The organism is Massilia soli (assembly GCF_016809835.1).
GTDB lineage: Bacteria > Pseudomonadota > Gammaproteobacteria > Burkholderiales > Burkholderiaceae_D > Telluria_A > Telluria_A soli.
The window spans coordinates 1-57,671 of sequence record NZ_JAFBIL020000002.1; the positions used below are offsets into that span (position 1 = coordinate 1).

Sequence of the window (57,671 nt, forward strand, 5' to 3'; positions counted from 1 at the left end):
CGGTGAAAGTGCCGGTATTGTCTCAGGTCGGGCTGCCGATGGAAACGTAAGCGTTTGAATTAATCAGCGCTTCCCTAGGGATTGGCTCCCCATCACAGAGGCTTCCATCGAGATGGAAGTTGGCGAAACTGATGTGTATCGCCTGAACGGCATGCGCGGCGGCCGGAGGTATCGTTTTTTCTTCAAGAGCCGTGAAATCGTGATGGCGGAGGTCATTCGAGTTAAGCCAGCGGACAAGGGCGTTTTTCTGGTCTCAATTCTGGATTTCCATGCACCACACGGTGAGTGGGCAATATGGACAGGCTCGCTATTTAGCACTAAGGAGGCTCTGAATGCTGTTGCGTTGCCGCTAAAGCGAACAAAACTGCACTCGCATTTTCTAAAACACCCAACTGGAAATCCTTTGCTGCGTGCAGTGCCGCAGGTAGTCAGTGCAGCTCAACCGGTTAAACTCGCGGCGCCGGCGACACGGGTAGAAGATTCTGTGAGCAAGGAGGAGCACTCGCAAATTGAACTCCTTCGCTGCCCGGATTGCCAAGTAAGAATCAGCGAACGCAATCTTCTAAAGCACCTTCGTCGTATCCACGGTTACATACCTCTTGGTACAAGTGCGAAAATCACAGGCCAAATGCTACTGAGGGAGGTTTAGGTAGATGCGGTTATGACCGCTTCCTTTAACTACAATGAAATGCAGAAGGAGCGCGAAATTTGGTGTGCCGCCTCGCCCAGGCTTGCCAGTGAAAAAATTAAAGTTTTAGCGTCGCTTCTTTTTGCTATTTCAGCATGTGTATGACATGGATGACATTGCACATGCGGAATGCCTTCAGTTAGACTGACGGGTTCCGAACATTGATTTTAGGGTGCTATGAAGCGCGTCACAACCATCGAACTATTGCTTCTGCATGACGCGGTATAACGCAGAAATCTACGTTGGCGCTCTACTGCCGATGGAGAGCCGACGCATAGCAAAACTGCTGCTGACCGAGCCGGACCAAGCGGCGTGGATGCATGCCATCGAGACAGAAAATATCCTGCAGAAGAGGACCGCTGCCACCGCAGCTCGACAGGCCAGACTTCTACGTCGTCGGTTGACCACGTTGGATGCCGAAGGCTGGAAGATGATTAACGAACGCGAGAGCGAAGTGGTCATCCAGATGCTCATGGCTGCAGCCGTCAAACATAGCCTGCTTCTAGGTGACTTTATGCTCCGCGTCTATGCGGACCGGCAGCGACGACTCGAGCCCGCTCTGGCTCGGTCCGACTGGCAGGATTTCTTGGCTGAATGCGAACATCACGACCCGTCATTGGCCGGATGGCCTCAATCCACGAAGGACAAGATGCTTCAAGTCATCCTGCGCATTTTGGTCGAGGCGAAGTACATTGATAGTTCGAAATCTATGAAGTTGACCCCCCAATCCCTACACCCCGATGTGCGGCGTTACTTGAGCGCACACGATGAAGCGTATGTACTTGACTGTCTGGAACGTACAAGATGATTCTGAGCTTTGACGAACGCCTAAACCAAATCCTGCCGCGCGTGACATCGCGTGATTTCTTGGACAGCAAAGGACTGGGAAATGAAATCGGGTTCTGGATTTTTGACTACCCGCCCGACCGCGAGCTGGACATGCGCAGCTTCCTCTATGGAACCGTGCTACCAGCGATAGCAAAGCAGGTGCCAGCCTTGCGCGCTGAAACTATCGACTTGCTTCAACTCGTGACAGGCTTGCTTGAGGAGCGCAAGCTGCTCGGCAAGACGATGGACATGCAGCTCAGGAACGGCGACGACAGTACGCTGGCCGCGCTGCGCTCGGTACTCAAAGAAGACAAGATTGCACAGAAAATCGCATCCGAGCACGACATTCCAAATCTCGACTTATTGATTTTGACCGGTGTCGGCTCCGTGTACCCCATGCTCCGCACGCACACGCTACTGTCTGCTCTGCACCCCATCATGGGTAACACGCCTCTGCTGATGTTCTTCCCCGGTCGATACGACGGGCACTCGCTACGTCTTTTCAACTCGCTGGCCGAAGACCACTACTACCGAGCCTTCCGCCTGGTACCAGAAACCACGTAGCTAACCGTTCGGGCAGTTAAGACAGCTCAGGCAGCACACTCCAGTCAATCAGGAAACCAGAACAACATGAAAATCAGCGAACTCTTCCTCAAACCTATCGACCGTCCAATTAACGGCGTCATCAAAGCCGACCAGATGGATGCCGCAAGCGTCTGGCAAGAACTGGAAGAGTACGTTGTCACTAAGCAGATTAGCGAGTACCTGCGCAAGTTCTTCGATGCTTACTTGGCGGCCATGGACCGTCCCAATGACGCCGCCATCACCGACCGTATGGGTGTCTGGGTGTCCGGCTTCTTCGGCTCGGGTAAGTCGCACTTCATCAAAATACTTTCCTATTTGCTGGAAAACATCGAAGCCAGAAACCCCGAGACTGGGGCGACGCGCAACGCTGCCGAGTTCTTTGACCACCAAAAAATCAAGGACGCCATGCTGCACGCTGACATTCAGCGAGCAGTGCAGGGCACGGCCGACGTCATCCTGTTTAACATCGACGCCAAAGCGAACAAGTCAGACCCCGACGCCATCCTGCAGGTCTTCTTGCGTGTGTTCAATGAGAAGGTCGGCTTGTCGGGCGATACGCCGCACATCGCAGACATGGAACGTCACCTGATAGCCAAGGGGGCGTTCGAGACCTTCAAGGCCGCCTTTGCTGCCTCCAACGGTGGCGCCTGGGAGCTGGAGAGTGATGCGGTTGCCTTCTATCGCGACGACATCGTGACCGCACTTGCCCAGGCCTTGAAAATGACGCCTGAATCAGCGGGCAAATGGTTCGACAATGCAAGAGATGACTTCCGCATCACGCTTGAAGGGTTTGCCAAGGTCGTCAACGAATATCTGGCTACTTGCCCGGCCAGCCACAAGGTCATATTTTTGGTTGATGAAGTGGGCCAGTTCATCGGGGCCAGTTCGCCACTGATGCTCAACCTCCAGACAATCACCGAGCAGCTCGGTGCCCAGTGTAAGGGCCGCGCATGGGTCATCGTCACCAGCCAGGAAGATATCGACGCGGCCATTGGCGAGGACAATAAGTCCAAAGGCCAGGACTTCTCCAAGATTCAAGCCCGCTTTCACACCCGTTTATCGCTGGCCAGCAGCAACACCGACGAAGTCATCGGCGAGCGCCTGCTGTCCAAGACGGAGGCTGCCCACGTTGCGCTGCGCGATGCGTTTGCCAGCAAGAGCGATGTCATCAACAATCAGCTTGGGTTCTCGGGCAACTCGGTGACCCTGCGTGGTTACAAGGACGCCGCTGAATTCGTCACCTGCTACCCGTTCGCGCCATACCAGTTCACGCTGCTGCAAAAGATTTTCGAATCCATCCGCAAGGTGGGCGCCACCGGCAAGCACTTGTCACGGGGCGAACGTTCGCTGCTCGATGCATTCCAGTCCGCAGCCGTGCGGAATGCGAGCCAGGACATTGATGTGCTCATTCCGTTATACGACTTCTATCCCGCTATCGAGAGCTTCATCGACGGCGTTGCCAAGCGCTCGATAGACCAGGCGCCGGACAATCCCGGCTTGCAGCCTTACGACAGTCTGCTGCTGAAGGCGATGTTCCTCATCCGGTACATCCCCGACATCGTCAAGCCGACCATCGACAACCTTGCCACCCTGTGCATCGACCAGATTGACGCGGACAAACTCGCTCTCAAGCGCAAGATTCAGGAAAGTCTGGCGCGCCTGGAGCGGGAGCGACTGGTCAGCCGCAACGGTGACCTGTGGTTCTTCCTGACGAACGAAGAACGTGATGTCGCCCGCGAAATCGGTCATGTCGAGGTCTCCGCTGCTGAAAAGTCCCGCGAACTGGCGAAGCTGATTTTTGAGGATATTTTCAAGGACCAAACCAAGGTGCGCCACCGCGACACCAAGGCCGACTACGAATTCAACCGCCTGCTTGATGGTGCGCCATGGCGCCAGGCCAGCCATGCCCTGAGCTTTGAAGTACTCACCCCGCTGGGTGATGAATATGAGCGTCTCCAGCCAGCCCGCTGCATCTTGCGCAGCAGTGAGGGCAACGGCCGCGCCTTGGTGCGCCTGCCGGAAGGGGAGCGCCTAGATATCGAATTGGCGCTATACCTGCAAATCGAAAAATACATTGTCAGCCCCAAAGCCGACCAGGCCAGTCCGTCGCTCAAGCGCATCCTGGCCGACCGCAAGGATGAAAACCGTGAACGCCGTATGCGCCTGGTACACCAGCTTTCCGAACTAATCGCGTCAGGCGATTTTTACGCGCTGGGCCAGCCAGTACAAATCAAGACCGCCAGCCCGGACAAAGTGCTCGACGAGCTGCTCAATTACCTCATCACCAACACATACAGCAAGCTGCCATACCTGAAGGTGCGCCAAGTTGACCCAATAGCCGAAATCAAGGCAGTGCTCAATGCGGACGACTTGGGCCAGCATTCGTTGGGCTTGGACGGCGACGCCGGCAACGCTCTCGCCATCAAGGAAATGCGCGACTACCTGCAGCTCGCCGCTAGCCAGAACCGGGTACTCCTGTCAGATGTGGTGGACCGCTTTGCCGGCATCCCATGGGGTTGGAAGCCCGAGTGGGAAACTGTGCTGCTTATCGCCCGGCTGTTCATGTCCGGCGAAATTAAGCTCATGCTCGAAGGCTCAGACCTTGACCCCGCATCTGCCGCCGACCCGCTCACCAAGTCCGCTCGTTTCAAACAGGTGTCCATCCTCAAGCGCAAGACTGCCGATGCCACCGCAATCAAGCGCGCGCGCGAGTTGTACAAGGACCTGTTTCAAAAAATGGGTCGCGAAGAAGAGGACAGCCTGGTTGCTGACTTCCGGACGCGCCTAACGGATTGGCAAGGCGAGCTCAAGAGCTACGCTCACACCGCCGCTACGCCACACCACCCTGGCAAGTCTGACATTGACGCCGCGCTCACCCGTATCGCCCAACAACTCAGTACGCGTGACAGCTTTGCGTTTATCGAAGCCCTGTTGGCGGCCAAGAGCGAGTGGCTCGATGCTGCGGACGATATTCATGACCTGGTCAACTTCTACAAGACCCAGATTACCGCCTGGCGCAAGCTGCTAGAGGGCCTGAGCGGATTTGAAAGCAATCGTGAAGCATTGACCAAAGTGCCTCAAGCCGCCGTCGCCCTGGTTGACTTGGCCCAAATTCGTGACAACCCCAAGCCCTACGGCCAAGTCAACCGCATCGAGCCGCTACTTGCCTCCGTCACCGCCATCAATGAGCAACTGGCGCAAGATAAACGTGAGCGAGCTTTACTGTCCATCGAAGCAAAGTTGGCCGAAGTGCAGGCCAAGCTCAGTGCCTCAGCCGCTACCACCCCGGACCTGAGCAACAAGGCGCTTCGCCCACTGCAGGACTTGAAAACCCGCCTTGCTAGTCAGACCAGCATTGCGCAAATCCTGTTGCTGCAGGGAGCGGGCGGCGACGCCATGGACGATGCCATCAACCTGATTGAAGTGGCTGTCGCCAAAGTCCCACTGCACGTTGCCACGCCGGGTGATACGACCAAGCCGCTACAAACCGGAGAGCCCAATGTGCCAGCGCCCGTCGCCAAGACCACCCGCGTCATCCGCGCTGCCGAACTCTCCAGCAAGACTTATCTGGAAACCGAAGCCGACGTGGATACCTATGTAGCCGAACTGAAAGACGCACTGCTGGCCGCAGTGCGAGCCGGTCAAATAGCCAGAATTCAGTAACGTAATCGAGAGACCACCACTGTCCTCATCCGATTCTATTCAATAGCTGCCCGCGACCATGCGCGGGGGCTGAAAACCTTTTTTGACTCATGAATAAAGCCAAACTCAAGTCCTACGCCCCGCAAGCCCGCAAAGACTTCATTGCCGCTGTCACTGCACGCGCCAATTTGCTCGGCCTGTCAGAAAAAATGGGCAAGCCGGACGTGGCTGCCAGTCAACCCCAAGGAGGAGTCACTGTTATCGCAGGCCAGGCTTGGCCTGTAAAAGTCCATGGCCAACGGCAGCAACTTATCGCACGAATCAGGAAGGACGGCTTTGCCCAGACAATGGAAGCTGTGGCTTATACTTGGTTTAACCGAATTGCGGCGCTGCGCTATATGGAGTTACACGACTATCTAGGCCATGGCTACCGCGCGCTTTCCAGTTTGGAAGGTACTCTGCCAGACATCCTGACCCACGCCCAAGACTTAACTCAAGATAGCGCTGGCAATGGTGGATTGCCGGGGCTGAAGCCTGAATTAGTCGTTGAGATGAAGTTGGCTGGAAACCGCGACGGAGAGTTGTATCGCCTACTTTTGGTCGCCCAGTGCAATGCGCTTAGCAATGTCATGCCGTTTCTGTTTGAGCACATCGATGACGAAACCGAGTTGCTGCTGCCTGACAACCTGTTGCGTACGGACTCCGTCATTGCAAAGCTTGTCGCCAGCATTCCTGAAGAAGACTGGAAAGAGGTCGAAATTATCGGATGGCTGTACCAATTTTACATAGCGGAAGAAAAAGAACGCATCGACAGAAAAATAAAGGCAGGCAGCCCGGCCGCGGCGCACGAAATACCGGCAAAGACACAGTTGTTTACTCCGAATTGGATAGTCCAATACTTGGTGCAAAATAGTGTAGGTCGGTTATGGCAGATGGCTAACCCGGCGAGTAGCTTAAGGCACGAGTGGCCATATTACATTACCCCTGTAGGCCAAAGTTCTGAGGTGCAGGTCCGGCTTGACGCTCTTGTCCAAAGTAGGGTGAAGTACGACGGCGGTAGCTTAAATCCTGAAACTATCACTATGCTTGACCCGGCGTGTGGTTCCGGACACATCCTGGTGGAAGCATATAGAGTATTTAAATCTATATACTTAGAACGCGGTTATCAACCGCGTACGATACCGCGGCTCATTCTGGAAAAGAATCTGTACGGACTAGATATTGATGACCGTGCCGCGCAAATGGCTGGCTTCGCGTTGATGATGAAAGCCCGGGCTGATGACCGTCATCTCTTCAAAGAGCCTCTGAGTCTGCATGTGATGTCCATTAAAGAGAGTGCAGGACTAGATTCCACGGAGCTTGTCCGCACCTTGCAAGCAGTCAAGGAAGCGAGTTCTTCAGAGCATGTTCGGGATACTACAGTTCGAGGATTGAGTGAAGGCGACCTGTTTCCTGCTTCCCTTCCACAACGTAGTTTGGGCGATATTATTGCTGGAGAAAAAAATAGTGAACCTGCAGATGCCACGATTTCAGTAGTTTCAACTTTAGTAAATATTTTTGCCAATGCCAAGACACTGGGCGCTCTCATTCGAGTTCCTCCGGATTTAGGTGCACAACTAAGTCGATTCGCTGAATATTTGCAGAGGGTTTCAAATAGTGGTGACCTGTACGCAAAGGCAGCCGCACAGGAATTGTTGCCTTTGTTGGCACAGGCCCAAATCCTTGCAATGGAATACGATGCAGTGGTTGCGAATCCGCCGTACTTAGGTACTAAGGGGATGAATTCGACTTTAAAAGATTTCGCTAAAGATAAATTTCCTAGAAGTAAATCAGATTTATTTGCCATGTTTTTGGAGCGAGGGTTTTGGTGGTGCAAACCGAACGGTATTAATAGTATGGTAACCATGCAAGGGTGGATGTTTTTATCGTCCCTTGAAGCAATGCGCAGTCGCTTACTAAGAGAAAAGCAAATTTATTCTCTTGTTCAAATTGGTATTAATAGCTTCCCTGAAATGAACTCGAAAATTGCGCAAGCTTGTTGTTTTACTATTGGGAATTCGCATATCGAATCTTATGTGGGAAATTACATCAATTTGAGTAATGCCCGAGAATCCGAAGATAAATCGAAGGCCTATTTGAGTCGCGATGAATCGATGTCTTTCGTTGTTTGTCAGGAGGACTTCAACCAAATACCTGGCAGCCTTATTGCCTATAAATCATCGTATCGAGCATTATTTTCTCAGAGCCCGTTGTCTGAAAAGTTTGAATCGGGCGGCCGGTGTAAGACCCATAATGACGAATTGTATGTGCGTTTTTTTTGGGAAATAGATTTTTCAAGTGAGAAATGGCTGCCTTATGAAAAGGGTGGCGATTTTAGAAAATGGTACGGAAATTTAATAAATGTAATTGACTGGTCTGATGAAGCTCGTAATTTTTATTTATCCAATGGAGGAATTACTCAGCCTTCTTATTGGAATCGACAGGCAATAACTTGGTCAGCAATTACAACGGCGGCAAATAGTTTTAGGTTAAAGAATGCCGACGCTCATTACAGTTCAGGCGCGCCCTCGATTTTTCCAAAAGACAATGATGATATTGATTTACTAAATGGACTAGGGATATGTAACTCCAATGTATCTTCTTGGATGCTTGAAATATTGAGTCCAACAATTAACGCTAATCCAGGCAGTATATTAAAGTTGCCATCCGTAGATGTCGATGTTTCAGGGATGGTTGAAAATTGTATAAATTTGGCGAAAGTTGATTGGGATAGCTTTGAAATTTCGCGTGACTTCCAACATTTCAATCTATTGGGTGGTTCGTCTTTAGCGGATGCTTGGGCGCAATGGAGCGGCGAGGCTGGACGACGCATTCAAAAAATGAAAGATTACGAGCATAAAATTAATACTGTTTTGATTGATGCTTTTAATCTGCGCGATGAAATTGAACCGGAGGTGGCTGAGTCAAGAATTTCTTTGAACCGCGCTGACCGCGCAAAAGACTGCCAGCGACTAATTTCCTACTCCATCGGCTGCATGATGGGGCGCTATAGCTTAGACGCGCCTGGTCTGATTTATGCCAAAGCAGGGAACGTCGGCTTCGATGCCAGCCGTTACACCTTCTTCCCCGCAGACGCTGACGGCATCGTGCCGCTAACCGACGAGCTCTGGTTTGAGGACGAAGCCGCCAGCCGCATCCGCGAATTTTTGCTCGTAGTGTGGGGCGTCGACACGTTAGCTGAGAACATGGCTTGGCTGGCGGAAAGCCTGGGCGCAAAGGCTGGCGAAACTCCCGATGAAACCATCCGCCGCTACCTGGCCGACAAGTTTTACAAGGACCACCTGCAAACCTACAAGAAGCGTCCCATCTACTGGCTCTTCAGCAGCGGCAAACAAGGTGCGTTCCAGGCCCTTGTCTATCTGCACCGATACCACGAGGGCACTTTATCGCGCATGCGCGCCGAGTATGTCGTTCCGCTCACCGGAAAAATCCAGTCTCGCATCGACATGCTGGAGAAAGACGCGGCAGTAGCCTCCAGCACCGCTGCCCGCAACAAACTTTCCAAGGAAGTTGAAAAGCTCAAAAAGAAACATGTCGAACTGCTCGCCTACGATGAACAGCTGCGCCACTACGCAGACACGCGCATCACGCTCGACCTAGACGACGGTGTTAAAGTCAACTATGGCAAGTTTGGGGATTTGCTGGCAGAGGTGAAGGCGGTTACAGGCGGTAGTGATGACTAATTTTAAGCACTGTGAAGGTGTTCGAGAAGGCGCTTACCAATGAGTCAACAACGCCTGTTTGATAGTTTGACCACCTTGTTCGCCACCCACTCGGTGGTATTTTGGCATGACGTGGACGGCGAATTTGCCTCCGCGGTAGATACCCTGCAGCTTGAGGGCGTGCAATTGGTGCGCCTGGACGATGCGCCGGTGCTGCGGGTGAAGCTCGACATGGAGGGCGCCCCAGAACAGCGCTGGCTGATTTACAGCGTCAAGCCCGAGCCGGAACCGACCAAGGACTGGCTGCTCGATGTGCGCATGCGCAGCAAGTCGTTCCGGGCGGACTCCACCTCCATTCTGCTGGAAGACTTGGGTCTGACAACGCAAGGACTGCGGCAGCACCTGAAAGAGCGCGCCAAATTCCTGCGCGCCAAAGACAGGGTGGACCGTCTCAAGCGAATGGTTCTGCCGGCCGACGGCGCGCCGGACCTGGACCGCAAGATGCTGGCGGTGCTGACCCGCGCCGACCAACCCGAGTTGTTTTCCATATTGCAGCGTCTTTACGGAGGCGTGGTGGTGGATGGCGTGGCGGACTTGTCGGCCACGCCCAAAGCTTGGCAAGACATCGCTGCCAACGATTTGACGCCCGCATTTTGGGAATTGGTGCAATTACAACTAGGCTATCTTGCGGCCAACCCAAGCCTGCGCGACTTGCTGTTGCGCATTCTGGTGACGGATTTCTGCCGGAGCCTGCAGGGTGATGCACCACCTCAATTGGCGCACTTCGTGCTCCCTGACCGTACTCTGGCCGCGAATGCGTCGGTGTTTGTGGGGCGTTGGCGCTCGGATATCGCGCAGTTTGCCAATTACAACGCGCTGGCGCAGGCCGTGGCCAACGAACTTGACCTGGTGAGCTTGTTGTCGGGCCAGTCCGCCGAGCAATTGGTGGAATGCATGACGTTTGAAGATGTCGAATTGCGGATGGTGCAAGAGCTTAAAAAACGCATTGTGGCCGGTGGAGGCGCCAACATGGATGTCGTGCGCGCGCTGATGGCGCGCCGCCGCGACGGGCATTGGGCGAACCCCTTGCTGGCCAGTGCCAACGAACGCACCCGGGCGCTGGCTGCTTGCTACGACGCCTTGACCGCTGCAGCCGATTTTTTCAGTCTGAAATCGAGCCATGCCGCGGGCTTCAGTTTTGCTGACGCGGGGACCGCATTTGCACAATACCGCGATGAGCTCTTCCGCTTTGACCAGTTGTACCGGCATTTTCACACGGCGGCTGATGCTGTCGAACCCACCGGCTGGGCCGTGCTGCACGAGTTGCGCGAGACGATTGAAGGAGTGTACTCCGGCTGGTTCATACCGCACTTGAGCACTGCCTGGTCCAAAGTGGTGGAGGGGCCGCAGGGCTTGCTCAAGCACTGGAAGCTGCCCGAGGTGACGCCACAACAGGCGTTCTATGAGCGCAAAGTGCTGCCGCTGTTTGAAGGTGGGGTAAAACGGGTGTTCGTGGTGATTTCGGATGCGTTCCGGTACGAGGTGGCGCAGGAGCTGGTGCAGCACACTAACAGCAAGAGCCGCTTCAAGGCGTCGCTGAACGGCATGCTGGGCGTGTTGCCGAGCTATACCGCGCTGGGCATGGCCGCGCTGCTGCCGCACAAGTCGCTGGCGTATAAGGAGAGTGCAAATCTGGATGTGTTGGCCGATGGTCACTCCGTGGCAACCCTCGACCAGCGCCACGAGCATCTGAAAGCCTTTGGCGGTATCGCGATTAAGGCTGAAGACCTAATGGGACTAGGTAAGGAAAAGGGGCGGGAACTGGTGCGCGACCAGCAGCTCATTTACATCTATCACGACCGCATCGACATGACTGGCGACAAGCAGGCGTCGGAGACCAAGACGTTTGAAGCGGCGGCGCAAACGGTGCAGGAACTTGCCAACCTGCTCGGTTTCATCATCAATGGTCTCAATGGGTCCGCAGTGCTGGTCACGGCGGACCATGGATTCATGTACCAGGAATCGGCGCTGGGTGAATCGGACAAGTCCACGCTGGACGACAAGCCTGCGGGAACATTGAAAGCCAAGAAACGCTACCTGATTGGCCGTGATTTGGGAGCCACCGCGAAAGCCTGGTCTGGCAATACTGAGGTGACGGCCGGCACTACATTGGAAGGCAGCGTGGATTTCTGGGTGCCCAAAGGCGCCAGCCGGTTCCACTTTGCCGGTGGGGCACGCTTCGTTCATGGCAGCGCTATGCCGCAAGAGATTGTGGTGCCGGTCATCACAGTACGGGTAAGCGATGCAGAAAATGCAAAGACAAAATACGTGAGCGTTAGCCTATTGGGTGCGGTGAACAAGGTGGTGACCAACACCCAGCGCTTCGAGTTCATCCAGACCGACGCGGTTACGGACCGGGTGCTGGCCCGTTCCGTCGTGGTCTCGCTGCGTGATGGCTCGGATAACGACAAGCCCATCAGCAACCTGCAATCCATCACTTTTGACAGCACTTCACAGTTGCTCGATGAGCGCAAACGCTCAGTTTTGTTGACTGTGCTGGCAGGCGCGCATGACCCGCACAAGTACTATGACCTGGTGATGCGTGATGCGGTAAGTAACGTGGAAGTGCTGCGCCTTCCCGTCAAGGTAGACTTAGCCTTTGGTAACGACTTTTGAAAATCGAAATGACGCAAACTCCGACACCCGCCGCAACACTGGCCAATGAGCTGCCGGATACCAGCCTGGACACTCTGCTCAACACCCATTTTGCTGGAAAGGTCGTACGCAAAGACCTGACGAAGCTGATTAAAGAGGGGGCGAACGTTCCGGTGTATGTGTTGGAGTACCTGTTGGGAATGTACTGCGCAAGCAATGACGAGGCCGTCATCCAGAGCGGTTTGGTCAACGTCAAGCGCATCCTCACGGAAAACTACGTACGCGCGGACGAGGCGGAGAAGGTCAAGTCCAAGGTGCGCGAGAGCGGCACGTACAAGGTCATCGACAAGGTCACCGTCAAGCTCAACGAAAAGCGGGACGTGTACGAGGCGCTGCTTTCCAACTTGGGAGTGAAAAACGCCGAGATTTCCAGTAGCTATGTCCGCCAGTTCGAAAAATTGCTCGTCGGCGGCATCTGGTGCATCGTCACACTGAAGTACTTCTATGAAGAGGACCAGAAGGGGTCACCCTTTACTGTGACGGAGCTTAAGCCTATCCAGATGCCCAACATGGATATGGCGGCGCTGTTCGAAGCGCGCAAGTCGTTTACGGATGAGCAGTGGGTTGATGCCTTGATTCGCTCGACCGGCATGGAGCCCAGCCACTTTAAGGAGCGCGTCAAGTGGCACCTGCTGGCGCGCATGGTGCCACTGGTAGAGAACAACTATAACTTTTGTGAGCTCGGCCCACGCGGCACAGGCAAGAGCCACATCTACAAGGAAATCAGCCCGAACAGCATCCTAGTATCTGGTGGCCAAACAACCGTGGCAAACCTCTTTTACAACATGGGCGCGCGCAAGGTAGGCCTCGTCGGGCTGTGGGACGTGGTGGCATTCGATGAAGTGGCCGGCATCAACTTCAAGGACCACGATGGCGTGCAAATCATGAAGGACTACATGGCATCAGGCTCGTTCAGTCGAGGCCGCGAGTCCATTAACGCTAGTGCTGCGATGGTCTTCGTTGGCAACATCAACCAGAGCGTGGAGTCATTGGTCAAGACCTCGCACCTGTTGGCGCCATTTCCGGAAGCGATGATTGACTCGGCGTTTTTTGACCGCTTCCACGCCTACGTGCCAGGCTGGGAAATCCCCAAGATGCGGCCGGAGTTTTTCACTAACCAGTATGGGCTGATTGTCGACTACCTGGCAGAGTACCTGCGCGAGATGCGCAAGCAAAGTTTTGCCGACGCCATCGACAAATGGTTCAAGCTCGGCAACAATCTGAATCAACGCGACACCATCGCGGTGCGGCGCACGACGTCAGGCCTGCTCAAATTGGTGTGCCCTAACGGCGAATACACCAAGGACTCAGTGCGCAAGTGCTTGGAATATGCGCTGGAGGCTCGTCGCCGCATCAAAGAGCAGCTCAAAAAAATTGGCGGCATGGAGTTCTATGACGTCCATTTCAGCTATATCGACTTGGAGGATGGCGTTGAACGTTTCGTGACCGTGCCGGAACAGTCTGGCGGTGCGTTAGTCCCTGAAGGACGCTTGAACCCCGGCACTTTGCACACCATCAGCATGGGCTCATCCGAGATGCCTGGCATCTACCGACTGGAGATTCAATCTATTCCCGGCACGGGCAAAGCGAACGTATCAGGAGTGGCGCCGCGTGAAGCGGTAAGGGTGGCGTTCGACTATTTCAAAGCCAACTCATCCCGCGTCAGCGCGTCCATCAAGCCGGGCGAACGTGACTTTCACACCCACCTCGTCGAGTTGCAGAATAGCGGCGCACCACAGGCACTGACTCTAGCAAGCTTCATTGCCCTGTGCTCTGCGGCGCTGGTCAAGCCAGTGCAGTCCCAGTTGGCCGTCATGGGCGACATGAGTCTGGGCGGCACCATCGTGCAGGTGCGCAACCTGGCTGAGTGCATGCAGGTCGCGTTCGATGCCGGCGCCAAACGGATTCTGCTCCCAATGTCGAGTGTGACGGACATCGCAACGGTTCCAGGTGAATTGTTCGCCAAGTTTCAAACAAGCTTCTACTCCGACCCGGTTGATGCGGTGTTCAAAGCACTGGGAGTGGAATAGCGTATGGCAACCAAAGGGATTTCTGAGGCGTTTGCGAAGTACGGAGCGCGACTGAAGAACGTGAATTGGTCGGTCTCCGCGTGGAATCCTGCCGGCGAACTGGTACTCAGTCTCTGGGCTCACCATTATCGCAAGGGGGACAATGGGTCGGCCGAGTATTTTGGAAAGCTGTCACGGTGGGCGGGGCCGGGAAACAATGAGTTTCGCGTGAATATTTCCGATGCTTTTGAACGCCATTCGCCGGTGAGGCTCGTGGTTGTGCAAACGGAGAATATCGACCACGTGGAGTCCGGGGAGGATGCTAGCAGGGTAAAGAAAGATTTTGCAGCGCGAGAGGACCTGGTTGGCGAAGTTGTCGAGCTTGATGACGACAATTATGTCGTTCGGTTCAGCCGCCGCTGACCTATCAATGACGAGAGTTAGCGGTAGAGGTTGGGCCCTGTGAAAAGAGGGCAATGCATACTCGGGCGCGCATACCGTGGAATGCTTCATCGTTAAAGACGGTAGCTTGGCAGCGCGTCGCGGTGCGTTCATCGCAAATGTAGAGTGATAGGAACTTCCAAATGATGAGTTTGGTTCACAGTTTTTTTAGTCGCCTTTTCGATTGGCTGTTTCTCCGTAGCTCTTCAACGGTTACTGGATGAGAAAATGAGCGTCGAGCGGGCAATCAGCGCAGTTCTGGTAGGTGCCTTCATTTGGGCGTTTTCCCGTCAAAGACCGAGGATTAGCGCTGAACTGCAGGGATTATTCGAACGCTTCCATGATGCTATTAAGCTCGACGAAAATGATGAGCGTCGCAAACTGCGCGAGAAGCGTGAGGTTATCCTTTCGACTTTGAAGAGGAAACTAGCCACCCAATCGCTGTCATTTGAGGCGTTCGACCAAGGCAGCTATGCGATGCGAACTGGTGTGGTCCCAAAAGATGGGAACTATGATATCGACGTTGGACTCATCTTCGACTGCCCGTGCGAACGCTTTCCAGACCCGGTGACCTTGAAGTGCTTAGTTCGCGACGCGTTAGTGGCGAACAATCGCACCGTGAAGATTCGACGAGCGTGCGTGACAGTCGAGTACATAAGAAAGGGCGTTCCGGACTACCACGTCGACCTTGCTTTATACCTTAGGCAGGCAGACGGTCGATTGCGACTCGCAAGGGGGCGAGAGTTTTCGGAGCCTCAACATCGTGAATGGGAGTGGTCAGCGCCGCGCGAGCTAACTCAATACGTGCTTGCAAAGTTTGCCGGTGAAGACCAAGCTCAATTCCGTCGATGTATTCGATATCTCAAGCGATGGCGTGACGAAAATTTCTGTACGGGCGCGCCATTTAGTATCGCGCTCACATTGGCAGCAGCCTGTTGGTTTGAACCGAAGCGAACTGGGGACGGAGTGTACGTAGACGTCGAAGCGCTGCACTTTCTCGTAAACAAAATGCGCAGTAATTTCGGAAATGACTGGAACTTTAGCCGGCTCGCCGTACGCCTCCCTGGCATCGCCAAGAGCGACCTCATGAAGAGATTGACGGACCCGCAAATGCTTGCGCTCAAAGAGCAATTGAAGAGTCTTGAACTCACGCTCGAAAAGTGCTTTGGCGACGTCGAGATTTCCGATTCGGCGGCCTCGCTAGCGCCGCTGTTCGGTTCTGATTTTCCATCACTGCGGGACGCACCGCCATCGACCGCTGGAGGCAAGGCGTTTCGCATTTAGAACGCCGGGGGGCTCCTGGCCTGCGCCAAGCCACTTGAACACCTTGAACCGCCTCGGTGTCTCAGTCTCTTTTCGCGGAGAGTAGGCGGTCTTGGCGCGTTGGCTCAAGCATTCGTGGTTGGCACCGCGAGTGAGGTTGGCGATGTCGAGGGCGCTATGCGTCCGGTGGCCGGGCTCTTGGTTAATTAGCACCAAGTCTGCCCGCGATTCGGGCTTGTCGCGCCGCCCCCATTCGCCTCAGCTCCCCCGCATGCTTATCCTTGGGGAAAGTGAAATAAAAGTTCAGAGAGCAAAACGTGATACTGTTTAGGCATACAGTAGTGCGCCCCAGTCTCACGCTGTGCGTCGAAAAAATGTACCTTCGTCTTGAACTGATGGGCGCTGTTTGACGAGCTTTGAATTGGCGACTTACCTATAGGCCCGCAGCATCTGCCCGGCCACCCATATCTAGTCGAAGGTATGTTATCGTTGAGTTAGCACTCAACACATGAGAGTGCTAATAGTTGTCTGCAAGCTACCTAACGCCAGGCTGCAGAGGAGTGCAGCGGCGAGTTTCGACTCTTAATTAAGGATTTCCAATGCCCGCAGTCCAAAAACACTTCGACGATTTTCATTCAAAAATCAAACTTGACGACGACGACGAAAAAGCAAAATTGCGCGAGAAGCGCGACACAATTCTGCGGGTTCTCGACGCGAATCTTCCCGATGACGTACCGAAGTACGACAACTTCCATCAAGGTAGCTATTCCATGCACACCGGCGTAGTCCCCTTGGACGGGAACTACGATATCGACGTCGGCCTTGTCTTTGATTGCAAAAAAGACAAATATCCTGACCCTGTCGCGCTCAAAAAGAAGATTCGCGATGCGTTAGACACCCATGGCCGTAGCGTAAATATACGCCGGCCATGTGTCACCGTGAACTACATGCGCGGTGACGAGATTGCCTATCACGTTGACCTGGCAGTGTACGCCAAGCGTGATGACGGTTATCTCGATATCGCGAAAGGCAAAGAGAACTCGGAGGCAAATAAGCGCGTTTGGGAGCTGTCGGACCCGAAAAAGCTCACCGAGGTTATTTGCACCGCGTTTACCAACACCTACGACCTGGCGCAATACCGCCGCTGTATTCGGTACCTCAAACGGTGGCGTCAAGTCCAATTTTCTTCCGGCGCCCCCCTGAGCATTGCGCTCACGGTCGCTGCACAGAAATGGTTCAAGCCGTATTTTGAGATGTCCGGGAAAGCTGGCGACCTTCAAGCCTTGGTGAACTGGGTCAATGCAATCCTTGGCGAGTTTCAATGGGCAAGCGTGAACGGAAGTAATCAGCTGCGCCTTGCGGTGACGCTGCCTGTTATCCCGTACAGCGACCTCATGGGGTGGATGACGGAAGGGCAGATGAGCACAGTGAAGGCCAAGTTTGAGGTCCTTCGCGATGCGCTCCAAGAGGCCCTTTACGAGGACCTGCCAGAGGTTGCCTGCAAGGTGCTCAACAAGCAATTTGGTGACGATTTCACCGTGCCCGAAAAGGCCGCCACTGCGCGCGCCGTGGTATCGCCTGTGATTAGCACAGGTAACTCGGCCTGATGGGCGCAGATAGCGCAAACGAAGCGTTAGTCAATGCTTGTGTCGAAGCAGTCCGGCAAGCCAGTCTCGACCGGGGCCTCCAGGTAGAAGTCCTGGAGGTCACGCCTGAGAAGTACGTTCATGTGGTTGTTGATGGTGCTTCTCAGCGTTGGGACGTTAAAATCGAATGCCTGAGCGAGTCACTCACGCGGCTGCCGCGTGTGCGATTGCAGCCGACGGGAAGCTTGCATCCTCATGTGGGCTACTACGGTACTGTGTGTGTCAGTGACAACCAAGGCCTCTCGCTCGACCCCGACAGGCCAGCCGACATCGTCGCTTACACATTTCTCGCTGCCTTCGACTTGCTGGAAAAGTGGGCTGCGGACAAGGTCGGGAGTGATGCTGAGTTCTTCAACGAGGTGGAGGGCTACTGGGGCGGGCTGCCGGACTCGATTGGGACATCAGGTGCCATTGACGCCGATGGGAAGGACCGGCTAGTCACGTACTATCACAAGCTTCAGAACAAGAGACCTCAGTGGTTTTTTACGGAGCGCGACGCCGAGCCGCATAAGTCGTTCGATGTGAAGGGGGCTGCTGCTCAAAGCGCGTTATACGTCCATATGGAGGAGTTGGTTCCTCCGCCTGCGCATCCTGAAAAGCTCACCGCTGCGTTCGTGGCGGCCGTGCGCGACAAGATGTCCACCTCCCAACTTGAGCTCTGGGCCCGACTTGTTCGGCCGTCGTCCAACAAGAATCATCCTAAACGAGCGGTGCTGCTGATATCCGTCCCACGCGCGGCTGGCGGCGTTTCCGTGGTCGGCATCGAATTCGGGACACGAAATGGCGACGTCGACCTTAACGCGCCCGTCAAGCCCCTGACGATGCGACGCCTCACAGCTGCTTATATGCGCGAACGGGGAGGTGCATCCGCGGCGATGTTCTCAAAGCATGTCGTCGTCATCGGGTGCGGGGCCATTGGCGCCGTTATTGCCGACGCACTTGCGGCGACAGGCGTGGGTCGACTTACGCTTGTCGACTACGACGAGTACTCTGAAGATAACGTGTTTCGACATATCCTCGACCCGTTCTGGATTGATACTTCAAAAGTATTCGGTCTTAAGTTTCAGCTCGAGACACACTACCCTGGCCTCAAAGTCACGCGGCACGCTACCAACGGACAGGACTGGCTCCGCGGCGCGGACCTTTCCGATGTAGATGCAGTCGTCTTTGCGCTCGGGCTGCCAACACTTGAACAGGCCTTCTCCCGCGCACTGCGGAAGAAAAGTAAGCAGTTGCCGATGCTCTTCACGTGGCTGGAACCCCTTGACCTGGGCGGGCACTCTGTACTGACATGGACGCAGGGTGAAGGTTGTCTCCACTGTCTCTATCGCGACGACGAAGGTGTTCCGAGCCTTCAGTCCCGCATCGCATTCCTTGCCCCCAACCAGCCGGTCTCCAAGACGATTACCGGTTGCGGGAGCGTGTTCGTGCCGTACGGCGCACTGCAGTCCCGGCGTACCGCGCTGATGGCCGCGGAACATATCCTCTCCGCGCTCTCTGGCACGACGGGTCCTTCATACCGCTATTGGGCTGGCGAAGGCAAAGCGGCTGCCGAACAGAATCTGCAAACCACACCATGGTGGGATGCGGCACGAACGACCGTGCCGAGCGACGCGCAATCGAAGCGGGCATTCGGCAGGCCCTGCAAGACATGTAGAGCTACCAAATGAAATTTGTCTTCCGCGTATCAAGTAATCAGCGCCTCATCTTCGTGGAAGAGGCTGTCCAACAGATGCTTGCGTTTCGCCAGCACTCGTGGTGGCAGGCAGAGGCCGGCGGCGCCCTCTTGGGTCGCCATCTTATAGACACGGACGACATAGTGGTCGATGAGGTGACGACTCCGCAGAAGTCCGACCGCCGTAGCCGATTCAGCTTTTTCCGCTCTAAGAAGCACGGGGTAATCGCCCAGGGACGATGGTCCGAAGAGGCAAGCACGCTCGCGTACTTGGGCCTCTGGCACACCCACCCGGAACGAGACCCAACACCTAGTGGGGTCGACCGTCAGGACTGGAAGCAAGCGCTGTCGAAAGATACATTTTACGGGGACATGCTGTTCTTCCCCATAGTTGGCATAGAGCGAATTCGCGTGTGGGCGATGACCACCAACGGAGCGTTTTTCGAATTGAAAGAAGAGGAAAAGAATGGCTAGGACCCAAGCCCGAGCTGCAATCCCACCTGCGACAAGGCATGCTCTTTGGATTGCCGCTGCAGGAAGATGTCAATTTCGGGGCTGCAATAAGCCCGTGTCCCGTGATTTCCTGACGAAACGAGCGGCAAAAATCGGCGAACTGGCCCACATTGTTGCCGACAGCCCGGCCGGGGCTCGCGGCGTGGTGGGGCTTTCAGAAAAGCTTGCTGACGATGCGAATAATCTGATGCTCGCTTGTTATGACTGTCACGCACGCGTGGACCGCAACGGGAAAAACAGCGAATACACTGCGGCGCAGTTACTCGCCATGAAACGTGAGCACGAGGCGCGCATCGAGCTGATATACAGTGCCACTGGGGTGATGGACAGCCTGCCGATATTGATGTCGTTCCCCGTCGGAACCCATTTGCCGATATTTGATGTACGCCAGGTGAACTATGCGATGCTCGAGAATAGCCGATTCACGCGCGCTCCCAGGAGCCCGCACATCCACGTCGACCGCGTAGACTTCGACATCCTCGACAGCGCCGATGATTTTTGGCCGCGCGCTGAAGCGGCGCTGCAGACCATTTTTGAGCAGCGTATTCGCCCGGCACTGACAGAGAAGAACGGCCCAACACACCTGACGATTGCGGCATTTGCGCCGATTCCGATGCTCATGAAGTTGGGGGCGCTTCTGGGTGACAAAATAGAGGCATCGGTGCTCGACTTGCCGGTCGAACGGTGGCTGTGGGATGTTCGGCCGGAATGTCCAGCACCGAAGTACAAATTTGACGTTCCCGACAAGCTCCCTCGAGAAGTCGCGGTTGTAGTCAATATTTCAGGACTGGCTACGCCGCCCGACCTCCAGATGCCGGTCCTGGAATTCCGTGCTGAGGCGCCCAATAGAGGAATCATTCGAACAGAGGCGCACGTGCTCGAGTTCCGCCGGCAATTCAACGCGTTCTTAAATGCCCTCAATGCCGCTGGGGTTCGCTTGTTGCACATCCTACCAGCGACGCCGTTGTGCGCGAGCGTCGAGATTGGACGCATGTTGCTTCCTAAGATATTTGAATCGGTTCATGCTTGGGAGTGGCAGGCGCCAGTCTGGAAGCAAGCGCTGCGTCTGAAATAGGTTCTTGAAGATGACAGCATCCTGGGCGACTAATGGCTTGAACAATCATTGTTTGGGAGCGACGCGCTTGTACACTGGCTGGAGATGGCTGCGTTTTCAACCTACAGAACGGTGCCACTTATTCTCGTGGGATTGCCAGCGTTGTTGTTGTGGTGATATTGTTGAGATGTTTCGTGCGCCAGCTCTACGCCGCTTCGGTACGCTTGCTAATCTTCTTCTAACAGCAACGCGCCAAAAATCAATCAGTCAACTGCCGAGCCAGCACCCGCCGGACAAACTCGCCCCCGGCACCGCTGGCAGCAATCAGCTCCCGCACATCCTCCTTGACCACAGTCTCATCCACTCCCGCAGTGCTGGCCGCCGCCATCACAGCCGCGTACGCGTCCAGCACGTCGATGTCGGTAATGTCGTAACCCCATCCATTGGCGATGCCGCGCAGTGCAACCATGCCAGCAGCCTGCGCAAATTCCGGCCGTTCAACAGCAAAGTCCCGTGCAGCTCGTGTCAACGTTCGCGGGTCTGACGGACTCCGATTCGCCAACTCGATGGCCAGCTCGAACAGCTCGCTATCTTTGGCCGCCGCAAACCACTTCCCCTCCTGACCAGGCTGGCTCGCAACCAAGTCACGCAGAATGGTCTCCCTTGGCCTACCCGGGTACTTCTTCACGATAGCCTTAAATGTCGCCAAGTTTGTCGTCGCATACGTCGCCGCAACCGCGTAGCGCGCGTATGCTTCATCCGCAAACCCAGAGTCCAGCAGAACACCTTCACAGAATGCCGCAATGGCCGCCAGTGGCGCGTTCAGGCCTTTCGAGTCCTCGGCATAGGCGATGGCCTCCGCGGGCTTGCCGGCTGTGGCCAATGCCTTGGCGCCCCACACCCTGTTATGCCACGACTTGTGCCGGTACTCCGACTTCGCAATCAATGCGAGCAACTCTTCGTGCCTCCCAGCTGAATACAAGGCGCTCAGACATGCGGTCGTTCCCTTGTAGTATCAATACTCTCTGCTACGAGCGCAGTGGTCCCACATTGTCGTCAACTTGGGCGACATGTAGTCGGCCCACTGTGCCGCAATCTCCGGCGTCGCACAGAGGTCGCCCCAAAACTCCCCGAGGTACTGGAGAGCGTCCCACAATCGGTCCAGCCATTTCTCGCGAACCGCTCGGCTGACGTCGGCCTTCGCAATGATTGGGACGACGGTCTCAATGGCACGGTTCACAGCGCTCCCGATGCCGCCCGAGGAACTGTCGACCTGCTCAATCGCCGGCGCCAGCTTCTCAAGGAATAGCAAGGCGCCCTCGGCAGCCAACACGGGCTCCATCTTGGCCACCGCTTTCATTTCAGTGAGGGCTTCTTTGATGCGCTTGATGGGCGTGGCCGATTTCCACCCGAATGCGTTACGACGGAAGCGGGGAGCGAACTGCCATTTGTAAGATGTAGCCATTGTCCGGAATTTTCTCTTTAAAGTATTTTTGGCGGCCATCGCGGGCCGGTCGACCGCTGACTCGAGAGCGGCAGCCGCTCATAGATGCGAACCTGGTGGTCGACGCCGGGGAAGTTGATGGTTGGGTGACGTACGTTGATAGGCGCCCCTATCCCGTTCTGCATGCATCTCCCACGTCTGTGCGACCATCACCGCCTGCAGATGATGCTCCATTTGGGTGGCCAGTTCCCAGTGGATGGTAGGTGAGGGCGCGCAGTAAGGGAAACAGTCCTTCTGCTATGCGGCCGCGCCACTCGCTGACGGCGCCGTCAATACATGTTTTCCAAACCGTCGTATTACAATTTTTCTTGCTACCTAATACACTGGGTTTGTCGGCAATTTCGCCGACTCCACTAGGAGATAATTATGGGCCGCACCTCAAATGATGACCGCAGCGACAGCATGAACCCCAACAATGACGCCTATGATGACAGCCAAGACAATCGCTCGGACCAGTTGAATCCCAACAATGAGCGCTATCAAGGCCAGGACCAGGACGACGACGAGTAAACTGTCAGCTCTGTCCAGTGCGCTAAAGGCTGGTCATGGTCCGGTCGCCGCCGAACTTGCCTGCGCCAGTCCTGCGAGATTGGCTCGGTGGAATTGCAGCCAAACCGGGTATCGACAACGCATCCACGCCTCAATGTTATCGTGGCCAAACGGCATACCGAGGCCGAGATGTTTGGCCTGTTCGGCCTTGGCGCCCTCCAGCGTTCCCACGACATTTTTGATGTGCTGTGCAACGTAGCCCAGGAAGTTGAGCTGGCGGGCGGCGGCGCTTAGCCTCCTAAAGGTGACAGCGTCCTCGGCGCTGAGTAGTGCCTTGGCGATGGCGGTCCCATAACTCGCGCTTGGGAAATTTTTTCCGCGGCTCCAGGCGCCGAGCGTTCCAACTTGGACGCCGAACGCTTTTAGTCGCGGGTCTTTCATCAGCGCCGCCGGTGTTGCTACCTTTGCGGATTTCAAAAGCCAGTCAAATAGCTGCGCGACGGTGTTCTTGGCGGTGTTATCGTCCGGGGGCAGTAGCTGCTCGATGAAGGAGTGGTCACCGTCGACATCGTCCGCCCCCGCCTCGATATCCCAAAGTGCGAGCAAGCTTAGCCAAACTTCCAACGCGGCGCCAGTCCGTAACGCTAGTCGGTCGTTTGGATGGAGGGGTTGAGCTAGGCCGTGCAGCGACGCTGGTGACATGAAGCGCCGCAGGAGCGAATGGCCGGCGAGGTATTGCGCAGCAGCTTGGAACTGTCCCTCGTCAAAAAGCATCGTCGCCTGACGGCTGGCGCGTTCTACGTCACAGAGGAACTGCGCCGATGCCGGCCACTCGACGGGCTGTCCGTTATCGTCGCGCAGCGCCCCAAGGAGGTGAGCTTCCCACATCCCCATCTGTGCAAAAGCGTTTGTAGGCGAATCGGGTGAATCAAATGCTGCTGCCAAGGCTTCGGCAGTTGCCGGCGGCAAGAGGTCCAAGAACCGGCCTCGCAAAGCCTTCGTGACCTGGCCCGTTCGGCCAGCGCGCTCCAAGCCCTTGAAAAGTGACTCTTCCCCAATCTCGATGAAAGTAGTACGCACGGATTGACCTCGAAGTCGCATTAATACCTCGGGGTCAAACAGAAACAGGCCGCTCAGATTTATAGGCTTTTTGCGGCCCTCAAACGGATTGAGATAGCGCGGGCGGCGTTGTGAGCGCGTTTTGGTAGCGGAAGCGGTCACCGAATTCTCCTAACCCAAGCGGGTGGTGACTGATTTGCCGTGAAACTCTCCATAGTAATCGCACGTGTCGCCCGATAGAGCAACCTGACCGGCATCGCTAATTTTTAGCAGTCCGCGGTCGTACAAGCTGTGCAGGTCCCGGCGTAGCAGAATGCCGTCGGTCCCGGTGTTGTGCCCCTCGCGCCAATCGCGGCCAAACAGGTGAGCTGCTTCCAAGGCCTCCGGCACGGCGCATCCACTGACGACACATTGACCGCCACAAGCTCGAAATACCTCGTCACGGAACAGCCCTTGGTCTGGTCGCGTCTGCACCTGCCTGAAGCGTGCCGCACGCTGTTCAAAGTCATCGCTGGTCTTGATTGGCTCTTCGGCCGGCGCCGAGGAAGCCGGACCAGGTGAAGCAGCCGTTCCCTCCTGCCTCCAGTGCGCGTAGCAGCGCTCCCGCTCCAATTCATCATCGTCAATGTGAAACTCGTCGAAGAGCCCTTGGGAGCAGCGGCGGGTCTCCTTGTCAACTATAAGCGCCGTGATAATGGGTTCGCCGGCGTCCTTGCAATCATGGCCGAGACGGCTCATCGCGTTGCGCAGGGGGTAGAACGTAAGAGCAAACCGGTTCATGACATCCGAGTAGGTCACCATCCCCCGAGCGTGGCAAACCTCGACAAGCCATGTACGAATAGCAGGGATTTTTTCCTTGTACGAATCCGTTGACAGACCTGACCGATGCGCATCATCTACCGGGAACACGCCATCGCCTGGCGCGGTCCGGTGAGACCGGGCGTGCTCTGCTAAGGCCGAGATGGGCACTAACTCGCCGACAATAGCGACGATATCCCCGTTCGACTTCCGCTCAAGTCGGGACAGCGCAAACACACCATCGTCGCGGTATGCGACGATTTCCCGCGGTCGTGCGTTCTTGTCCTTTGCCGTCGCAATAACGGTGTAACCAGCGACACCGCCGTCCCAAAGCGCCTTAAGTTGGACGATGCGCTCGTCCAGCCCAAACGAGTCGGTCCGTTCGTCCGCGTCGACCATATCCAGGAGTCCTAACTTCTTCTCTTTGAATGCATATTCGTCATCCCAGGTACGTAGCAAGATGGCATCGCCGCTGCGTGCTCCCCACGACCACCGAATGTTCCGGAACGGATACCCTAAGTCTGCGAAAAACTGACTGATTACTTTTGCCATTGCACGTCGTACTTTCAATAAAAATGTTGCCCCTCAATTGGAGCACACTGCGCTTTCCCTGGTCTATCGTGAAGCCCCTAAGGTTCTCCATCATTCGCGAAAATCGCAGTATTCGGTTGCTCCCAGCGCTTTCGCCGCTGGGAGCAAGGTATATCCTGCCTACCGGCGAAAGCGCCACACATTTAATGAACCAGCTGCCGTTCCAGCATTCTTTGGATAAACTGGCCGCCATTGGGGTTTGCTGCAATCAACGCCCGTACATCCGCTTTCACAACGCTCTCATCCACGCCCGCCGCCCCGGCCGCCGCCAACACTGCCGCGTACGCGTCCAGCACGTCGCTGCCCGTAATGTCGTAGCCCCACCCATCGGTGATACCGCGCAGCGCGGTCATGCCAGCAGCCAGCGCAAACTCGGGTCTCTCCACCGCGAAGTCCCTAGAGGCACGTATCAGCGTCCGCGGGTCTGACGGGCTCCGATTCGCCAGCTCGATGGCCAGTTCGAAGAATCCGGCGTCCTTTGCCGCGGCGAACCACTTCCCCTCTTGGCCAGGCTGACTCGCAACCAGGTCCCGCAAAATGGCCTCCCGCGGCTTATCCGGGTATTTCTTGGCGATGGCCTTGAACGTGGCCAGGTTGGTCGTCGCGTAGGTCGCCTCAACGGCATAGCGCGCGTACGCTTCATCCGCAAACCCAGAGTGCAACAGAACACCCTCGCAGAACTCCGCAATGGCCGCCAGAGGCGCGTTCAGGCCCTTCGACTCCTCAGCGTAGCGGATGGCCTCTGCGGGCTTGCCGGAAGCAGCTAGAGCCTTGGCACCCCATATTCGGTTATGCCACGACTTGTGTCGATATTCAGACTTGGCAATCAGCTTTAACAGCTCTTCGTGACGACCAGACGCGTAGAGCGCGCTCAGACATGCTGTCGTCCCTTTGTAGTAGCCATACTCGCCAGTGCGCGCGCAGTGGTCCCACATTGTCGTCAGCGTCGGCGACGAATAATCAGCCCAATAACATGCGATTTCGCGCGTCGCGCACAGCTCGCCCCAAAATTCCCCCAAGTACTCGAGGTAGGGCATGTCGTCTTCCTGGAGCGCGTCCCAAAGACGGTCCAGCCACTTCTCGCGCACAGCGCGGCTGACGTCGGCCTTCGCGATGATTGGCACGAGGGTCTCGATTGCTCGGTTGACCGCAGAACCAATCCCGCCGGAACTGCTGTCAACCTGCTCGATAGCCGGCGCCAGCTTCTCCAGGAACAGCACCGCGCCCTCGCCGGCTAGAACCGGCTCCTTCTTGGCGATTGCCTTAATTTCAGTGAGGGCCTCTTTAATGCGCTGGATGGGCGTATCTGACTTCCAACCGAACGCATTGCGACGGAACCGGGGAGCAAACCGCCATTTGTATGTCGTAGCCATGTTTTGAAACGGACCTTTGAGATTTTCTTGATGAGCGAACTGTGCCGAAAAACCACTTGCCGGGGAGCACGATGAAAGAGGCGCGTGCGACTGAGGAGCGAATGCTGCACGGCTCCCTCTCACTTTCCCCTAAACGCTAGTTTTTCGGTGTGGAGACGGCGTAGGAAATCGACTTCGGCCTTTCGATGCTGTCAACCTACCAATGTGCCGCAGGGAAAGAGTTCCTCGGTTGGGTCAATCGGAGAAAAAGCAGGAAATTGTCCACCAGGGCGGTGCTTATTCTCTTCCTTTGTCATCAACACGGTCTGGTCCCGCTCGAGGAATACAGCGAAGAATTCTTCTAGCGCGAACGGCAAGTCTCTGTCGTAGAAAAGTACCTTAGCCGTGCTTGAGCGGTCGGCGCGGTGTCCACGCTGGATGGCGCCAGGTTGTCGTTTGAACTCATTTGAGGCAAAGATTTCGAGCGCAGCGTCGGTGATACCGATGACTCTCCAAGACCAAGGTCTAGACCCCATCATTCCGGTCAACATCCTTGTCGCGTCGGCCCTTGTAAATACGGTCGGAAAATTCTTCAAGACCTGGAACTGCGAAACATAGAGGGAATAGAGCGCTTGCCGTAATTGCTCATTCTGATGGACTGATTTCATTCTATTTGTGGCCTGCGGAAATGAGCGACTCCGTCATGGTAGCTGCAACAGTGCTTACTTGCTCATCATTGCGTTTCGTGAGCTCTATTTGCGGCTGTATGTGCGGCATCCATATAGCGAGTTCGGTCGTGCTCTGAAAACTTCGAGATGGCCTCATTCACGGCGCGCGCAAAATTTCCTGGCGATGACGCCTCTGTCTTGGCCAGGCATTGGAAATACGCCGGCATTACCACGCCCCAATTGACCCCAACATCAGACGAGCTGCCATCGTCTGAGAACGCTAATACGTCGTCGTTCCCCTTGTCGATGTGGCAGAGCAATGCGAACAACAGTGCGAAGCAATCTCGTACCTCATGCGCAAAACTATCACCCGTGTTCGGCCCAGTATTTTCCGAAGAAGTGACGCACTTGCGCATCAGGCGGTCGAATTCAGCGATAAATGCATCCGTGCCTGCTGACTGCTCCCGTCGGCCCTTGCGATTGTCTTCAACCTGCTCGTAGTACTCCCCGCCCATGGCGATATTGTGAAACGAACGCACCTGGTCGAGCAGTGATGGCACAACGTTGGTTGCGGCGTCGTCTGAACGGGCGTCGGTAGAGTCCACATTGAGTTGCACGATATCGCCCAGCAATGCGCCCAACTGGTCCCGGGTTACGAGTTCAATGGCCCGCTCGGCGATAAGGAGAAGGGTGCCGCGAGGCAGGGCTCGTAGCTCAGCACGCAACCCATTGGAGTCAATCTGATGTTGCGTCATCGTCCATGCTTTCTTCAAGTTCTTTGACTGTAGCGTTCCTGATACCTTCTATTTTCGGTGGGGCGCTTGGACTTGCCAGCACAACCTTGTGTGCTGAGATTGCAAGCACAGCGCAGCATGGCGAAATTGACATTATGCGCTACAGCCTTCTTGCCGGTGCACCATCACTTCGGAGGACGCTCATACGGCCAAAACCTACTGGCCGGGGCTGGCGCCCACAATTCCGCAGCAATTCGCTCCTTATAGTTCAGCAAGGCAGTCACATGCGCCGCGCTCGCCGAAATTAATCATCACGAATTTCCGCCAAATATACTTCAAGCCCCTTGACTCGCGCTGCCGCCACTGGGCGAAAATTGTTCGCGGGGGCCAGGCACTGCCTCTTCCGGTCGAAGTACTGGGGGCAAATGACATTCGTGTTCCGTACGCTGGATTTGATTGCATTGAAAGGCGGTCGACGCATCTCCGCATCGGCCACTTTCTGGTTAAGCGAACCGTATTAATCGGGGCGACGAAGAGTTGATGCCCGGGGATGTGCTATTCGAAGGAGAGGCGAACCATCATCGTCGAACCGACCGTGGCTGGACATACTGCATTCAGGTCGTCACAAACGATGGTGAGCTGTTATTGCTGGAGTCAGGCTTCTGTGCGGCGAAAGCTGCACTGAAGGCGCAAGGAATGGCGCCGGAACTGCTCCAGGGCTCGGGAGACATCGCAGCCATGGTTCGGATTGCGCTCGGTGTCCGCGCCGGGCTGAATGTAACGGCGCCCGACTGACATTTTTCGGAGGTACGTAGCGGCCCTCGCGTTGGCGGCGCGGCAGCTGGTCACCGCAGTTGGCCACGCAAAATTTTTTGGGCCGACCGCAGTTTTGGATGTGTGAATCCGACCCAAGCATCGCAAAGCACTGCTCGTTCCTCAAGGTGGGAGCCGGGCAAGGATTGGCCACTTAAGTGGTCGTCGAGGATGACGTACGGTAGCGGTGTGCCGAGCGCGTGCAGGTCGAGCCACCCGTCGATTTCTGTCAGCCGGTACGAACCTTCGTCGCGCGGGGTGCACCAATCCTGATGCAAATTCTCAGCGACAAACGCGAGTCCTGTGCGCCGTAACACTTCGCTAATCTGCGTGCGGTCGAGGAACGACGTCCAAGAGGAGCTGATGACAAACTCAGGAACGAATTCCTCATACAACGTTCGCAAATTTTTGCATGCAGAAGCGTCAAAGAGAAATTTCCAAAGGGCCGGAGCATCGTCGAGCGCTGCTCGTTTGAACGCCTCCAGCACCTGAAAAGAGTTGTGTTCTCGGTGAACCGCAAGCACATCATCGAAATCACAAATGACTACTGGGCGCATATTTGAATCCTTCTAGTCGGCGCGACGTTGCACATGCGGCGCAATCACGACTTGCAACGTGCAGCCACCTGGCGCGTCATTATGCATCGCCGGCAAAAAGCTGGAAGCAGGCGCGCCGCACCTGAAGCACCTATCTCAAGCGATGTTGGCTCTCTGCCAATTGAAGTCTGCGGCCTCAGACTCAGCGTCGCAAAATATGCATTGAAATCAGAGACCGCCGTGATAGCGTCGACCCTGGAAATTCCGGCATGAACCCAGGCGCATTTGGGGCAGTTGAACTCGCCGAGATTTTTCATTTTGTGTTTCGTCCGAAATTCATGTGCATCACTGTTCGCAGCCGGTCCTGCGCCTCCGCCCTTTGCAGGCCAACGCAACCGTCGGTCAGAACGAGCCGGTCACGACGCACATCATGCGGCCACAAGATGTCTTCGTCGTCGATTACTATCCAGCGGTCCGGTCTGCGCCATTCAACGTGCGTCGCGACGATATCCGATTTGGACATCCGCCAGTAGTCCTCGTTTGAGATGTGCAATGCTCGCATTGTGCCGCTGCGTGTGGTTACTCCGCGCGTGACTTTGGTGGTCAGGTCCTGATAGGTGTAGCCAACTACGCGCGCGGCGAGCGATGGGCCTAAGAGTTCAAGCACTGATTCAAGACCGTGTGCCCATGGTTGCGTCGATGTCAGGACAAGTTCCACTTCCGGCCAATTCTCCAGGGCATGCTCGAGGACCGGCGCGCTTTCATATTTGGAGTGCCCATCCGTTAAGGGCGACCGCCCATGAATAAGGTTGTACGTAGACTCGCTCGGGTGCAAGACACCCGAAATTCCAAGGTAGACTGTTGGGGCAATTGTGACGTTGTCGCTCATGGGCACTCGTCTCCTGGCTCGCGAGGGTTGAGCATGTCCTTCAACATGCAACTGAGGCCGAGCGTGTCCCAAGGCTCGTCAATCGCGATTTTGTGCGCAATGTAAGTGCGTATCTCTGCGTCTTGCTCTCGCGTGAGCGGGAGCCCGCGAAACGGCTCGAAGTCGTCAGTTGTCATGTGCAGCTTCCGGCGCCGGCCAGCCCAGTAGTTTCGCGGTCTCACGAATCACCCAGCGTGCTTCGTCTTCACTGACCCATTTCGCCTCAATAAGGCGCACCAGGTATTGGTCGAGTATGTCGGCCTCTGCCATGTCCTTGCGTTTCCCAGCTTTGGTTTCAATGCAGCTCGTCACGAACTGCGGTACGAGTTGCATGCAGTGCTGCCAGCGCTCATGAAGTTCGGGAGGCGTGCAGCCAGGGGTGTAGTAGCGGCCTTTGTATTCAATCGCCAGGAATTTCTGTTGGACGCCCGGCACCGCACCCAAGTGCTTTGGCCGGGGGAAGTCGTCGGGAACCGTGATGTCAGTCATTGTCACCATCTTCGTCGCTTAGTAGGTCGCTGAGCAGGCGGTCGAGCGAGATTGTGTCCCACGGCACGCCCGCGTCGTTGCATCGAGCGACGTATGCCCATACCTCGAATTTTTGCTCGTAGTTGAGCTGTAGGTCGCGAAACGTGGGGAGCTCTGGCATGATGACTTCAGCTATGGACGAGCTTGAAATGGGCACGTCACATTCTCGAATTGGTATGAAGTCTGAAGCTGCGGCGCCGCACCAATAGCAGCGCTCGTAGCACTCAAGATATGCGTCCGGCCCTCGGGTCGTCACGCGGTTTATTTTGCTCGCGACGACGTAGAACGCTTCAGCCTGGCGTACCTGCTCTTGGGCGTTATTCGGCTGGATACCAATGTGCATCCAGCCGCAGCGCAGGCATTTGAAGTACCTGCATGTTGCTGGTCGTGTGCTGTTGGGTTCGGTCATTTTCGGTCGAGGTCGTTGCATTCTTGCGAAAGTGTCCTCTCCGTGAAGTGAGCGTGGAAGAGGTCTTCCAGTGAGACGCGGCCAGTCCCGTAGTGAATTGTTTGGGATATCAGCTCATTGCGAATAGCTTCGTCGAGCTCAGCTACCAACTGGTCAAACATCAAGTCACTATTGTCACGAAAGATGCGCAAGCGTTCTGTGTCCTGTTGCGAAAGTATTCGTTCAACGTATAAGCCGAGCGCAGCGTAGAGCTCCTCATTCTGGCGCGGGCTGAAAGCCCGGTCACCGTGCAGGGCCAGTGTTCGACACCACATAATCAAAACTTCGATTGGCCAGTTGCTTGGCATCAGATTCTGCTCGGGCTGGGAGTTAAGCGCGGCGCTGAATAACGAAATTGACATCAGGCTCTCCTGTTTCATTTAGCGAGGCGACGGGGCGGCCCGATAGTCCAGATTGTGTTTGCTCTGACTAACCCTCGAGCTGAAACGTTGGGGAGTCGGCTTCCTTGAGCGTTCCCAATATTAAATATATTTAATAGACTAGCATAATATTTGACGCCATGCTACCGCCGCTATGAGCAGTCAAAAAAATCAAACATCAGCGCGTGAGCGCATTGCCTACAACCTCCGCGAACTGAGGAAGAAGAGCGGAGTTCCCCAAGATACTTTGGCGGCGACCGCCGGTATTTCTCAGACGTTTCTGTCCCAGGTTGAGACTGGGAAGAACAACATTTCGGTTGATAAGCTGGAGCAAATCGCCGGCGCCTTAGGTGTTGACGTCGTCGACCTCTTGCAACCGTTACCAGTATGACGGTCATACCGCATTACCGGCATATGTGCGGATGTGCATCCGCCCATATGCGAATACGGTGAGGCTCGGGTATCGTCCAATGGGAACACGTTGCCATTGTGTTCTCATGGCACGGTAACATTCAGTGCGACTTGGCGCTGCCAACAAATCTGAATGGGGACCGCTGATGCCAATCTTCGTGCGACTTTCTTCATGGTGGAAGGCCCGCCGGCCGCAGCCGATGGACCAGCTCCTCTCTGTGACGTTTGACGACGAGGAGGTCCGGGTCGCCGCACATGGCCAGATGGACACAACGTGGAATCAGTCTTTTCGCTGGGAGCAAATCGAGCGCGTTTGCTTTACTGATGACGGACTGTATTCGTCGGATAGGATTTCCATTGAACTCAAGGGTGGCCTGACGCCGGTCGTCGTGCTTACTGAGGCCCTCGGAGGAAATGAATTCTATGGTGCGCTCACGAAGCGAGGGTACTTTCCTCATGAGGTCTGGCGCCGTGCGATGGGGGAGACTGCGGGCGCGACTCATTGCTGGCCATCGAGACCGGGCGGTGGATAGGTGGTGGATAATTACGGATAGTCGGTACTGCGGGCGTGATGGGGCGGAAGCCGACACCAACTGTCAGGAACCAGTCGAATTGAGGGCCCACAGCCCATACCAACTAAAGGGGCGATGAAACATGCGATGGATTACCGACGAAGACCTGAAAACTTGGAGTCGCAGGACTGATGCCCGTGAGCTCTTTATAGACCTCGTCGGCGACCTTATTCGTGCGACCGTCGCAGATGTGACGAAGTTCAGGTTCCCTGGTCAGAGTGCCGGAACTCTTCGCGGCTTTGATGGTGACCTAGAGACAACAGTAGCGGTGTCGAGAGTCCCAGCCGGGCACTCCAAGTGGGAGTTCGGCACGACACCTACTGGCAAGAGTAAAGCGCAGGGTGACTATGACAAGCGGACTCTAAGCACCTCCGCAGACGTGATGGCCGAGAACGCTTTCGTGATGCTGAATTTGCATTCCTGGGATACACCCAAGAAGACTCTCGTCGCGTGGTTGGCCGAACGCGAGGCCGAAGAAAAGTGGCGAGAAGTCTATTTCATTGACGGCACCGCTCTTGTCCAGTGGCTCGAAGAAAAGCCGGCGGTCGCAGCACGGTATGCGAAAACCGTTCTTGAGAAGGCTCCTCGAAATGGCGCGCTAAGTACGGATGAGTTCTGGGAGCGCTATAGCCAGAGCTTTAAACCAGCCCTTTCAGAAAAGATGCTGCTCTGTGGTCGAGAAAGGGAAGCTGAGCAACTTCTTCATGTGCTGAGCGGCGGTCCACAGAACTTCACGTTGGGTGCAGATTCGGCGGAGGAGGTTATTGCATTTGCCATAGCGGTGATTCGAACAGCGCCAGTGGAGCTTCGCAAGATGCTCGAGGCTCGGACAATGGTTGTTGAAACCTACGACGCCGCGCAGTTCCTGTTGGGAATGAAGGACATGACCTTCCTCATTTGGAAAGGTGCTGAAGACCTCGGTGGTTCTCTCGGACAGAAAGGCCCGACGCTCACTGCGGCGACCGGTCAGCAGCGCAATCGACAGGGAATTGCCACTCTCGAGAGACCAACCGCAAGCGCTATGGCCGAGGCAATGGAGTCTATGAACATTGACCGGCAAGAAGGCTACGATTTGGCGTTTAAGTGCGGTCGAAGTCTTACTATTCTTCGCCGACTGCGTCCGGCGGCCGGTATCGCGGCGCCAGCTGAATGGGAGCACTTGGCGGCATCACTTAAACCTGCATTGTTAGCCGGCGGATGGACTACCGACTCGGAACTCGACAAGGAGGTCGTCGCGAGTCTCGGCGGCGGGACGGATTACGTGGCGGTAGAGGCGCCAATTCGGCAGACTCTGAACATGTGTGACCCACCTTTTGACAAAGTGGCGCAAGTTTGGCAAGTCCGCGCAGCTGTTGACGCTTTCCCGCACTATGGGCACCTCGTCGATGAGAATGACCTCATGCGTCTCAAGGTGGCTGCGATTCGCGTTCTTGGTCATCAAGTAGCGCAACCAAGCGCCGAAGAGAAGTTTTCTTTTGGCTATCGAGCGCCGGCAGATTACAGCACATGGCTACGAGATGGCCTGGTATATACCCTTAGGCTGTTCGCTGTCATGCCGGAGGTTGGCGGGCTTCGATTGAGCGGAACAACACCTCAACGGTATGTAGATGATGTAATTCGCTCGCTTCCCGGATTCGCACAGAACCATCAATGGATGCTACCAATTCTTTCGCAACTTTCGGCTGTCGCGGAGGCTGCCCCTATCCCTTTCCTGGAGGCCCTCGAGAGAACCCTTGAGGGCCAATCTAGCGAGGCTCTCGGCCTGTTCCAGGAACCAAGTGGCAATGACTACTTTTTCGCCGCAACCAGCCCGCATGTATACGTGCTTTGGGCATTGGAAGTCTTAGCGTGGAATCCCTCCCATCTGCTTAGGGTGACGGTCGTCCTTGGGAGGCTTGCAAGTATCGACCCAGGTAAAGGTTCTAAGAATGGCAACCGTCCATTAAGTAGCCTGAGGCGAATCTTTATACCTTGGTCGCCCAACACCGATGCTGACCTGAATCGACGGCTTATTGCGATTGATGGCTTGGTGCGAGGGCTTCCAGAAATTGCTTGGGAGTTGATGCTTCTGTTGATGCCCCGCGCACATGACACGAGTTCTCCAACGGCGAGGCCAATCCTGCGTGACACGAAGCCCCTTGAATCCGAACAGATTACGTTCGGACTGGTTTGGGACACCGAGACTCGTGTTCTGGACCGAGCGATTGCGCTTTCGCAAGGATTAGAGCTACGTGTAGTTTCGCTCGTTGCCCATCTAGGCAATTTGCAGCCCCCCAACCGTGCACGTTTGGTCGCTGTATTTGAGGAGAACCTGAGCCTCCATTCCAATCCTGAAGGCAGCGTCCTTTGGCATAGGCTCAGGGAGTTCGTCGCGCATCACGAAGGTTTTCCAGACTCAGATTGGTCGCTTAAGGGTGAGGAAATTGTTTTTCTTAAGAAGCTGTTGGACCAACATCGCCCGTCTGATAGTGTCGCCCAAGCACGGCATCTATTCGATGATTGGATGCCGCTCGTCGGGACGAACGAGAAGACCTCTATGGAAGATGTTGAGGCTGCCAGAGCGATGGAACTTCGACGTGTTTATGACGAACTCGGTATTCAAGGACTCTTCCGACTGGCCAATACAGTCAAGCTGCCGGGCCAGATGGGACGGGCTTTTGAGGCATTGGACCTGGCATTTGACGATGCGGATAAACTCATATTCGACCTCATGGCCGCAGGTGGTGAATGCTACAACTTGGCCTGTATGATTTCCGGTGTATTGAGACGTGACGGAGGAGTTGCTTGGGTCAGCTATTTCACAATGTTTATCGCTCCCCGATGCAAGTCCACGAAGGATACGGTCTGGCTCCTCGCGAACTGGCCGAACAATGCCGAGACGTGGGCGTTTGTTCAATCGCTGGGACAAGACGTTGCAAATACCTACTGGAATGAAGTGGGCTCGCTGCCGTGGAATGGGCCTGTCGAAGAGTTCGATGAAGCTATCAGTGAGCTCCGCCGCGCCGGCCACAGCTTGAGAGTGTTGACTTCGTTACACAAGCGCGAGGGACAGTTGGACTCGAAGACGCTGTTGTCATTGCTTGATGAGGCTGTCGCCGAGATTGTCAAAGGAGGCGGTGCCAATACGATGATTTCGTATGCGATTAGCGAAGTGTTTGAGACGCTAGCTGGCCGGGAGGATGTAACGCTATTGGAGGTGGCTCGGCGAGAGTATATTTACTTGCCGCTAATCGAGCAGAGCGTCAAAGGACTTTCTGTTCACGCTCTCCTAGCGGAAGAACCGACTGAATACGCTGCTATCCTTAACGACGTCTATGTAAGCAAGCATGAGGAACCAGACCCCAATCCGACAGAAGAAAAGCTGACGAGAGCTAAACTGTCCTACCGCCTCCTTAAATCTTTTCATACCATTCCAGGTGACAAGAACGGCGCCATTAACGAGCCAACACTTACCAATTGGGTGTTGGAAGTTCGACGGTTGGCCGCCGAGAGCGGTCGCGAAGACATCGCAGACGAATTCATAGGCCAACTCCTTGCGCACGCCGAACCGGACTCGGTCAATGGGGCCTGGCCGCCACCAGGAGTTGCCTCTGTGCTTGAGAAAATCGCATCTGACATTGTCGAGCGAGGTATCGAAATTGAGCGCTTCAATATGAGAGGTGTACATTCAAAAGCGCCCGACGAGGGCGGCGAACAGGAACGTGAGCTCGCTTCACTTTATCGCAGATGGGCAGAGCAAACATCGTCGTCTCGCACCACGGCGATGCTGGAGCGGATAGCGGAAGAGTGGGATGGAAATGCAAAGCGAGTAGACATCGCAGCAGAACAAAGGAAGCTGAAACGCTAGGCGGACTGCTAGTGTTCACGAACGCTGCGCCCGTCCACAGCTGTTTCGGGCGGAAGCAGTATTCGCCAATGCGTTTGGCGGTGGACGGACTCTATTCAAAGGTGGAGTCACTCTGCCATCATCGAGACTTGTCTTGTTGCCGGAGGAAGATAATCGTCTGCTTTTCTGCATACACGCCCAAACGGTGACACGGTCATGTCGTCAGACCATCGCATTGAAATTCGCGACGTCTTGCCCGCAGACTTGCGGCAACCCCGTTGAACCACTTGAGGGGACGGGGGCGGCTCCAAAGGAAAATGCCACGATGGCGACCTAAGTCACGACCGTGGCATCAAGAATAATTGAATCAATCCTCAGGACCTTTTTCCTGGTCTCAGTCTCTCGAGTTTGTCGATGGCTGCGGCGACCTCTTCACCACTGTAGCCGCTGATTGCGTGTAGTCCGATGCGGCAGATATCGCTCGCCGTAGGAATTGGACCGTGAGCTGCGGACGTTCTGCGAAGCATTTCGACCAACGCGTAGTCACTATCCGACATAGAAAACGTATGGCGTACCACCAGCGTCTTTGACGGCATCGGCTCCTCTGCCTGGCGCTGCTTCTCCGCCTCTGCCTCCAAGTTCGCAAGTACAGAATCGACTTTTTCAAACCGGTCTTTGTCTGCAGTATCGTGTGACCTGATGCCGGCCTCAATGCTTGCCTTGAAATCTTTTTTAGTCATTCTGACCTCCGAGTATTTCGAGAACTTCGTCGACCAGTGCGCTTACTTCGCTTGCTGCAGCGCGCGCATCTCTGCCCAGGGCAGCGACGGTCGTGCCGGCGAGGATGGCTTCTTGGTATGCAGTGCGATGTGCCATGCGTGACCTCATCAGTGGAACTTCGAAAGTCGCGAGCTCGTCGAGGACGGCTCTGGACAAGGACGTTCGCTGAATCTTTGTCGCCAAGAGCACTGCCTTCAATCCCGGATTTATGACCTGGATGCGTTCAATGAGCGCCAGCGTAGCCCGACACGACCAAACATCGGCCGGCGAGGGCGGCACTGGAACGATGACCAGGTCCGCAATTAAAAGTGCAGATTGCGTCGTTATCGTATCGACCGAGGGAGGGCAGTCAATCACGATGTAATCATAATTTTCGAGTTGTCGTTGAATTTCGCGATGCATTTTTCCGGCGTAAGAAGCCATTCCGATTACCGTTGCTGGGAATGGTCTGTTGTCCGGTGCCGAACGTGCCCAAGCTACAGCCGTTTCCTGGGCATCTGCATCGACGACGAGGACTCTGTTGCTGCGATTTTCGATGCTCGGACGAATTCCGAGCTCGCCTGAGACGGTAAGGGACGTCGTGGTTTTCGCGCTTCCTCCCTTCTGGTTGGCGACGGCGATTATTTTTGCTGTCAAAATTTTCTCCTTCATATTTTTTGTCCGATGATGGCCACGGCCCCGTTCAGGAGGCTGCAGCCGATGTGCCTGTGCTACGTGTAGTGACTGGCGGCTTGGGTGGCGCTTTGGAAGCGACCACGCTTCACACGTGCACACGTGCATACGGAATGAAGGTATTGCGGTTTATATTTTCCAGCCTCTGAAAGGAACGCCGTTAGCGAGCTGGGGGGCGGGGTGAGACACCAGGCCCAGTAAGGCACGGCGGCGCGAGGCTAGGAGGGATGGCAGTTTGCCGCAATAAAAGAGCCTCCCACCGGGAGGCTCTTGAATAATGAATCAGTCGCTGGATAAAGCCGCGAACTGCGCCGCGAGGTGCTGCAAGTGCTGCGCCAGCATGAGCCAGTGTGTTGGCTCCGGGTGGTCGCACAAGCAAGCGGTAGTTATCGGCAATGGCATTCGGGAGTATTCGACGGTTGTCTCCAAATGCCGGAACCGGCCGGAAGGCTGCTCGGCATGTCTTTCAATTAGCGAGCATTTCGCGCCAGCACGCTCGAGTGCAAGTATCGCGGCGGTCATGGTTAAGGCTGCTGCGTGTGTTTCTGTATCCAATTGAGTCTCCTCGGTGGCCTATGTGGTGTCTTGTATAGACCCCCGTGCTTGAGGAATGAAAAAAGCCCTCCGGAAGAAGGCTTGAGCCGGCTTACGGGCGAAATGGTCGGCCCTACGCAGATTTCTTCGACGGCGCCGTCTTGGCTTTGGTCCGCGGAGCAGGCCCGGTTGTGACCAGTTTCAGGACGGGGGCCTTCTTGGTCTTGGTCGCCGAAGTTGCTGGCTTGATGTTTGGAACAGGTAGACGCTTGATTACAGTACGGTGCCGGTTCAGCGCCACGACGATGCCGCGGGTGCGGGCCAGATTTTCAGTGGTTTCGAGTCGCAGCCTCACGTTCTCGAGTTGTTCCGCAATTACCGCACGGTTTGCGTCCTTCCGTTCGCGTTCCTTTTTCGACACCTTGGTCCCGGGGCTTACGACCAGATTTTCGTCGAACTGCTGCAGTACTTTTACGTCTTGGAGGAGGACTTCCAGTTCACGCACGATGTCGTTGTCGGTTCTAAGCTTTCCAGTGACCGGCTCATTCTTGAATTCCTCGGCGCACTTTTGAAATTCACTCAGCTCACGCATAAACCCGCGGTCCACCTGTCTCGCGATTTGGTAGCAATGGTTGCGTTCGGCGTCGGTCTTGTACGGGTCATCTGCAAGCACGAAGTACATGTCGCTCTTCGCGACAAGCTCAGCGAACCTGGCGAGCATGCATGTGACCGCCCATGCGCGCCGGCGACTCTCGCTGGAAGCTTCGGTTTCGACTTCTGGGAATGCACCTTTCGAGTATTTGGTGATGAGGGCCAGCATCTGGGTCATGGTTTCGACGGCTTCTTTGTTAATCATTTTCTATTCCTTAGTGGTTGAAGGCACGGAGGCAGAGTTACCTCAACGTGCGGATTTGGAAATGCAAAGAGCCCCTGTGGGGCTCGGTAAATCAAAGTGTAGATGTGCGAACCTGGTCAGAAGAAACTGGCTAGGGGAGGCGGTATTTGTTGGGGAAGGGTATTTGTGCGTCGAGGAAACGCACCTTGATTTCAGGCTCAGCGGGAGTTTTTGCTCCGGGCTATAGACCTGTCTCGCCAGATTTTTAGAGAACCGAATTTAGAGCGTGAGGGCTCGAACAGCGCCGCGTTGTGGGCTCTGTCATTCGGTTTCTCGGTCGGGGAGTGAATGAACTATGCCAGAAAAAATTCCATGTGGCAATATTTTTTTGTAGAGTTTAAAGGGCCTTTTCCGACGTTGCCCCACTTACACTTGTACTGGGCGACGGGGAAAAGCCGCCCAACAATTCTTTTTGAACTGTTGAGCGGCTCATGTTCGCCCCATGCGTGGTTAAGTCTTCTTCTTGAGGGATACCGACGACTTTCCCGGCTCCCAAGGTTTCGCCGGAATGGGCGGGAACTTAATTCGCGCGAAATGCTCCGCGGTTACTTCGAACGGCAGGTCTGACCCATATCTGTCAGTCATCGCGCCGTCGCCAGTGGTATGTCCGAGAAGCCGCTGCAGGTATTTGCTCGGAACTTTCGCTGTTTCGAGCAAATCCTTCATTGTGTGGCGGAAGGAATAGAGAACCTTTCTTTTGTCACTGATTCCTTGCGCGCGCATATACCGGCCGAAAAATTTCGAGAACGAGCCCGACAGTTTCCCGTGCCAGTCTTTGACTAGGGTCGGGAACAACACCATCGAACCGCGCGCGTGTAACCAGCTTACATACTGCAGCAAACCCAGCTCAATGAGCTCTTTTGCGACGGGTACTTTTCGCAGCGATGCCGCGTTCTTGAGCGTTCGACAGTGGCTTTTAGGTATGTCGCTAAACAGGTCAAGGTCTTCAGACGTAGGGCGGTCGACAATACTAAAGTACCAACCGTATTCAGGGTCTTCAATCAAATCGCTCAACGCAAGGCCAGCAATTTCCTCAGGACGGGCACCTGTGTAATACATAAGTAGGGGAATCCAGTAACTTGCCTCGCCAGACTGACCTTGAGACCGAGCGTGTCCTACGAAAATTTCGGACCCAAGCAGCACATTGAGGTCGGCCAAGTCGAAGGGAAGGCGGCGCTTTTGACGTCGTTGGACTGTATTTTCCTTATATCCGAGGGTCGAAATTGCCGGATTGACGTCAAGTAAAAGCCGCCCTACGGCAATGCGGTAAATCCCTTTTATTTTCGAAACGCGCTCATTGATTGTATCCACTGCCAGGCCGCGACTCTTCATATCCTTCGCGAACTCATTCATCAGTTTCGGAGTCACCTGGCCAGGATAAAGGACGTTGCTCAATGCCGCAAACCGACGCAGGTCACGCCAAGGAGTTTGCGATGCAATCGTCGTTGACTTGGGACGGTTGTCGGTAAACGTATTCCATTCATTGAAGACGTTTTCCCATGTCACCAGGCCGGAAGGCGTTGGCGCACGTTCAGGAGCGATGATTTGCAGCGGATGAAGTACCGGCGATGCGACTGAGTCTGTGTCGACGATATTTCCGGTCTGACGTGAAATTTGATGGTCCAAGGTCAAAATAGCGCCCCGCAGGAACGTTTGGCTAGCGCGCTTGGCTTCGTCTTCATCGGGCACATAGTCGAGACCGCAAAGGTGCAAGAGCCCGTGCAGTGCTGGAAACATCGTCATCGCTTTTCCTTGCGCCAAAGCTCTGCCTAGCTCTGCTCGTTGTGAGTTCAGGCGCTCGGAGGTTTCGTCGAATTCGTCATCAGTCGTTTCTTGCTGCCTTTTGTGTTCGTCAAATTGGAGGACCGAGCGCATGAAGAACTGAACGGTATCGTCAAGCTGCTTGGTCGAGAGTCTTGCAATCCTCTTGGACGTTACTGAAGCAAGCCCCAAATCCAGCTTTTCTCTCTTTTGGTCGAACTCTTCGTCGATTGCAGTCAGTTCTTTGCGCGCGAGCCTCTTGGCCAAGGCTAAATCGGCGGTGCCTAGACTACGGATGATGTGCGTAACGTTCGGGGGATAGGCGGCGCGGATGGCCGTCGGTATGCGGCGGCGCACATAGGCAATCTTTTTGACGCCGCGCAAGTAGATATTTTCGGTGAGGACTTTCATAGCTGCTCCAATGGGTTGTGTGTAACAGCCCGTGTAGCAGATGGTTTTATCCCTGAAAGCAAAAAAGGCTCGATTCCCTTAGAAATCAAGCCCTTAGCGCTTAAACCGAATTTTGTGGGGTGGCTGATGGGGCTCGAACCCACGACAACAGGAATCACAATCCTGGACTCTACCAACTGAGCTACAGCCACCACTGAGTTACATCTGTTCCGATGCTTCCGGGACAGGCAGAGATTATACAAACATATCTATCGATTGGCAAATCTAAATGTCGAGATTCACTTGGGCTAGTGATTTGCCGGCCAGTTCGACTTCGGATACGGGCGCATTGATCCCCAGCAGGCTGGAAAATGCGACTGACAGCGCGGTCGCGCTGGCGCTGGTGAAGCCTTCGATTCTGGCCGGTCCCTGGCTGCCTGGGTTGCCGCAGGCAGCCGCCGTCAGCAGCCGCGCGAGCTGGCGCGCCACGGCGTCGCCGGTGTCGATTAGCGCAACCTCACGGTCCGTTGCCGCGCGGACGATGGCGCCGATGCTCGCCGTGACGAACGGGTAGTGGGTGCAGCCAAGCACCAGGGTGTCTGCGCCCTGATCGAGCAGCGGCACAATGTAGCGCTCCAGCATGGCGGTGGTGGCAGCCGAATCCAGTTCGCCCAGTTCGATCTGGTCGGCCAGACCGGTGCAGCCTTGCAGCAGGAATTCAATTTTGCCTGCCAGCGCGACCTGTTCGCGCAGTTGCAGGAACTTGGCGCCGGCCAGTGTGCTTTCGGTGGCCAGCACACCCACCTTGCCGTTGCGTGATGCCGCTGCCGCTGGCTTCAGGCCGGGCTCGACGCCGACGATCGGCAGGTCAGGATAGTGCTGGCGGATCAGGCTGATGGCGGCCACGGTGGCGGTGTTGCAGGCCACGACGAGAGCCTTGGCGCCGCGTGCTACCAGGAACGCGGCGATGGCCAGCGAACGTTCGGCGACGACGTGCTCGGGCTTGTCGCCGTAGGGAGCGAAGCCGGAATCGGCGAAGTAGAGCAGGTGTTCTTGCGGCAGCTGCGCGTGAATGTGGCGCAGGACCGAGAGGCCGCCGACGCCGGAGTCGAAAATGCCGATGGGGGAGGTTGGCGTCGGAAGGGAAATGGTTTCCATGTTTGGATGGTAGTGCAAACGCTTCCGGCTAGTCGGATAAAAGCGGCGGATGCGCGCTAGCGCGCTTATCCGCCCTACAGGGATTGCTTACTTGGTGACGACGGGGATGTTCAGCGTTTCGATTTTCGCTGCCCATTCCTTCGGGCCGGTGTTGTGGACCGAGGTGCCGTTGGAGTCGACCGCTACCGTCACCGGCATGTCGACGACGTCGAACTCGTAGATCGCTTCCATGCCCATGTCTTCGAAGCCGAGTACCTTGGCGCTCTTGATCGCCTTCGACACCAGGTAAGCCGCGCCACCTACCGCCATCAGGTAGGCCGACTTGTGCTTCTGGATCGATTCGATCGCCGCAGGACCGCGTTCGGCTTTGCCGATCATCGCGATCAGGCCGGTTTTCTCGAGCATCATGTCGGTGAACTTGTCCATCCGCGTGGCGGTCGTCGGGCCCGCTGGGCCGACGGCTTCGTCGCGCACCGGATCGACCGGGCCGACGTAGTAGATCACGCGGTTGGTGAAGTCGACCGGCAGCTGCTCGCCCTTGGCCAGCATATCCTGGATGCGCTTGTGCGCAGCGTCGCGGCCGGTCAGCATTTTGCCGTTCAGCAGCAGTGTCTGGCCCGGCGTCCACGATGCCACTTCTTCCTTGGTCAGGGTGTCGAGGTTGACGCGGCGCGACTTCTCGGTATCCGGGGTCCAGTGCACTTCAGGCCAGGTCGACAGCGCCGGCGGTTCCATGTAGGTCGGGCCCGAGCCGTCGAGCACGAAGTGGGCGTGGCGAGTGGCGGCGCAGTTGGGAATCATCGCCACTGGCTTGGACGCGGCGTGGGTCGGGTACATCTTGATCTTCACATCAAGCACGGTGGTCAGGCCGCCCAGGCCCTGCGCGCCGATGCCCAGCGCGTTGATCTTGTCGCACAGCTCGATACGCAGTTCTTCGGTCTTGTTCTGCGGGCCGCGCTGCTTCAGCTCGTACATGTCGATGTCGTCCATCAGGACTTCTTTCGCCATCAGCATCGCCTTCTCGGCGGTGCCGCCGATGCCGATGCCCAGCATGCCTGGCGGGCACCAGCCGGCGCCCATGGTCGGCACGGTCTTCATGACCCAGTCGATCAGCGAATCGGACGGGTTCAGCATGACGAACTTGGTCTTGTTCTCCGAGCCGCCGCCTTTGGCTGCCACCTTGACGTCGACGGTATTGCCCTCGACCAGTTCCATGTGGACCACGGCCGGCGTGTTGTCCTTGGTGTTCTTGCGGTCGAATTGCGGGTCGGCCACGATCGACGCGCGCAGCTTGTTGTCGTCGAAGTTGTACGCGCGGCGCACGCCTTCGTTGACGGCGTCGGTGACGGTGCCCGAGAAGCCTTCAAAGCGCACGCCCATGCCGATCTTGAGGAACACGTTGACGATGCCGGTGTCCTGGCAGATCGGTCGCTTGCCTTCGGCGCACATGCGCGAGTTGGTCAGGATCTGGGCGATTGCGTCCTTGGCCGCAGGGCTCTGCTCGGCGTCATACGCGCGCGCAAGGTGCTGGATGTAATCGGCAGGGTGGTAGTAGCTGATGTACTGAAGCGCTGCGGCGACGGATTCGATCAGGTCTTCCTGTTTGATGACGGTCATGAAGTTCTCGATTGGACGTTAGTGATTGTTTTTGGCCAGGGCCTGGGTCTTGGTCATGAGGCTGTCCGTGTAGGCAATGGCCAGCGCCGACAGCAGGAACACGCAGTGGATCGCGGTCTGCGAGATCAGCACCTTTTCGGTGTACGCGGATGCGTTGATGAAGGTCTTGAGCAAGTGGATCGACGAGATGCCGATGATGGCCATGGCCAGCTTGGTCTTCAGCACCGAGGCGTTGACGTGCGACAGCCATTCCGGCTGGTCCGGATGGCCTTGCAGGTGCATGCGCGAGACGAAGGTTTCGTAGCCGCCGACGATGACCATGATCAAGAGGTTCGAGATCATGACGACGTCGATCAAGCCCAGGACGACCAGCATGATGGTCGCTTCGTTCAAGCGCGTGGGGCGTACCGCGCCCGGCACCGTGACGGCGTCAAGCAGGTGCTGCAACGAGGCGGCATTGCCCATGGCGGCGCCGATCAGGTCTTTCAGTTCGACCCAGAAATGGAACACGTAGACGCACTGCGCCAGGATCAGGCCGAGGTACAACGGCAACTGCAGCCAGCGGCTGGCGAAAATCAGGTTGTTTAACGGCGTTAGCTTTGGGGGAGGGGTGGTCGAAAAACGCGGCTCAGACATGCGAGTAATGCTCCAGGACAGGCAGAAATTTGCGATGCGTCATTTTACACCTGCTCGGCAGTTTGATTTGGCGCAAACCTTCGGGTGGAAAAGCATGCATTGGCAGCTGCAGGCTGGCGGCCGCCGCAATCGCCGTTGAAAGATTGGTAAAATCACACAGCACACCTCCCAAGCGCACCACAACGAGCGGACATCGCGGGCGTTTTTGCACTGTAAGGGGGCAGTAAGCGACGGCGGCTAATGTTGTCGTAAAACTAAAGCAACTATAGGGAGACAAGCATGGCTGATCAAGAAATTCAGGGCTCGCAGGAAAGTCGCGTATTCGCACCACCTGCGGAGTTTGTGGCCAACGCCGCCATTTCGGGCATGGACGCGTACAACAAGCTGTGCGCGGAAGCCGCCAGCGACTACGAAGGCTTCTGGGCCCGCCTTGCCCGTGAAAATCTCGACTGGCACAAGCCCTTTACGAGCACGCTCGACGAATCGGACGCGCCGTTCTACAAATGGTTCGCCGATGGCGAGCTGAACGTATCGTATAACTGCCTCGACCGCAACCTCAAGAACGGCAACGCCGGCAAGACCGCGATCATTTTCGAAGCGGACGACGGTTCGGTCACGCGCGCTACCTATCAAGAACTGTACGAAATAGTCTGCAAGTTCGCCAACGGCCTGAAGTCGCGCGGCATCAAGAAGGGCGATCGCGTGGTGATCTACATGCCGATGTCGATCGAAGGCGTCGCCGCAATGCAGGCATGTGCGCGCATCGGCGCGACCCACTCGGTAGTATTCGGCGGCTTCTCGGCAAAATCGCTGCAGGAGCGCATCATCGACGCAGGCGCTGTCGCCGTCATCACCGCTGATGAACAACTGCGCGGCGGCAAAAAGCTGCCACTCAAGACCATCGTCGACGAAGCGCTGGCGCTGGGCGGCTGCGCCACGATGAAAGACGTCATCGTCTACAAGCGCACGGGCAGCGATATTCCATTCGATAGCGGCCGTGACATCTGGCTGCACGAGCTGGTTGCGGCGCAGCCGGCCGAATGCGAGCCGGAATGGGTTAGCGCGGAGCATCCGCTGTTTATTCTTTACACGTCCGGATCGACCGGTACGCCAAAGGGCGTGCAGCATTCGAGCGGCGGCTACCTGCTGTGGGCGGCGCTGACGATGAAATGGTCGTTCGACCTCAAGCCGGACGACGTGTTCTGGTGCACCGCCGACATCGGCTGGGTGACCGGCCACACCTACATCGCGTATGGCCCGCTGGCGGTTGGCGGCACCGAGATCGTGTTCGAAGGCGTGCCGACCTACCCGAACGCCGGCCGCTTCTGGGAAACCATCGACAAGCACAAGGTCAGCATCTTCTACACCGCGCCAACGGCGATCCGCTCGCTGATCAAGGCTGCGGACGTGGACCCGAAAGTGCACCCGAAAAACTACGACCTCTCCAGCCTGCGGCTGCTTGGCTCGGTGGGCGAGCCGATCAATCCGGAAGCCTGGATGTGGTACTACAAAAACATCGGCCGCGAGAAGTGCCCGATCGTCGACACCTTCTGGCAGACCGAAACCGGCGGCCACATGATCACGCCGCTGCCGGGCGCGACGCCAATGGTGCCGGGTTCGTGCACCTTGCCGCTGCCTGGCATCATGACGGCGATTGTCGACGAAGCGGGCCAGGATGTGCCGAACGGGCAGGGCGGCATTCTGGTCGTCAAGCGTCCATGGCCATCAATGATCCGCACCATCTGGGGCAATCCGGAACGCTTCAAGACCAGCTACTTCCCGGAAGAACTTGGCGGCCGCATGTACCTGGCGGGCGATGGCGCGATTCGCAACAAGGAAACGGGCTACTTCACCATTACCGGCCGCATTGATGACGTGCTGAATGTGTCTGGCCACCGGATGGGCACGATGGAAATCGAGTCGGCGCTGGTGGCGAACCCGCTGGTTGCGGAAGCGGCGGTGGTCGGCAAGCCGGACGAGACGACGGGCGAATCGATCTGCGCGTTCGTGGTGCTGAAGCAGGCGCGGCCGACGGGCGAAGAGGCCAAGAAGCTGGCGCTGGAGCTGCGCAACTGGGTTGCCAAGGAGATCGGTCCGATTGCCAAGCCGAAGGAAATCCGCTTTGGCGACAACCTGCCGAAGACGCGTTCGGGCAAGATCATGCGGCGCCTGCTGCGTGTGCTGGCCAAGGGCGAGACGATTACGCAGGATGTATCGACCCTGGAGAACCCGGCGATTCTGGAGCAACTGAAGGAAGCATCCTAACTCATGTCGTTCCCGCGAAAGCGGGAACCCATGCTGAGCCAGATCGGATGTGGCTCCAATTTTCACCATACTCAGCAGAATCTTTGCTATAATCTGCGGCTTCGTGAAAGCGAAGAATCAGGAGAGATGGATGAGTGGTTGAAGTCGCACGCCTGGAAAGCGTGTATAGGTTCATAGCCTATCCGGGGTTCGAATCCCCGTCTCTCCGCCAGAATGAGTAAGCCCCTGAATCCAGGGGCTTTTTTTCGTCTGGCCCATCAGCGAAGCTCTGCAATTTTGCCGAATTTTCGGGCTTTGGGATCGTTTTGGGATTTTTGCGAGGAGGCGCCTTCGGTTGGGGGTTTTCCTTTAAGGTACGGGTACGCGATTGAAAGCGGCCAAACCACGGCCAGATCGACTGTGGTACTGTATATTCATACAGCCAGCTACATGCTATGATTGGTGCGATATGTCAATTCACTCAACCTTCCGATCAGACTTTGGTGCTATCTCGCCCATGCTAGAAATGGGTGCCTATGAATGGCTGTGGCAGCAGGACACTGGTCCTACCAAACCGTCGTTCAAGAACCTTGCGGAACTGTTCCGCGCGAATCCAGGGCAGGGGCCTTCTCAGCTCGTCAGTGAGGAAGATGCGCGCGCTTGTGCGGAGAAAGTCCTTGAGCGATTCAGTAAGAAAGGAATTGGCCAGTTCAGCGTCCGCATGCAAGGCGCAGCCGACTTTCCAGAATGGCTCAAACACGCCGACCACCCGTTGCAGTTCCTGTACTACCAGGGTAATTGGGACCTTGCCTATTCGCCAAAGCGTATTGCCATCGTAGGTACTCGCAACCCGTCCGAACTCGGTCAGCGACGTGCGGCCAAGCTCGTAGCGACGCTGGTGCACGACGGGTTCACCATAGTGTCTGGTCTTGCCGCTGGCATCGACACGATTGCACACGAAACTGCGATCAAATGTGGCGGCGACACAATTGCTGTGATCGGAACGCCGCTCGACCAGGTTTACCCAAAGCAGAATCAAGCGCTACAGCAGGCGATTGCTCGCGAACATCTGCTCATCAGTCAGGTGCCCGTACTGGTTTACGCGCGCCGGCCCCCTACCGTGAATCGTTTGTTTTTCCCGGAGCGCAATATCACTATGTCCGCTCTGACCCAGGCGACGGTAATCGTTGAAGCTGGGGAGACTTCTGGCACTCTGATCCAAGCCCGTGCTGCGTTGAAACAGGGTCGCAAGCTGTTCATCCTAAACAGCAATTTTGGCGTGCCTGGATTAACTTGGCCGCACAAATATGAAGAGAAGGGTGCCATCCGCATCCGCGATTTCAGCGATATTCTGACCAATCTGAATGCCACCGCACCTACTCAAGATTGATCCCAGTAATATCGGCGATCACCATTACCTCGGGCCTGAGCACGAGTGTTTCTTCTTTTACGAATACGCTGCGAGACAAGGCTACGCTTTTAGCGAAGGCAATCAGTTAGTTTCGAACATAAAGAAGTCAGTACTCAGGCGCGGCCAGCCGGAGTATCGGTACAAGGAAAGGGCAATTGCGAGTGCGGGCAATTTGTTACACAGGGTATTGAGTGCGGCAGCACCGTTGCTTCCCACTACAACAGTTGTGCCGATCCCCCCGTCAAAGGTACGCAGTGACCCAGAATTCGATGACCGTGTGAATCGAATAGCATTGCTCGGATGCGCTAACACCGCGGCAGAGACGCGCGAGCTGGTCATGCAGACAGTGAGCTACGTCGCTTCGCATACCCAGCAAAGTGGCGAGGGCAAAAAGCCGCATGAGCTGGAAGCTATCTACGAATTGGTAGGGCCGCCTCCTCGTCAAATTGTCATCCTGGTCGATGACGTGCTTACAACCGGTGCGCATTTTGTCGCCGCGCGGAGTACCATCTTGCGACAATACCCCGACAGGCGAGTCGTCGGCATGTTCCTGGCACGTCGAGTGTTGCCAAATCCGTTTGAAGATTTCGACGCGCTTTAAAGGACCTTATGTCATTAATCCTCCATGCCCTCAGTGCTTACGCCAGCTATAAGCGCGAAGTAATCAACTGGCGTGCTATTGACTACGATATCAATAAATTTGTTAAGGCGCTAAAGCATAAAGAGTTCAGAGGTGCCGGCGGCCTCACCGACATGCATGGCACGCGCCTCCAGTTCGATAAGTCGAACCCGGACAACGCCTTAATAATCTTCGGTTGCTGGGGCGTGCGCCGACTGCGCCGTTTGAACCTGGGCGATGTCGTCCTTGTTCCGGTTCCGTCGAGCAAATGCGTCGAGTTCGGGCTGGATTCAGCGCCTCAACGCATGGCACGCGCGCTTCGCACTATCGGGCAACGGGACGAAATCTCGGTGGAACCGTGGTTGCGGTTTCGCCATGCCATGCCTTCCGCTTCGAGCGACGGTGGTACACGGAACGTCAATGTCCTGCGGGATTCCTTAGTCGTGTCCTCTGCAGTCAAACGCAAGAAGGTTGTGTTGATCGATGACGTCAAGACTACGGGGTCTCACTTGAGGGCTTGTGCACAAGTGCTTCGCGAAAATGGGGTTGAAGTAAAGACTGTCCTGGTCGCGGCCTCAACGGTATGGGAGCAACATCCCCATCCATTGGGGTTAGATCCAGAAGATCTAGAGCGACGAGGCTAGCGAGAATTTTCGTGATGGACTGCTTTCAGAAAGGAGCGTAATGCTCTCGCCTATCGACACATTACAAAAATATTCCGCTGCTGTTGCGTTTGTCGACGTTTGCAACGCCGCTGGTGATCGTGGAATTGGAACGGCTTTTCATGTCGGCCAAGGAGTGTTTGTCACGGCGCGTCACGTGCTTGAAAATTGTGTTGTAGAGCGCATTGCGACTGTTAGGGACCACCAGGTGCCAGTCGAAGGCGAGCGCGCAAAGAACGCACTTAGTTTTGTGGCTAGGCGCGATGGTACGTTGCAGGCCATGCACAATATTTCTCGTCGTGACATTATCATTTCAGAAGGGCCATTCTTCCACGATAACCCCCAAGTCGACGTGGCCGTATTTCGCGCCCATGACATCGATCCAGAACTCCCATGGATTCCACTCGGCGGTCATCTTGATGACTGGATTGGCGACAACGATTTCGTTCTGTGGGAAGCCACCGTAATGGGATTCCCGCCTATACCAATGACTTCAGAACCACTGCTCGTAGCGACGCGTGCAGAGATCAGTGCCGTGATAGACGTTCGCCACGCCCCGCACGTTCATTTCGTCCTGTCGGCAATGGCGCGTGGCGGGTTTAGCGGAGGCCCGGCACTTATAGATGGATGCTTGTTGGGGGTGGTTACGAATAGTTTGCTTGAGATGGGGCAGCCAACTGAAATAGGCTATCTCACCGTCGTGTCTGTAGAGCCAATATTTGATTGTTTGCACGAACACAAATGGTTGCCGAAAGCGCAAATCGAGTCGTGGGGAGCAACCGTCTGGGACGACGGACTTTTACCGCCACCGTCGACTTCAGTCCCTCAGGATTGATCGAACGCCAGTTGTTCGTGTTCGAGGATTAAGACGGTTTCTGAACAAAATCGGGCAAGCCATCTTCCGCGCTTGCAGCAGACATGGATGATGGGGAGTTTGATGTGATAGCGAAAGTTGACCTTTCCGAACTCAGAGCGCAATGCAATCACTTCGTGGAAAGGGAGCTTCGCGCGAAAGAGCGGCTTTGTATTGACTCGCAAACCGGATGGTACTTTGGGATTGTCGGTCTTGACGTTGACATGCCTGGTACGTCCCACGCTATTGTAGAAGACTTGGCAATTCTCGAAAGGGTGGTAGAGCCTCCAGGCGAAATTGAGCTGGCCTCCTCGCTAAAGGATCGACACCTCTTTAGTGCAGTCGCGCGATATTCACACAGCATTCGCTATCAACTTAGAATTCACGATATGGCTGAATCGGAACAAGGCTCATTTGACTTGGCCTGGTGGATTATTTCGCTAATTCGTGTTCGTACATTAGCTGAATTCTTAGTGCCAGTCGCCGCTGATTATTCATGGTCAGTCATCGCGGGCTTGGATGAGCGAAAGTGCTCGGTTACTTTTGTAGAGGACATTCCAACGGCTACGAAGCTGGACGCCGATTCACCGGTTCAAACTGCTGACCTTGATTGGGTAGGAGCGAACGTTCCAACGTTTGCCCGTTTGCTTGAAATACCTTGTTTCCGCCTCGCGGTTGAGTCTTTGTCTACGCACCAGCACCAGACGAGCGAGCGTATGATGGCGGCCACCCTTTGGGCCGGAATCGAATCTCTGTTTGGTATTCAAAGTGAACTTGGGTTTCGCCTATCGACGTATATTGCGGTCGTCATTGAGCCTTCAGGTCCTAGGAGGCGACAGGCGTACCAAAAAATAAAGAAATTATATGGGACAAGGTCAAAAGCCGTTCACGGGGCGAAGCTCAGCTCCGAGCAATTACGAACACATGTTCTAGAAGTACGGACCATCTTGTCACGCATTCTATGCAAATTTATCGAGGAGGGGCAGGTCTTTTCGGAGGATAGGATCGAAAGAGAAATATTCGGTGACTTTAGCCCGTCGTCTGCCGCAAGGCCGGTGTAAAGGACATTCTGGTTGAACACGATTTGTGCTTCAGGCATGCGCCAAGCACGACCATTTATCGAGTTGAGCATTGGACACTGGAAGAGATGAACTACCTTATAACGCCGCCAAATACCCACTATGATGGAGGCCTCGGAGTTACTGCGTGTAACTTCTCCCAAGCTGCTGATACTCTTCGGCGCGCGGGTAATGCGATGGATGGAGTGCTTCCGCTTTGCTACCTTCAGCGACATGCAGTCGAGCTGTTTCTTAAATCGCTCATTGTAATTCTGCATAAAAAGTATGAAATTGCTTACGGTGAAGGCTTTTCTGCTCAGAAACCGGCAGCCAAAGTGGGCGAAAAATGGATAGCCTTATCAAGCACTCACAATCTTTCTGATTTGTTCAGCTATTTTCGGTCGGTTCTTGCCGCCACAATTTCTCAACTTCCTTCAAAAGCCGACTGGACTATTGCGCCCGACGTCGAGAGGAAAATACAGCTGGTTAGTGGGTCGGACCCAAAAAGTACATACTTCCGCTATCCAGAATCGGCCACCAGTGCCCACGATGCGAGAAAATCGTCGATTCAACCTGAACGCTTAAATTCAATTTTTGAAAAAATGGCAGACTCTAAAGTGCCTGTGAAATGCACCTTGATGTTGGACGAAAACGACGAGATAGTGGAAGCCTACAATTTTAATAGCTCGCCAATTCCTAAGGTACTTGAATCGTTGGAGTACCTAAGCGGGTATTTTTACAACTTGCATGCAGCATTTCGATACGAGATCACCAATGGCTTGTAGCGGCTAGATCAACTCACCGTAATTTCTGCGGCGCTTCACGGCGTTTGATCGCAGCATTGACCTTAGCCATTTCAAGTTGGTCATCCACGCTGCTGATCCACTTGGCATAAACATCAAAAAACATGCGTAGACTGTGACCTAGTTGTTTGGCCAGGAAGGCAGGTTTAGCCCCACTCATCAGTCCAATTGTGGCGTAAGTATGACGCATGTTATACGGACGACGGTACCGAATGCCCAAGCTTTTAAGAGTGATGGCCCAAAAACTGCGCGCGTCAGTAATTGTCTGGTAGGACCAAGGATTTCCCGTTTTTGGATCGTGGAAGACATATTCACCTTGAAGATACGTGTGGAACTTTTGACGCAGCAGGGCTTCATGAGCCCTGGCACTCAAAATTACCGTTCTAGCCTGCGCGGTCTTAGTCGTGTCTTCCTCGCCATCGCTCGTCATTCCAGCTTCAATCAAGATCTCGTTGCGCCGTAAGTCAACATTCTTCCATTGCAAAGCGATGCCCTCTGCTGTTCTCAAACCTGTGAAAAACATGAATTGGACAAAATTGTAAATCGGCTCGGGTCTGTGTGTTTTAAGGAGCGCAAGGATCAGATTTGCCTCGTCAAGAGTGAACGGATCAGGTGACTTTCTCTGCACCTTCTTTGGCTTGATTTCGTCGCAGGGATTGACGGTAAGGTGTTTGTCACGGATGGCAAGCTCGAATGGACCTCGGATCATGCTCAGTTCGTTGTTACGACTCTTTGCACTCTTCCAAGATCCGGCGGCCAGTGCTCCCATGATGTCGGAGTAGCGAACTTGATCGATCGGAACATTTCTGAGATGCGACTTCCAAAAACTGTTCATCCTCGTAGTGTACTGCTCGCGTGTTGATGCTTTGAGATCACACACGCGCAGCCAATGATCCATAACGTCGTACAGCCACGGTACCGATGCGGGTGTTGCTTCGATCTTGGCTTGAGACGAGCCAGGGAAGTAGTCCACATACTTAAACGTACCCAGCCTGATCTTGTCTTTGATCTCGGCGGCAAGTCGGGTTGCGTATTTAATATTTGCCGGCGTCGGGGCAAGGCCCTCATTGTCCAGGCATAACCGTTCGTGTCGTTGTTTCCCCTGATAGCGAAAAACGATTCGAATACAGCCTGCTCTAATCTCTACGCCTGGTGTTTTGCTCATAGCGTAAGCTCAACGCGCCGCCAGAGTATGCCCCTAATTGGTGACGGCATCTGAGTGCTCTGCCTGTGTACCCTAGCTGCCGCCGATGGAACGGCGACGTTCGCCTGCACGCATGCGGCGCTCTTGCATATTTGGCCTTGCGCTCGCCCCGCTCACCCACCGGTAGTATTCCTGCAAATTGATAGTGATGCGGCCGTCCGGCGCCCGCCTATACATCCGCCCTTCGATCCACTTACCGTCTTCAATCTTACGCTCGACGGCTTTTGTTGAATAGCCCGTGCACGTACAGAACAGCGGCATGAGCATCCATTCGAGTTGGAGCGCCACGGTCCCCGAATCCATGATGGTTTCCCTTCTAGGCGATGGACAGACATTGCCGCAGGCTATCATCGCGTTTCAAGTTTAATAATGTGAGAGATCAATTTTCCACTTCATGTCTGTGCATCAGTGCACCTGACACCGGGCTCGTGAGGGTGGCCTGCAGAAATTCGATTTCGAGGGTACACCACTTCCATTACTGGAGGTCTCGCCGTCCGAAGCGGGTAGGTTGCGAAGTAGTTGTGGGGTGACCGCGGTTTAGCAAAATTGATGCTCTGGCTTCACTGAACGGTACGAGTCGACATCCAACTTTTTAGCCGCAATACGATTTGCGACGTTCGCGTTGCAGTCGCCCGTCTCGCTGTAACTTCGTCTGGCGGAATCGGGCGACGCTTGGTTGGCTGTGAAAGCACGCGATTAATCGTGTTGACGGTAACACCAATTCCAATGAGTTCAGTCACAAATGCTTCAATACCCAACTGCGGCAGAATGATTAGGCCAACATCAATGTTTATCGCTGCTAGGCGGTCATGTCGTCGTGTTGTCATTCGCCGGTTCATGCGTGAATCATACAAGTTGCTAGATTAGTTACTTTGATTCCGCCCAACGGCTCGCCTGACGCGGCGCGCCAGGCTAACCCAACCCTACGCCCGGCGCTGCGCGCCAGGCTACCGCAACTGCACGTCGGGCGAAGCAGGTATCGAACGAAATACTTCGTCGTGCATTCGCAGAAGTATTATGATATTGCAATGATCTACGTTGCTCGGCGCCTGGGAAAGAAACACTTTAATGGTGCACCTCATCCGCACCCCCAATCTTCAAGCAGCGTTGATCGACTGCGTACTAGGAACTGTCCGCCCTGACCGTTAGCAAACCTTACAAGTGCCGCGCAAAGCGTTACGTCGAGTGCACCGACGAAGTGTGCGAACCATGCACAAGCAAACCCGCCGTCGCTAAGCCGATGAGGATGTCGAGCGCCTCCTCACGGCAGTTAGAGCGGTCATGCGGTGCGATCTCAGGCCAAAATGGAACCATAAAAATTTCGCGCCCTGTGGCGCCCCGCATGCGGCCGGTTGCCGCGAAAATCGGACCACTATGGAACATACGTACCGTGAGCAATTAGGGATCGACCCGGCATTCGTCGTAACGAAGACAGGCGATCGCCGCGATGTCAGAAAAGGGCAAGATTCAGACGTCGAGTCGTATGACGTTTTTAATCCCGAAGGCCGATTGGTAGCGCAATATGAAATCCTTGACTCTACAAGCACGAATCCGCCTTTCCACAGAACTGTCAGTTATCGCAAGCTTGGGGTTGCGAAAGACTCTGGCCCGTTGCGGCCAGCTTAGATGAAGAAAAGTTTCATGACACAAAAACTAATGTAGCTCAACAACGCCTAAAAACTGGCTGCGGATGGCGCTGGGGCGATGCCGCAACATTCGCTTTTCTTCTTACCGCTCCACTTGCTGGGTGGGTGCGCGAAGGAAGGCTCGACGAATACACGGCTCTTGAGGCCATCCGGTTGCTCCACCCCCTGCATCCTAACGTTACCGTATCAGCACGAAAATTTGGGGAAATACGGATGTGCCTACTGCGCCCGCAAGAGAGTGTCAAAGTGCGAGATTGCTGCGGCATTCGTAAGCCCGTCGAAATCCGGAAGGCGAGGCGAGATCGATTAACAGGCGATAAATCGCTAAAAAGTTGCCTCATCAAGGATGGCCTATTGAACATAAGAAACCATTGCGAGAGAAGGTCATGACACAGTCTGTTTGGACCCGCGATGGGCGGCCGGTAGATGCGAGTGAATTCCGCATAAGCGATTGGGAAGCGTTGAAGCAGGTCGCGCAACTCGGCGACTTCGTGATGCCCTGTTGCAAGTCGCCTGCCGTCCTCAAAACGAGCATCAATGGGTTGCCGTTTTTCGCCCACGTGTCGGATGAATGCTCAACCGCGCCTGAGACGAAGTGGCACAAGAATGGAAAGGCCGCGGTGTTGGGATCATTACGCCAACTCGGCATCGAAGGACGAGAAGAGGTGCCCGGTCTGTCACCTAGCGGGGCTAAGTGGGAGGCAGATGTGCTGTTTTCGAGCGACCGACGCAACATCGCTATTGAGTTGCAACGGTCCTACCAGCACCTCCGCGACTTTATGCGGCGCCAGGATAGATACACGGTATCGGGGGTTGAGTGTTTTTGGTTGGTTCGCCACGAAACGTTCTTGACCTTGAGCAAGGCCACATCACGTTTGCTCTTGAAGCGTGATTTCGGAAACGTGTTCCCGGAAGATGGCATCGGAACAGGCATGCTCCCCGAGCTACCGGTGGCGATGTTGGAGACCGGCGGCGAACAGAGAGTCCTTTTCGGGGCAGGGAAGTGCGCGACCGTGCACGATTGGTTAGAGGGAATATTAACCAGCACGTACAAATATCGGGAAGGCTCTTGGAATCTCGATTGAGATCGGAAAACGGAGATTTACGTGGACATCCTGATGTGGCTGGGGCGTAGGGATGCCGCGATTTTTGAGCGCTTGGCGACGAGAGGGGCGTGTCCAGTGACGATCGGGAACGAACCAGTGCTATTGGTGCGCGGCAGTGACAAGCTAACGCCATTTATTTCGTCTGATGTTGACGCTGGCCGAAAATTGACCCACTTTGAAGGTGTTTGCTGATCGAAAACTGACCCAGGTGTTCTACTTCTCCTGCCCAATTTTTGGGCGGGAGACCAAAGAGGATGATCACCATGGAAATGCTTGGGAAGGTTCGACGTCTACACCTGCGCGACAAATTGTCGTTGCATGAAATTGCAAAGCGGACAGGACTGTCTCGCAACACGGTTCGCAAGTGGCTGCGCACCGCCGAAGAGGTTGCTGAACCGGCGTATCAGCGCAAGCCCAAGCCGGGCAAGCTGACGCCGTTTCACGGCGTATTGGAGTTGGCTCTCAAGGCCGATGCCCATCGCATCAAACAGAATCGCCGCACCGCCAAGGCATTGTTTGCCGAGATCAAGGCGGCCGGGTACACGGGCGCCTACTGCCAGGTCACCGCCTTCATTCGTGCCTGGCGCGAAGCAGAAGGCAAGACGCCACGGGCCTTCGTTCCGCTCATCTTTGAGCAGGGCGAGGCTTTCCAGTTTGACTGGAGCGAGGAAGGCCTGGTTATCGGCGGCATCTACCGCCGGCTGCAGGTATCGCACATGAAGCTGTGCGCGAGCCGCGCGTTCTGGCTGGTCGCCTATCCGAGCCAGGGGCATGAGATGCTGTTTGACGCCCACACACGGTCCTTTGCTGCGCTGGGCGGCGTGGCACGCCGCGGCATCTACGACAACATGAAGACTGCCGTGGACAAGGTTAAGAAGGGCAAAGGCCGCATCGTCAATGCCCGCTTTACCGTCATGTGCGCGCACTACCTGTTCGATCCTGATTTCTGCAACGTGGCCTCGGGATGGGAAAAAGGCGTGGTCGAAAAGAACGTTCAGGACAGCCGGCGCCGCATCTGGATTGAAGCTCAGTCCCGCCCGTTCGGCACCTTCGCTGAACTCAATGCCTGGCTTGGTGAGCGCTGCCGGGCGCTATGGGGCGAGTTGCGTCATCCCGATCATCCATCGTTCAGCGTGGCTGAAATGCTGGCGCAGGAGCAGGGGCAGCTGATGCCCATGCCGACGCCTTTTGATGGTTACGTGGA

Annotated in this window: 47 protein-coding genes, 2 tRNA genes and 1 pseudogene (1 of these 50 running past the window's edge); 28 read left to right on the forward strand and 22 right to left on the reverse strand. The window is 55.5% G+C overall.

Translation table 11 applies throughout. From position 1 onward, the window contains the following. Positions 1–112: 112 nt before the first annotated feature. From I4X03_RS04410 to I4X03_RS04475, 14 genes and pseudogenes are all read left to right on the forward strand, one after another. Positions 113–649 (forward strand): hypothetical protein, encoded by a 537-nt coding sequence (locus I4X03_RS04410; protein WP_223466294.1) that lies wholly within the window; start codon positions 113–115, stop codon positions 647–649. Between the two features lie 253 nt (positions 650–902). Then, positions 903–1,496: a DUF1819 family protein gene (locus I4X03_RS04415; protein WP_223466296.1), complete on the forward strand. Its 594-nt coding sequence runs from the start codon at positions 903–905 to the stop codon at positions 1,494–1,496. Beyond that, positions 1,493–2,080, forward strand: coding sequence for a DUF1788 domain-containing protein (locus I4X03_RS04420; protein WP_223466298.1), 588 nt, complete (start codon positions 1,493–1,495; stop codon positions 2,078–2,080). Before I4X03_RS04415 ends, I4X03_RS04420 begins: the two co-directional genes overlap by 4 nt. 66 nt (positions 2,081–2,146) lie before the next feature. Beyond that, positions 2,147–5,764 (forward strand): BREX system P-loop protein BrxC, encoded by a 3,618-nt coding sequence (gene brxC / locus I4X03_RS04425; RefSeq protein ID WP_223466304.1) that lies wholly within the window; start codon positions 2,147–2,149, stop codon positions 5,762–5,764. Between the two features lie 89 nt (positions 5,765–5,853). Further along, positions 5,854–9,486, forward strand: a complete 3,633-nt coding sequence (gene pglX / locus I4X03_RS04430) for a BREX-1 system adenine-specific DNA-methyltransferase PglX (protein WP_223466310.1) — start codon at positions 5,854–5,856, stop codon at positions 9,484–9,486. A gap of 39 nt (positions 9,487–9,525) precedes the next feature. Beyond that, on the forward strand, positions 9,526–12,141 hold the full coding sequence (gene pglZ, locus I4X03_RS04435) for a BREX-1 system phosphatase PglZ type A (RefSeq protein WP_223466320.1): 2,616 nt from the start codon (positions 9,526–9,528) through the stop codon (positions 12,139–12,141). A gap of 8 nt (positions 12,142–12,149) precedes the next feature. Next, positions 12,150–14,210, forward strand: coding sequence for a protease Lon-related BREX system protein BrxL (gene brxL, locus I4X03_RS04440; RefSeq protein WP_223466322.1), 2,061 nt, complete (start codon positions 12,150–12,152; stop codon positions 14,208–14,210). Between the two features lie 3 nt (positions 14,211–14,213). Continuing rightward, a complete protein-coding gene (locus I4X03_RS04445; protein ID WP_223466324.1) occupies positions 14,214–14,612 on the forward strand; it encodes a hypothetical protein in 399 nt (132 codons plus the stop codon). A 58-nt stretch (positions 14,613–14,670) separates the two neighbouring features. Beyond that, positions 14,671–14,760, forward strand: a pseudogene (locus I4X03_RS23270) (hypothetical protein); the annotation flags it as partial. Between the two features lie 98 nt (positions 14,761–14,858). Further along, complete coding sequence (locus I4X03_RS04455; RefSeq protein WP_223466326.1) at positions 14,859–15,914, forward strand: cyclic GMP-AMP synthase DncV-like nucleotidyltransferase; 1,056 nt, start codon at positions 14,859–14,861, stop codon at positions 15,912–15,914. A 578-nt stretch (positions 15,915–16,492) separates the two neighbouring features. Continuing rightward, positions 16,493–17,500 carry a nucleotidyltransferase domain-containing protein gene (locus I4X03_RS04460; RefSeq protein WP_223466329.1) on the forward strand — a complete coding sequence of 336 codons (1,008 nt, stop codon included), beginning with the start codon at positions 16,493–16,495 and terminating at the stop codon, positions 17,498–17,500. Beyond that, positions 17,500–19,209, forward strand: a complete 1,710-nt coding sequence (locus I4X03_RS04465; RefSeq protein WP_223466343.1) for a ThiF family adenylyltransferase — start codon at positions 17,500–17,502, stop codon at positions 19,207–19,209. The genes I4X03_RS04460 and I4X03_RS04465 overlap by 1 nt, the downstream gene beginning before the upstream one ends. After that, positions 19,206–19,688 (forward strand): Mov34/MPN/PAD-1 family protein, encoded by a 483-nt coding sequence (locus I4X03_RS04470; RefSeq protein WP_223466345.1) that lies wholly within the window; start codon positions 19,206–19,208, stop codon positions 19,686–19,688. Before I4X03_RS04465 ends, I4X03_RS04470 begins: the two co-directional genes overlap by 4 nt. Before the next feature lie 94 nt (positions 19,689–19,782). Beyond that, positions 19,783–20,802: an SAVED domain-containing protein gene (locus I4X03_RS04475; protein ID WP_223466354.1), complete on the forward strand. Its 1,020-nt coding sequence runs from the start codon at positions 19,783–19,785 to the stop codon at positions 20,800–20,802. Between the two features lie 238 nt (positions 20,803–21,040). Here I4X03_RS04475 and I4X03_RS23150 read toward each other — a convergent pair whose 3' ends face one another. Both I4X03_RS23150 and I4X03_RS23155 read right to left on the reverse strand, forming a co-directional pair. Continuing rightward, positions 21,041–21,736 (reverse strand): hypothetical protein, encoded by a 696-nt coding sequence (locus I4X03_RS23150; RefSeq protein ID WP_307735335.1) that lies wholly within the window; start codon positions 21,734–21,736, stop codon positions 21,041–21,043. A 60-nt stretch (positions 21,737–21,796) separates the two neighbouring features. Then, entirely contained in the window at positions 21,797–22,285 is a 489-nt protein-coding gene (locus tag I4X03_RS23155) for a hypothetical protein (protein WP_307735336.1), read from the reverse strand. Positions 22,286–22,651: 366 nt separating this feature from the next. Between I4X03_RS23155 and I4X03_RS04485 the strand changes: the two genes are divergently transcribed. Continuing rightward, entirely contained in the window at positions 22,652–22,795 is a 144-nt protein-coding gene (locus tag I4X03_RS04485) for a hypothetical protein (RefSeq protein ID WP_223466356.1), read from the forward strand. 33 nt (positions 22,796–22,828) lie between these two features. On the opposite strand, the gene I4X03_RS04490 is transcribed toward I4X03_RS04485, so the two are convergent. The 5 genes from I4X03_RS04490 to I4X03_RS04510 form a co-directional block, all read right to left on the reverse strand. Beyond that, a complete protein-coding gene (locus I4X03_RS04490; protein WP_223466357.1) occupies positions 22,829–23,995 on the reverse strand; it encodes a hypothetical protein in 1,167 nt (388 codons plus the stop codon). Positions 23,996–24,004: 9 nt separating this feature from the next. Next, a complete protein-coding gene (locus I4X03_RS04495) occupies positions 24,005–25,183 on the reverse strand; it encodes an HNH endonuclease (RefSeq protein ID WP_223466358.1) in 1,179 nt (392 codons plus the stop codon). Positions 25,184–25,365: 182 nt separating this feature from the next. Further along, on the reverse strand, positions 25,366–26,595 hold the full coding sequence (locus I4X03_RS04500; protein WP_223466361.1) for a hypothetical protein: 1,230 nt from the start codon (positions 26,593–26,595) through the stop codon (positions 25,366–25,368). A gap of 191 nt (positions 26,596–26,786) precedes the next feature. Beyond that, positions 26,787–27,242 (reverse strand): hypothetical protein, encoded by a 456-nt coding sequence (locus tag I4X03_RS04505; protein ID WP_223466363.1) that lies wholly within the window; start codon positions 27,240–27,242, stop codon positions 26,787–26,789. 65 nt (positions 27,243–27,307) lie between these two features. Further along, on the reverse strand, positions 27,308–28,015 hold the full coding sequence (locus I4X03_RS04510) for a hypothetical protein (protein ID WP_223466365.1): 708 nt from the start codon (positions 28,013–28,015) through the stop codon (positions 27,308–27,310). Positions 28,016–28,516: 501 nt separating this feature from the next. Between I4X03_RS04510 and I4X03_RS04515 the strand changes: the two genes are divergently transcribed. Continuing rightward, positions 28,517–28,771 carry a hypothetical protein gene (locus tag I4X03_RS04515; protein WP_223466367.1) on the forward strand — a complete coding sequence of 85 codons (255 nt, stop codon included), beginning with the start codon at positions 28,517–28,519 and terminating at the stop codon, positions 28,769–28,771. Between the two features lie 50 nt (positions 28,772–28,821). On the opposite strand, the gene I4X03_RS04520 is transcribed toward I4X03_RS04515, so the two are convergent. The 5 genes from I4X03_RS04520 to I4X03_RS04540 form a co-directional block, all read right to left on the reverse strand. Then, positions 28,822–29,346 (reverse strand): HAD domain-containing protein, encoded by a 525-nt coding sequence (locus I4X03_RS04520; RefSeq protein WP_223466369.1) that lies wholly within the window; start codon positions 29,344–29,346, stop codon positions 28,822–28,824. A gap of 292 nt (positions 29,347–29,638) precedes the next feature. After that, a complete protein-coding gene (locus I4X03_RS04525; RefSeq protein WP_223466371.1) occupies positions 29,639–30,214 on the reverse strand; it encodes an HAD domain-containing protein in 576 nt (191 codons plus the stop codon). 165 nt (positions 30,215–30,379) lie between these two features. Beyond that, positions 30,380–30,742: a hypothetical protein gene (locus tag I4X03_RS04530; RefSeq protein WP_223466373.1), complete on the reverse strand. Its 363-nt coding sequence runs from the start codon at positions 30,740–30,742 to the stop codon at positions 30,380–30,382. Continuing rightward, positions 30,735–31,190 (reverse strand): hypothetical protein, encoded by a 456-nt coding sequence (locus I4X03_RS04535; protein ID WP_223466374.1) that lies wholly within the window; start codon positions 31,188–31,190, stop codon positions 30,735–30,737. The genes I4X03_RS04530 and I4X03_RS04535 overlap by 8 nt, the downstream gene beginning before the upstream one ends. Beyond that, on the reverse strand, positions 31,187–31,591 hold the full coding sequence (locus I4X03_RS04540) for a hypothetical protein (RefSeq protein ID WP_223466377.1): 405 nt from the start codon (positions 31,589–31,591) through the stop codon (positions 31,187–31,189). Before I4X03_RS04540 ends, I4X03_RS04535 begins: the two co-directional genes overlap by 4 nt. A gap of 172 nt (positions 31,592–31,763) precedes the next feature. On the opposite strand from I4X03_RS04540, the gene I4X03_RS04545 reads away from it, so the two are divergent. Together I4X03_RS04545 and I4X03_RS04550 are read left to right on the forward strand one after the other, a co-directional pair. Then, entirely contained in the window at positions 31,764–32,000 is a 237-nt protein-coding gene (locus I4X03_RS04545) for a helix-turn-helix domain-containing protein (RefSeq protein WP_223466380.1), read from the forward strand. A gap of 674 nt (positions 32,001–32,674) precedes the next feature. Further along, the gene (locus I4X03_RS04550) at positions 32,675–36,439 is read left to right on the forward strand and encodes a hypothetical protein (RefSeq protein ID WP_223466382.1); all 3,765 of its coding nucleotides are present in this window, start codon (positions 32,675–32,677) and stop codon (positions 36,437–36,439) included. 353 nt (positions 36,440–36,792) lie between these two features. On the opposite strand, the gene I4X03_RS04555 is transcribed toward I4X03_RS04550, so the two are convergent. The 8 genes from I4X03_RS04555 to I4X03_RS04590 all read right to left on the reverse strand — a co-directional run bounded on the left by I4X03_RS04555 (position 36,793) and on the right by I4X03_RS04590 (position 44,861). Beyond that, positions 36,793–37,158 carry a hypothetical protein gene (locus I4X03_RS04555; protein WP_223466384.1) on the reverse strand — a complete coding sequence of 122 codons (366 nt, stop codon included), beginning with the start codon at positions 37,156–37,158 and terminating at the stop codon, positions 36,793–36,795. After that, positions 37,151–37,849: a ParA family partition ATPase gene (gene parA, locus I4X03_RS04560; protein ID WP_223466386.1), complete on the reverse strand. Its 699-nt coding sequence runs from the start codon at positions 37,847–37,849 to the stop codon at positions 37,151–37,153. Before parA ends, I4X03_RS04555 begins: the two co-directional genes overlap by 8 nt. A gap of 688 nt (positions 37,850–38,537) precedes the next feature. Beyond that, entirely contained in the window at positions 38,538–39,260 is a 723-nt protein-coding gene (locus I4X03_RS04565; protein ID WP_223466388.1) for a hypothetical protein, read from the reverse strand. A 489-nt stretch (positions 39,261–39,749) separates the two neighbouring features. Then, a complete protein-coding gene (locus I4X03_RS04570) occupies positions 39,750–41,471 on the reverse strand; it encodes a site-specific integrase (RefSeq protein WP_223466390.1) in 1,722 nt (573 codons plus the stop codon). Positions 41,472–41,586: 115 nt separating this feature from the next. Continuing rightward, a tRNA-His gene (locus tag I4X03_RS04575) sits at positions 41,587–41,662 on the reverse strand. Between the two features lie 73 nt (positions 41,663–41,735). Beyond that, positions 41,736–42,608: a glutamate racemase gene (gene murI, locus I4X03_RS04580; protein WP_223466392.1), complete on the reverse strand. Its 873-nt coding sequence runs from the start codon at positions 42,606–42,608 to the stop codon at positions 41,736–41,738. A gap of 87 nt (positions 42,609–42,695) precedes the next feature. Further along, positions 42,696–44,225 carry a fumarate hydratase gene (locus I4X03_RS04585; protein WP_223466394.1) on the reverse strand — a complete coding sequence of 510 codons (1,530 nt, stop codon included), beginning with the start codon at positions 44,223–44,225 and terminating at the stop codon, positions 42,696–42,698. An 18-nt stretch (positions 44,226–44,243) separates the two neighbouring features. Next, on the reverse strand, positions 44,244–44,861 hold the full coding sequence (locus I4X03_RS04590; protein ID WP_223466396.1) for a TIGR00645 family protein: 618 nt from the start codon (positions 44,859–44,861) through the stop codon (positions 44,244–44,246). 279 nt (positions 44,862–45,140) lie between these two features. Here I4X03_RS04590 and acs point away from each other — a divergent pair, with 279 nt between their 5' ends. The 8 genes from acs (at position 45,141) to I4X03_RS04630 (ending at position 52,493) form a co-directional block, all read left to right on the forward strand. Next, on the forward strand, positions 45,141–47,126 hold the full coding sequence (acs, locus tag I4X03_RS04595) for an acetate--CoA ligase (RefSeq protein ID WP_223466398.1): 1,986 nt from the start codon (positions 45,141–45,143) through the stop codon (positions 47,124–47,126). Between the two features lie 120 nt (positions 47,127–47,246). Next, a tRNA-Ser gene (locus I4X03_RS04600) sits at positions 47,247–47,337 on the forward strand. Positions 47,338–47,622: 285 nt separating this feature from the next. Further along, positions 47,623–48,495 (forward strand): DNA-processing protein DprA, encoded by an 873-nt coding sequence (locus tag I4X03_RS04605; protein ID WP_223466399.1) that lies wholly within the window; start codon positions 47,623–47,625, stop codon positions 48,493–48,495. After that, on the forward strand, positions 48,470–49,117 hold the full coding sequence (locus I4X03_RS04610; RefSeq protein WP_223466400.1) for a hypothetical protein: 648 nt from the start codon (positions 48,470–48,472) through the stop codon (positions 49,115–49,117). Before I4X03_RS04605 ends, I4X03_RS04610 begins: the two co-directional genes overlap by 26 nt. Positions 49,118–49,125: 8 nt before the next feature. After that, complete coding sequence (locus I4X03_RS04615; RefSeq protein WP_223466402.1) at positions 49,126–49,779, forward strand: ComF family protein; 654 nt, start codon at positions 49,126–49,128, stop codon at positions 49,777–49,779. Between the two features lie 40 nt (positions 49,780–49,819). Continuing rightward, entirely contained in the window at positions 49,820–50,632 is an 813-nt protein-coding gene (locus tag I4X03_RS04620; RefSeq protein WP_223466405.1) for a S1 family peptidase, read from the forward strand. A gap of 83 nt (positions 50,633–50,715) precedes the next feature. After that, positions 50,716–51,711, forward strand: a complete 996-nt coding sequence (locus I4X03_RS04625) for a HEPN domain-containing protein (RefSeq protein WP_223466407.1) — start codon at positions 50,716–50,718, stop codon at positions 51,709–51,711. 86 nt (positions 51,712–51,797) lie between these two features. Next, positions 51,798–52,493, forward strand: a complete 696-nt coding sequence (locus I4X03_RS04630; RefSeq protein ID WP_223466409.1) for a hypothetical protein — start codon at positions 51,798–51,800, stop codon at positions 52,491–52,493. A 13-nt stretch (positions 52,494–52,506) separates the two neighbouring features. Here the strand turns inward: I4X03_RS04630 and I4X03_RS04635 are convergent, their stop codons facing one another. After that, a complete protein-coding gene (locus tag I4X03_RS04635; protein ID WP_223466411.1) occupies positions 52,507–53,676 on the reverse strand; it encodes a site-specific integrase in 1,170 nt (389 codons plus the stop codon). 72 nt (positions 53,677–53,748) lie between these two features. Beyond that, a complete protein-coding gene (xisR, locus tag I4X03_RS04640) occupies positions 53,749–54,018 on the reverse strand; it encodes an excisionase family protein (RefSeq protein WP_307735337.1) in 270 nt (89 codons plus the stop codon). 1,729 nt (positions 54,019–55,747) lie between these two features. Here xisR and I4X03_RS04645 point away from each other — a divergent pair. Then, positions 55,748–56,446, forward strand: coding sequence for a competence protein CoiA (locus I4X03_RS04645; protein WP_223466413.1), 699 nt, complete (start codon positions 55,748–55,750; stop codon positions 56,444–56,446). A 284-nt stretch (positions 56,447–56,730) separates the two neighbouring features. After that, a protein-coding gene (gene istA / locus I4X03_RS04650) for an IS21 family transposase (protein WP_223467571.1) crosses the window boundary here: on the forward strand, positions 56,731–57,671 show its 5' portion. It continues 571 nt past the right edge of the window; only the first 941 of its 1,512 coding nucleotides appear in the window; the start codon lies at positions 56,731–56,733; its stop codon lies beyond the right edge, outside the window.

Coding starts and splice junctions, on each gene's coding strand:
- I4X03_RS04460 (WP_223466329.1), top strand. CDS start 16,493: ATGCCCGCAGTCCAAAAACACTTCGACGATTTTCATTCAAAAATCAAA.
- I4X03_RS04445 (WP_223466324.1), top strand. CDS start 14,214: ATGGCAACCAAAGGGATTTCTGAGGCGTTTGCGAAGTACGGAGCGCGA.
- I4X03_RS04420 (WP_223466298.1), top strand. CDS start 1,493: ATGATTCTGAGCTTTGACGAACGCCTAAACCAAATCCTGCCGCGCGTG.
- I4X03_RS04465 (WP_223466343.1), top strand. CDS start 17,500: ATGGGCGCAGATAGCGCAAACGAAGCGTTAGTCAATGCTTGTGTCGAA.
- acs (WP_223466398.1), top strand. CDS start 45,141: ATGGCTGATCAAGAAATTCAGGGCTCGCAGGAAAGTCGCGTATTCGCA.
- I4X03_RS04605 (WP_223466399.1), top strand. CDS start 47,623: ATGCTAGAAATGGGTGCCTATGAATGGCTGTGGCAGCAGGACACTGGT.
- I4X03_RS04570 (WP_223466390.1), bottom strand. CDS start 41,471: ATGAAAGTCCTCACCGAAAATATCTACTTGCGCGGCGTCAAAAAGATT.
- I4X03_RS04615 (WP_223466402.1), top strand. CDS start 49,126: ATGTCATTAATCCTCCATGCCCTCAGTGCTTACGCCAGCTATAAGCGC.
- murI (WP_223466392.1), bottom strand. CDS start 42,608: ATGGAAACCATTTCCCTTCCGACGCCAACCTCCCCCATCGGCATTTTC.
- parA (WP_223466386.1), bottom strand. CDS start 37,849: ATGAAGGAGAAAATTTTGACAGCAAAAATAATCGCCGTCGCCAACCAG.
- I4X03_RS04525 (WP_223466371.1), bottom strand. CDS start 30,214: ATGAGCGACAACGTCACAATTGCCCCAACAGTCTACCTTGGAATTTCG.
- I4X03_RS04415 (WP_223466296.1), top strand. CDS start 903: ATGACGCGGTATAACGCAGAAATCTACGTTGGCGCTCTACTGCCGATG.
- I4X03_RS04635 (WP_223466411.1), bottom strand. CDS start 53,676: ATGAGCAAAACACCAGGCGTAGAGATTAGAGCAGGCTGTATTCGAATC.
- I4X03_RS04565 (WP_223466388.1), bottom strand. CDS start 39,260: ATGATTAACAAAGAAGCCGTCGAAACCATGACCCAGATGCTGGCCCTC.
- I4X03_RS04500 (WP_223466361.1), bottom strand. CDS start 26,595: ATGGCTACGACATACAAATGGCGGTTTGCTCCCCGGTTCCGTCGCAAT.
- I4X03_RS04545 (WP_223466380.1), top strand. CDS start 31,764: ATGAGCAGTCAAAAAAATCAAACATCAGCGCGTGAGCGCATTGCCTAC.
- I4X03_RS04530 (WP_223466373.1), bottom strand. CDS start 30,742: ATGACTGACATCACGGTTCCCGACGACTTCCCCCGGCCAAAGCACTTG.
- I4X03_RS04520 (WP_223466369.1), bottom strand. CDS start 29,346: ATGCGCCCAGTAGTCATTTGTGATTTCGATGATGTGCTTGCGGTTCAC.
- I4X03_RS04540 (WP_223466377.1), bottom strand. CDS start 31,591: ATGTCAATTTCGTTATTCAGCGCCGCGCTTAACTCCCAGCCCGAGCAG.
- I4X03_RS04550 (WP_223466382.1), top strand. CDS start 32,675: ATGCGATGGATTACCGACGAAGACCTGAAAACTTGGAGTCGCAGGACT.
- brxL (WP_223466322.1), top strand. CDS start 12,150: ATGACGCAAACTCCGACACCCGCCGCAACACTGGCCAATGAGCTGCCG.
- I4X03_RS04585 (WP_223466394.1), bottom strand. CDS start 44,225: ATGACCGTCATCAAACAGGAAGACCTGATCGAATCCGTCGCCGCAGCG.
- I4X03_RS23155 (WP_307735336.1), bottom strand. CDS start 22,285: ATGGCCGCCAAAAATACTTTAAAGAGAAAATTCCGGACAATGGCTACA.
- xisR (WP_307735337.1), bottom strand. CDS start 54,018: ATGGATTCGGGGACCGTGGCGCTCCAACTCGAATGGATGCTCATGCCG.
- I4X03_RS04410 (WP_223466294.1), top strand. CDS start 113: ATGGAAGTTGGCGAAACTGATGTGTATCGCCTGAACGGCATGCGCGGC.
- I4X03_RS04645 (WP_223466413.1), top strand. CDS start 55,748: ATGACACAGTCTGTTTGGACCCGCGATGGGCGGCCGGTAGATGCGAGT.
- I4X03_RS04555 (WP_223466384.1), bottom strand. CDS start 37,158: ATGACTAAAAAAGATTTCAAGGCAAGCATTGAGGCCGGCATCAGGTCA.
- brxC (WP_223466304.1), top strand. CDS start 2,147: ATGAAAATCAGCGAACTCTTCCTCAAACCTATCGACCGTCCAATTAAC.
- I4X03_RS04495 (WP_223466358.1), bottom strand. CDS start 25,183: ATGGCAAAAGTAATCAGTCAGTTTTTCGCAGACTTAGGGTATCCGTTC.
- I4X03_RS04590 (WP_223466396.1), bottom strand. CDS start 44,861: ATGTCTGAGCCGCGTTTTTCGACCACCCCTCCCCCAAAGCTAACGCCG.
- pglZ (WP_223466320.1), top strand. CDS start 9,526: ATGAGTCAACAACGCCTGTTTGATAGTTTGACCACCTTGTTCGCCACC.
- I4X03_RS04620 (WP_223466405.1), top strand. CDS start 49,820: ATGCTCTCGCCTATCGACACATTACAAAAATATTCCGCTGCTGTTGCG.
- I4X03_RS04625 (WP_223466407.1), top strand. CDS start 50,716: ATGGATGATGGGGAGTTTGATGTGATAGCGAAAGTTGACCTTTCCGAA.
- I4X03_RS04505 (WP_223466363.1), bottom strand. CDS start 27,242: ATGAAATCAGTCCATCAGAATGAGCAATTACGGCAAGCGCTCTATTCC.
- I4X03_RS04485 (WP_223466356.1), top strand. CDS start 22,652: ATGGGCCGCACCTCAAATGATGACCGCAGCGACAGCATGAACCCCAAC.
- I4X03_RS04515 (WP_223466367.1), top strand. CDS start 28,517: ATGCCCGGGGATGTGCTATTCGAAGGAGAGGCGAACCATCATCGTCGA.
- I4X03_RS04470 (WP_223466345.1), top strand. CDS start 19,206: ATGAAATTTGTCTTCCGCGTATCAAGTAATCAGCGCCTCATCTTCGTG.
- pglX (WP_223466310.1), top strand. CDS start 5,854: ATGAATAAAGCCAAACTCAAGTCCTACGCCCCGCAAGCCCGCAAAGAC.
- I4X03_RS04630 (WP_223466409.1), top strand. CDS start 51,798: ATGAACTACCTTATAACGCCGCCAAATACCCACTATGATGGAGGCCTC.
- I4X03_RS04455 (WP_223466326.1), top strand. CDS start 14,859: ATGAGCGTCGAGCGGGCAATCAGCGCAGTTCTGGTAGGTGCCTTCATT.
- I4X03_RS04610 (WP_223466400.1), top strand. CDS start 48,470: ATGCCACCGCACCTACTCAAGATTGATCCCAGTAATATCGGCGATCAC.
- I4X03_RS04535 (WP_223466374.1), bottom strand. CDS start 31,190: ATGACCGAACCCAACAGCACACGACCAGCAACATGCAGGTACTTCAAA.